Genomic DNA, 57671 nt, shown 5'->3' with positions numbered 1-57671 from the left:
GAACTGACCTACGCCACCGAGCTGTTCGACGCGGCGGGCGCCGAACGGCTGGCGCATGACCTGGTCACCGTGCTGAAGCAGTTCGCGGACCACCCCGAGGGCAAGGTGAGCGCCCTCGAAGGGCTCTCCCGCCGGGCGCCGGACGAGAAGAGCGCGACCGCGACCGGGGAAGCCGAGCGGTCCGGCGCGGCCGACGGCGTTGAGCGACGCGTGCGCGAGCTGTACGCCGAGGTGCTCGACCGCGAGGAGGTCGGCGCGGACGACAACTTCTTCGCCCTCGGCGGCCACTCCCTGCTGCTGACCCGGCTGATCAGCCGCATCCGGGCGGAACTCGGCCTGGAGCTGAGAATCCGCGACCTGTTCCAGCACCCCACCCCCGCCAAAACCGCCGCCCGGCTCGCCACCGCCCCCGCGGCGCGCCCCGCACCGCGCCGCCTGAACGGCTGAACCACCCCGTCGTCACCACCCCGTCGTCCCCGCGCACTTCCAGGAGAATCCCGTGTACCCCGTTTCCTTCGCCCAGCGACGGCTGTGGTTCCTCAACCGGATGCCCGAGACCGGCCCGGCCTACAACTGCCCCCTGACCACCCGACTGAGCGGCCGGCTCGACTGGGTGGCGCTGGCGGCGGCCCTTGAGGACGTGGCCACCCGGCACGAGGTGCTGCGGACCGTCTACCCCGAGGTGGACGGCGAGCCCGTACAGCAGGTCCTCGACCGCACACCCGCCCTGCGGATGGTGGAGACCACCCAGGACGCCTTGGCGTCCGCCCTCGCCGCCGAGGCGGGCCACGTCTTCGAACTGACCGGTGAACTGCCGGTACGCGCCACTCTGTTCACGCTGGGCGGCGACGAGTTCGTCCTGTCCCTGGTGATCCACCACATCGCCACGGACGGCTGGTCGTGGGGCCCCCTCCTCGGCGACCTCGCCAGGGCGTACGAGGCGCGGCGCGAGGGCCGCGAGCCCGGGTTCGCGCCGCTGCCGGTGCAGTACGCCGACTACGCCGCATGGCAGCGCGAGACGCTGGGCGAGGAGGACGACCCGCAGAGCGTGACCGCCCAGCAGCTCGGCTACTGGCGCGCGGAACTGGCCGCTCTTCCGGCGGAGCTGGCGCTGCCGTACGACCGGCCGCGTCCGCCGGTGGCGAGCTTCGCGGGCGGCTCGGTGCCGGTGGAGCTGGACGCCGCCCTGCACACACGCCTGGCCGAGGTGGCCCGCGAGCACGGGTGCACCCTGTTCATGGCGCTCCAGGCCGGTCTGGCGGTGCTGTTGTCGCGGCTGGGGGCGGGGGAGGACATCCCGCTGGGCACGGTGGTGGCGGGGCGTGGTGAGGAGGCGTTGGACGATCTGGTGGGGTTCTTCGTCAACACGCTGGTGCTGCGTACGGATGTGTCGGGTGATCCGAGCTTCGCCGAGCTCCTGGATCGGGTGCGGGAGGCGGATCTTGAGGCGTACGAGTGCCAGGACGTGCCCTTCGAGCGGGTCGTGGAGGCGCTCAACCCCGAGCGCTCCCTCGCCCGCCACCCCCTCTTCCAGGTGATGGTGACCCTGGAGAGCGGCGACGGCCCGGCGTTCGCGCTGCCCGGAGTGGTCTGCGCCGAGCAGCCGGTCGGCTGGGACATCGCCAAGTTCGACCTCACCGTGGACTTCCACGAGCGGCGCGCCGCGGACGGCGCCCCGGCCGGAATCACCGGAGCGCTGGAGTACGCCACCGACCTCTTCGACCGCGAGACCGCCGCCGGCATCGCCGCCGCGCTGACCCGCGTACTGCACCAGCTGGCCACCGACCCCGCGCGGCCGGCCGCACTCGCCGACCCTCTCAGCGCCGGGCAGCGCCACCAGGTCCTCACCGGGTGGAACGACACCGCGGCCCCGGTGCCCGAGCAGACGCTGCCCGAGCTGTTCGAGGCGCGGGCCGCCCGCACCCCGGACGCGACCGCTCTGGTCTTCGGGGACACCGCGCTCAGCTTCGCCGAACTCAACAGGCGGGCCAACTCCCTCGCCCACCGCCTGGCCGCGCACGGAACCGGCCCCGAGGACCTGGTCGCGCTGGCGCTGCCCCGCTCGGCGGAGTCGGTGGTCGCGCTGCTGGCGGTGCTCAAGGCCGGAGCCGCGTTCGTCCCGGTCGACACCGACTACCCGGCCGAGCGCGTCGCCAAGCTGCTCGCCACCGCGACCGCGGTCGTCACCGACCGCGCCACCGCGCCCCACCTTCCGGCCACGGCCGCCGGCCAGGTCCTCATCGACGGCCCCGGCCGCTTCCCGGCGGGCGACCTCGGCCGCGCGATCCACCCGCACCACGCCGCCTACGTCATCCACACCTCCGGATCGACCGGCGAACCCAAGGGCGTGGTGATCGACCACGCCGGACTGCGCAACCTCTACGCCTTCCACCGCGCCGGGGTCATCGCCCGCGCCGAGGAGCGGGGCGACGGCGGCCCGTTGCGCATGGCGCTGACCGCCGCGCTCTCCTTCGACACCTCCTGGGAGGGGCTGCTCTGGATGGTCGCGGGCCATGAGCTGCACCTCATCGACGACGACACCCGCCGCGACGCCGCCGCCCTCGTCCGGCACATCGCCGCGACCGCTATCGACGCGCTCGATGTGACGCCCACCTACGCCGAACAGCTGGTCGAGGAGGGCCTTCTCGACGGCCCCGGGCACCGCCCGGGCGTACTCCTGCTCGGCGGCGAGGCGGCTGGCCGGGCCCTGTGGAGCAGGGTCCGCGCCACCGAGGGTCTGCTCTGCCACAACCTCTACGGCCCCACCGAGTGCAGCGTCGACACCCTGTGGTGGGACGCCGCCGACAGCCAGGAGCCGCTGGTGGGCCGCCCGCTCGCCAACACCCGCGCCTATGTCCTGGACGAGCGGCTGCGCCCGGTCGGCCCGGGCGTCGCGGGCGAGCTCTACCTCGCGGGTACGGGCCTGGCCCGCGGCTATCTGGGCCGCCCCGCCCTCACCGCCGGCCGCTTCGTGGCCTGCCCGTTCGAGCCGGGGGCACGGATGTACCGCACCGGCGACCTGGTCCGATGGACGGCCGGCGGCGCGCTCGACTACCTCGGCCGCGCCGACGACCAGGTCAAGATCCGCGGCTTCCGCATCGAGCCCGGCGAGGTGGAGGCCGCGCTGCGCCGCTGCCCGCAGGTCGCCCAAGCCGCGGTGATCGCCCGCGAAAGCGGCCCCGGCGGCAAGCGCCTGGTGGCGTACGTCATCCCGGCCGCGGGCCACGGCGCGCAGCCGGGCTCCTTGCGCAAGCAGCTCGCCGAACATCTGCCCGACCACATGATCCCCTCCGCGTTCGTGGCGGTGGAGAGCTTCCCCATGAACCGCAACGGCAAGCTGGACCGCACCGCGCTGCCCGCACCCGACTTCACCGCCGAGAGCGCCTCACGAGCCCCGCGCGGCCCGCGCGAGGAGATCCTCGCGGCACTGTTCGCCCAGGTGCTCGGCGTGGACTCGATCGGCGCCGAGGACAGCTTCTTCGACCTCGGCGGACACTCCCTGCTCGCCACCCGGCTGCTCTCGCGGGTCCGTTCGGCGCTCGGCACCGAGCTCGGCATCCGCGACCTCTTCCAGCACCCCACCGTCGCCGGGCTCGCCACCCGCCTCGGCGGCGGCGCCGGCCCGGACCGGGTGCGCCCGGCGCTCGCCCCCGCCGCCGAGCGCCCCGTCACCCCGCCACTCTCGCCCGCCCAGCGCCGCCTGTGGTTCCTCAGCCGGGCCGGCCAGGGCGCCGCGTACCACTGCCCGTTCGCCCTGCGGCTGCGCGGCCCGCTGGACACCGACGCCCTGGCCGCCGCCCTCACGGATGTGACCGGCCGCCACGAGGCGCTGCGCACGGTGTTCCCCGAGACACACGGCGAGCCGTACCAGCGGGTCCTGCCCGCCGAAGACGCGACGGTCCGCCCGGACGTCGTGGCCTGCGGGCCGGAGGGGCCGGGCGCCGCCCTCGACGCCCTGCTGGCCGAGCCGTTCGACCTGGCGGCCCGCCCGCCGGTGCGCGCGGCGCTCTACCGCACGGCCGACGACGAGCACGTCCTCGCGCTCGTCGTGCACCACATCGCCCTCGACGGCTGGTCCTGGGACCCTCTCTTCCGTGATCTGGCCCAGGCGTACGAGGCACGCCGCGACGGGCGCGCGCCCGAGTTCGCGCCACTGCCGGTGCAGTACGTCGACTACACCCTCTGGCAGCGTGAGTTGCTGGGGGAGGAGGACGACCCGGTCGCACCGATGTCCCGTCAACTCGACTACTGGCGCGGCGCGCTGGCCGACGCCCCGGTGGAGCTGGCGCTGCCGTACGACCGGCCGCGACCGGCGGCGCCGGGCTTCACCGGCGGGGCGGTACCGGTCGAGCTGGACGCCGCACTCCACGCGCGCCTGCTGCTACTGGCCCGCGAGCACGGCTGCACCGTGTTCATGGTGGTCCAGGCCGCTCTGGCGGTACTCCTGTCCCGGCTGGGCGCGGGCGGCGACATTCCGATCGGCACCCCGGTGGCGGGGCGTGGTGAGGAGGCGTTGGACGATCTGGTGGGGTTCTTCGTCAATACGCTGGTGCTGCGTACGGATGTGTCGGGTGATCCGAGCTTCGCCGAGCTCCTGGAGCGGGTGCGGGAGGCGGATCTTGAGGCGTACGAGTGCCAGGACGTGCCCTTCGAGCGGGTCGTGGAGGCGCTCAACCCCGAGCGCTCCCTCGCCCGCCACCCTCTCTTCCAGGTCATGCTCCAGGTCCAGGACAGTACCGACGGGACTCTGGAGCTGGCCGGTCTGGACGTGCGCTCCGAGCCGTTCCGCTTCGACGTGGCCCAGTTCGACCTGACCGTGGACATCCAGCAGCGGCACACCGCCGACGGCGCACCGGCGGGCATCGCCGGACATGTGGAATACGCGGCCGAACTCTTCGACCGGGCCACCGCCGAGACGGTGGCCGCCGGGCTGGCCCGGGTACTGGGACAGCTCGCGGCCGAGCCGCACCGGCCCGTCGGAGCCGCCGACCCGCTGACGCCGGCGGACCGGCACCGGCTGCTGACGCGGTGGAACGACACCGCGCTGCCCGTCCCGGCCGCCACCGTGCCTGAGCTGTTCGCGGCGCAGGCCGCCCGCACCCCGCAGGCCACCGCGCTCGTCCACGACGGCACCCGGCTCACCTTCGCCGAGCTCGACGCCCGCTCCAACCGCCTCGCCCGGCGTCTGATCGCCGCGGGTGCCGGGCCCGAGCGGGTGGTCGCGCTGGCACTGCCCCGCTCGGCCGACTCCGTCGCCGCGCTGCTGGCCGTCCTCAAGGCGGGCGCCGCCTTCGTCCACCTCGACACCGACTACCCCGCCGAGCGGATCGCCCATATGCTGGCCGACTCCGCCCCGTTGCTCCTGGTGAGCGACGCCGCGACCGCCGCCCGTCTGCCCCTGGACGACGCGGCCCGCCCGCCCCGGATCCTCCTCGACGACGAGCCGGCCACGGCCGCGCACCCCACCGCAGGGCCCGACCGGGTACCGCGCCCCGGCGACGCCGCGTACCTCGTCTACACCTCCGGCTCCACCGGCCGCCCCAAGGGCGTCGTCGTCGACCACGCGGCTCTACGCAACCTCCACGCCTTCCACCGCGCCCACACCATGGCCGGGGCCGAACGGGCCACGGGCGGACGGCGGCTGCGGGTGGCGCTCGCCGCCTCGCTCTCCTTCGACGCGTCCCTGGACGGCCTGATGTGGCTGGTGGCCGGGCACGAGCTCCACCTGATCGGCGACGGAGTCCGCCGCGACGCAGCCGCCTTCGTCCGCCACATCGCCGAGACCGCCCTCGACGTCATCGACGTCACCCCCACCCACGCGTCGCAACTGGTCGAGGAGGGACTGCTCGACGCCCCGCCGAGCGTGCTGCTCATCGGCGGCGAGGCCGCGGACGAGCGGCTGTGGACCCGGCTGCGCGACACCGACGGACTGGTCGCCTTCAATCTGTACGGGCCGACCGAGTGCACCGTCGACGCCCTGTGGTGGCAGACCTCCCGCAGCGAACGCCCGCTGGTCGGCCGGCCCGTCTCCAACATGCGCGCCTATGTGCTGGACGGCTCCCTGCGCCCGGTGGCGCCGGGCGTACGGGGCGAGCTCTACCTCTCCGGGGCCGGACTCGCCCGTGGCTATCTGGGCCGGCCGGGGCTGACCGCGGAGCGGTTCGTGGCCTGCCCGTTCGAACCCGGCGAGCGCATGTACCGCACCGGTGACCTGGTCCGCTGGACCGGCGACGGCGTCCTCGACTACCTCGGCCGCACCGACGACCAGGTCAAGATCCGGGGGTTCCGCATCGAACCCGGCGAGATCGAGGCGGTCCTCGCGAGCGCCCCGGGGGTCGCGCAGGCGGCCGTCACCGTACGACGCGACGGACCGGGCGGCGACCGCCTGGTCGCCTACGCCGTCCCGGTGCAGGGCGCCGCCGCGGCCCTGGAAGCGGAGGCGCTGCGGGCCCATCTGGCCGCCGTGCTGCCCGACCACATGGTGCCCTCCGCGTTCGTCGTCCTGGACGCGTTCCCGCGTACGCCCAACGACAAGCTCGACCGGGCCGCGCTGCCCGCGCCCCAGGGCCCCCGCACGGCAGGTGAAGCCCCGCGGACCCTCGGGGAGAAGGCCGTAGCGGGCCTGTTCGCCGAGGTCTTGGACCTGCCGGAAGGCAGCGTCGGCGCCCAGGACGGCTTCTTCGCGCTCGGCGGGCACTCCCTGCTGGCGGCCCGGCTGATGTCCCGGGTCCGCGACACGCTGGGCGGGGAACTGGGTGTGCAGGACCTGTTCGCCGCCCCGACCGTCGCGGGCCTCGCCGCCCGCGCGGCCACCGGCCGCACCGGCGAGGAGCCGACCGCGCCGCTGATCACCCTCCAGCCGGGCACCGCCGCGGAGCCGCGGTTGTTCTGCGTCCACCCGGGCGCGGGGATCGGCTGGGTCTACCGGCAACTCCTGGACCACCTCGGACCCGACCGTCCCGTGCACGCCCTCCAAGCCCGCGCGCTGAGTGAGCCGGGGGAGCGGCCCGCGAGCGTGAACGAGATGGCCGACGACTACGCGGCCCTCATCCGCACGGTCCAGCCGTCCGGCCCCTACCACCTCCTCGGCTGGTCCTTCGGCGCCCTGGTCGCGCACGCGGTCGCGGTACGGCTGCGCGAAGCGGGGCAGGAGGTGGCGCCGCCGGTGCTCCTCGACGGCTACCCGGGCGCGGAGGCGGGAGCGACGGCGGACCCGCTGCGGGAACTGCTGGACTCGCTCGGATACCCGACCGGGCCGCTGCCCGTCACCGGCCCGCTGTCCCTGCCGGACTTCCTGCGTACGGCCCGTACGCAGGACGGCCCGCTGGCGGCGCTCGACGAGGGGACGGTCACCGCGCTGGGCGAGACGTTCGTCCACCACGACAGGCTCGCGGCCGGCCACCGCCCCGACGTGTTCGACGGGGACCTCACCCTGGTGTCGGCCGCGCACGAGGCCGGCACACCGGCCCCGGAGACCTGGCGGCCCTACCTGACGGGCCGGCTCACCCACCATCAGGCGCCCTGCACCCACGGCGAGATGATGACGCCCAAGCCGGCCTCCGAGATCGGGGCGCTCCTGCGCCGGGCAGTGGGCGGCGAAGCGCTGGTGCGCCGATGAGCGCGGCGACGGCGGGCCGGCCGCGGAAGCCGCCGGGCCCGCTGCGTCACCGGGACTTCCGGCTGCTGTGGGCGGGGGAGTCGGTGAGCCAGCTCGGCAGCGCGGCGACCCGGGTCCTGCTGCCGCTGATCGCGGTGGACGCGCTCGGCGCCGGGGCGTTCACCATGGGCCTGCTGAACGCCGCCGCATGGCTGCCCTGGCTGCTCATCGGTCTGCCGGTGGGCGCCTGGACGGACCGGATGCGACGGCGGCCGGTGATGATCGTGTGCAATACGGTCTCGGCGGCCCTGATGTTCTCCCTGACCGCCGCGGCCTGGCTGGACGCCCTGACGACCGGCCAGCTTCTCGTGGTGTCGCTGTTGCTGGGCACGGCCGATGTGTTCTTCCGGGCGGCCTACAGCGCGTATCTGCCCACTGTGCTGCCCGCCGGGCAACTCGCGGACGGCAACGCCCGGCTGCAGACCAGCGAGTCCGCCGCCGAGGTCGTCGCCCCGGGGGCGGGCGGCGCGCTGGCCCAGGCCGGGAGCGCGGCCGTCGGCTTCCTCGCCGACGGGCTGAGCTTCCTGGTCTCCGCGGTCCTGCTGGCCCGGATCCGCACCCCGGAGAGCCCGCCGGGCGGTGAGGAGCGCGCACCCGGAAAGAGGGCGCTGCTGCGCGAGATACGCGACGGCGTCGCCTTCCTCACCCGCGACCCGTTCCTGCGGACGATCCTCGTCTGCGACGCGGCGATGAACCTCTTCCTCGCCGGTGCCCAGTCCCTGGCGATCCTCTTCCTCAGCCGTACGGTCGGCGCCGACGGCACGGTCGTCGGCGTACTGATCGCCCTGGCCGGGCTCGGCGGCGTGCTGGGCGCGGTGCTCTCGCCGCGCCTGGCCCGCCGGGTCGGCAGTGCCCGCGCGGTCCTGCTGTGCGCGTTCGGCGCCGGTCCCTTCGGCCTGCTGATTCCCCTGACCAGCGACGGTATGGGGCTGCTGGCGTTCTTGGTGGGCGAGTTCTGCCTGATGGCCGGGATCGTCGCCGGGAACATCGTCATCGTCAGCTTCCGCCAGGCGTACTGCCCGCCCGAGATGCTCGGCCGCGTCAGCTCCGGCATCCGCTTCGTGATGTACGGAACGGTGCCGGTCGGCAGCCTGCTGGGCGGCGTCCTGGGCACGGCCGCAGGCGACCGCGCCGCCCTGTGGATCCTGTACGCGGGCAACGCGCTGTGCGCGCTGCTGCTGCTGAAGGGCCCGCTGCGGACCCTGCGGGACCTGCCGGTACCGGAGGCGGAGACGCAGGCCCCTCGCTAGCGGACGCGGCGACCGCCGCCGCCGCCCCTGCGCGGCTCCCGGTCCCTGCCGTGCCCCACCGAAGGCGCCGGCGTCCCGTACGTACACGGGCCGCCGGCGCCTTCGGGTTCAGCTGTGGATCACGACAGCGGAGTGGGCTCCTCCGGGGCGAGCGAGTTGCCGCCGGCGATCCGGCCGCAGTCGGACGGCGCCGTGCGGCCGTCGAAGCGGTCGTTCAGCCAGCCCAGCGCGGCGGGCGCCCAGGCCAGGGTCGCACCCGTGTGACTCAGCAGCTCGTACTGCTTGTACTTGACCGCGGAACCGCCGGTGGCGCAGTACTGCCGGGCGAGCGAGCGCACATCGCCCGCGACCATCACACCGTCGCCCGTGCCGATGCCCGGACGGTTGCTGAAGGTCCCCTCCAGGACGCCTCCGTCGCCCTGGCCGATGAAGCCGGGGACGGCCGGGGTGCCGGTGGAGCCGAGGTTGAGCTTGTTCATCGCCGTCAGGAAGGCGGGGATCGAGTTGGGGTTGGCGTACTGCGGCTTCGCCATCTTCTTCCAGGTCAGCCCCGGGTAGTGGCCGAGGGCGTCGATGATGGAGCCGCGCTCCAGGTCCTTGTAGACCTTCAGGCCGTAGTCGTTGAGGTAGCTCTTGAGATCGATGTCGTACGAGCGGGAGACGCCGATGACGGCCATGGGGATCACGCCGGACCAGGCCAGCGAGCCGTCGACGTACTTCAGGTTGTGTGCCGGGTCCACGAGGAGGCCGCCCTCGGCGTAGCCGACCAGTCGGCGGTTCACGTCCGGCGCGTAGCGCGGCGCGAGCGCTGCGGCCCAGTTCGTCGCGATGGCTCCGCCCGAGTAGCCGATGAGGCCGAAGGACGTGGTGGAGTCCAGCCCGGTCTCGGCCGCCCTCGTCGCGGCGCGGATCGAGTCGAGGGTGTTGGTCCCGTACTCCGGTCCGGCGGCGAAGTTCGCCTGCTGCCCCTCGGTGTCCGGGATGACGAGGTTGTAGCCCTTCAGCAGCAGCGGCGCTATGAAGAGGGCCTCCGCGTTGGGGATGACTCCGCCCAGGGTGACATCGCCCGCGATCGCCCGGGAGGGGCTGTCCTCCGGGTTGAGCGAATCGTAGAACGATTGGTAGGAGACGGCCTTGCTGCTGTCGCCCGTCAGACTGCGCACCACCGTGGTCACGTTGGCGGCCGGGCGGCCCTGGGCATCGGTGGTGCGGTAGAGGATCTGGACCGCCTTGAGGGGCGTGGGGATGCCGAGGACGTGGTACGGCAGGGTCCGCGTCTTGAGTACGGTGCCCGGCGCGAACGCGGACAGCGGCTCGCTGCCGGAGTAGGCGTAGAACGGGTCGCTCGCCGAGGCCGTCGCGGAGGCTGGCGTGGCCGCGCCGGCGGTGGCGGCGGGCACGGTGGCCATGGCCGCGGCGGCGACAACGACGGAGATCAGGCGAACGGCTGCCTTGGACATGCGTTCCTCGATTCCTGGTGGGGGTCCGAGCGCCGGCGGGGGCTCCGGTGCGCGGTACGTCCGGCCGGGGCGGGCGGTCCCCCGGAAGGAAAGTGCGGTGAACGACGCGGCCGAGGTCCTGCCACATCTGGCCATTCACCAGCCAGTCGTGTTACCAACCAGTAGGTGATGTCCCGGAAACATCATGGGGCCGTTACGCGGCCGAGTCTCCGGGGTGGGGAACAGAGATGTGCGAGGTGGGTTGTGACCGGATCCAACGCCGTGGAACGGGACCGGGTGCCGCGGTTCGGCGGTGTGCCGGTCCACAAGCGGCTCCAGAGCGCGGCCGGCGCGCTGGAGCGCGCCGTGATGGTCCGGCTGGTCGAGCGCCTCCCCGTATACGGGACGCTGCCCGCGGAGCAGCTCGGCGGCGACATCGCCAAGCAGGTGGCCCACGGTATACGGGGCTTCGCGGCCGTCCTGTGCACCGGCGAGATGCCCGGGCAGGCCGAGGCGGCGGTCATCCGTGAGTCGTCGGCCCGGCGCGCCGACGAGGGCGTACCGCTGGAGGCGGTGGTCGGTGCCTACCACCTCGGTGCGGAGGAGTGCGCCGCCCAGGTCTTCTCGGCGGCCGAACCGGCTGACCTGGCCGACGTACTGCTGGTGCAGCGCCAGATGCTCGCGTATCTGCGGATGGTGAGCTGCGAGGTGGCCGCCGGGTATGTGCAGGAGCGGCAGACGGCGCTCAGCGACGAGCAGGTCGCGTTGCAGTCGCTGCTGTCCCGGCTGCTGGAGGGCGGCAGTCCCCAATACGCGGCGGACCGGGCCGGCGTCCGGCTGCCGCCCTGCTACCTGGTGCTCAGTATCGCGGTGGGGCCGCACCCGGACGAGCTGGTGCCCGGCGTGAACCACTCGGTCGCCGCCCGCCGCAAGCTCCGGCGGCTGCGCAACGAGATCCAGCGCCAGACGACGGGCGTTCCCCTCACCGTGCTGTCCGGCGACGGCGGCCTGGTGCTCATCCCCTACGAGACTCCACCGGCCGACTTCGGCCCGGCGGACCGGGCGCGGCTGTCCCGGCTGGTCGAGCAACTCGGCCTGGTGTGCGGCGCCGAACTGCTGGCCGCGGCGACGACCGCGGAGCCCGAGGGGGTGGCGGACGCCGCCCGGTTGGCCGGGGAGGTACGCGCGGTGGCCGAGGCGTCCGGCCGCGGGCCCGGCCTGTACCTGCTCGACGACATGCTGCTGGAGTACCAGTTGAGCCGGCCGAGCCCGGCCAGGGCGGGGCTGGCCGCACTGCTCGACCCGCTGGACGCGCGCCCGGAGCTGCTCGACACGCTGCGCGCCTTCCTGGCGCGGGGGCTCGACCGGCGCCAGGCCGCCGCCCGGCTCCAGGTCCACCCGAACACGGTCGACTACCGGCTGCGCAAGGCCACCGAACTCACCGGTCTGGACGCGTCCCGGGGCGCCGACATCCTGACGCTGCGCGCCGCCCTGGCCGCCCACGACGCCGTACGCCAGGCCAAACCGGACGCGAACCGGCCCGTGACGCCCCAGCCGCCGAACTCGTGGTCGGCCCAGACGTAGACAGCGTTCAGGCGTGGTCGCCCGCCGGCTCGGTCGCGTAGCGGCTCATCGCGTCGATGCTGGCCTGGGGTGTCAGCGGCCGGCCGTCGGCGAGCACCGCTTGAAGGTCCCGGAAGTACTGCACGTACAGCCCGCCCCCGCTCGGACACGACCTGCCCGCAGAGCTGACCGTGGTGCCACTGACCGACATGGCTCCGAGCCGGGTGGTCGCGGTGTGGAACGAAGGTGATCCCAACCCGTTGATCCGCTCCTTCATCGAGATCGCGACAGCCGCGTATCACCACTGACCACCAGCACTTGGTCCAACCTCCGCGCGTGAACACCCCCGGCCGCCGTCGCCGGCGCGTGGTTCTCGCTGCGAGGGAGAACCGGGCACTCTCAGCTCTGAAGGCGTTGGTCGTAGTCCCTTTGGTGCGCCCGGATCTCGTCCGCGTGGTCGACCGTCCAGGCGTACAACCGGCCGAAGGGCTCCCGCAGGGATGCGCCGAGGGGCGTGAGGGAGTACTCGACTCCTACCGGCGAGGTGGGCAGCACGCGGCGCACGATCATCCCGTTGCGTTCCAGACGGCGCAGGGTCTGGGTCAGGACCCGCTGGGTCACGCCCTCAAGGCGGCGCTTGATCTCGTTGAACCGTGTGGGTTTGTCGAGGACCGCCATCACCATCATCGACCACTTGTCCGCGATCTGGTCGAGGATCGGGCGGCTGGGGCAGTCGGACCGGTAGACGGTGTCGATGCCGGAGTCGGTGCCGGTTTCAGAAGTGGCCATGTCGGTATCCTTCACGATCCTTGAGATGCCGAAAGTGCGTTATTGACGCCGGTTGCCCGCCACAGCACTGTGAGTATGCATCAGGAACCTAGATGCATACCAGGTACCGATCGGAGCACTCCATGACCCACGACGCCTACACGACTCTGCGAGTGAGGAGCGAGGACGGTATCGCCCGCGTCACCCTCGACAACCCGCCGGTCAACGTCCTGAACGTGGCCCTGATGACCGACCTCCGGCACCTGTTGACCGCGCTGAGGGACGACGACTCGGTCCGGGTGATCGTGTTCGACAGTGCCGACCCGGAGTTCTTCATAGCCCACGTGGACATGTCGCTCATAGAAACCCCGGACGCCTTCGACGAGCTCGCGGCCGACCTTCCGGATGGAGTCAACGTCTTCCAGGCGCTGGGGGAGTCGCTCCGGCACCAGCCTCAGGTGACCATCGTCAAGCTTGCCGGGGTGGCGCGCGGCGGAGGGGCGGAGTTCGTCTCGGCCGTGGACATGGCGTTCGCGGCGATCGGTCGCGCCGGGATCGGCCAGATCGAGGCCCTCATGGGCATCGTCCCCGGTGGAGGAGGCACGCAGTACCTCACCGCCCGACTCGGCCGCGGTCGCGCTCTGGAGGCGGTGCTGAGTGCCGACCTGTACGACGCCGAGACCGCGGAACGCTACGGCTGGGTCAACCGGGCCGTCCCAGCTGAGGAGCTCGACGACATGGTCGACCGCCTCGCCCGCAACATCGCCGCCCTGCCCGAGGGTGTGATCGCGGCGGCCAAGCGCGCCATCGCCCCCGAGGACATGGCCGAGGGCCTCCTGCGGGAACACGCCGCCTGGGCCGGCCAGTTCGTTCGCCCCGCTGCCGAACGGTTGATCCGCGGCGGACTGGCCCACGGTGCCCAGACGCCCGACGGCGAGCGCGATCTGGAGGGCCTGCTGCGAGGACTGGCCGGATAGACGGATAGAACAGTACGAGGCCCCCGTGCTCACCACTGCGGCGCGACGGCCCGCCGCCCGGCCCTCTAGGGTTGAGCGGGAGCCTTGAGCAGCGGGACCACGGAACCGGCTTCCTTGTACCGGCTGGTGTGGAACTGCCAGTGGTAGGTCGCCGAGATCTGGTCGGCCAGTGATTCGAGGTATTGCGCGGTCTGATCCGCCATCGGCGAGACAGCGAGAGCGGGTGGGCTCAGCATGATCTCTTCGAACTCGTCCGTGAGCCGGTTGACGTGATCCACGGCGGCGTTGAACGCTTCCTGCGGGGAGCAGCGCAGGGCGGCCTGCATGACAGGGACGAGGTTGAACATCTGTCCGTGCCGGACGACTTCTTTGTGGTAGGAGAAGAGGTCGTTCATGAGACCGCCGATGTGGACCGTGATGTCACGGGCCCGGTCGATCACAGGATGGCGGATCACTTCGTCGGGCAGGAGGAACCCGCGGGCGTAGTCGGCGAGTTCGACCTCCACCTTCATCCCCGAATCGCTGTAACGGATGCGCGTGTACCGCTCGACGTCGGGGGTTCCGTTCACATGGATATCCCTGACCGGCCGTTTCATGGCCTGCAGGCACTGCTCCACCGCTGTGGCCAGCCGCTCCAGGAGAAGAGGCGGGGCGCTGCGCGAGAACAGTTCGCGCACCCGAGCGAAACCCGTGCTGATCGCTTTGCTGTCCGGTAGCGCGCCGGCTGACACGGTGCCGGTTCTGAGTGCCTCCACGGCCCTGTCCATCATGTCGGCCACCTCGGGGGACATGGTGTCGTCGAGGCTGGAGCGGTGGGGGCTGTGCAGGTCGTCGACGTAGAAGAGTATGTCGTTGAGCAAACCCATGGGGATGAGCCGGTCGGCTGGGGTCCTGGGGAACAGGTACCTCGTCATGGAGGTGTAGGCCGCATGACTGGTCTGGGTCAGGCCGACCGCGAGACATTCTGCGCGGATGACGGCTTCGGCCCGGGTTGCGTCGGGGTTGCCGTTGCGCGGAGGGAGCCCTCGCAGGTGCGAGAGATCGAAGGTGGAGGGTGGCGTGCGGGCCATATGGTCTCGTTCCTCCTCCAACTGCCGGCGGCGGACGCGTGGCCTTACGCCCGCGCGCAGCAAGCAGGGAAAAGCCTGCTGGTAAAGCCTGCTGGTACGGAGCTTCGACGCCCACCCGGCGTGCGTCAAGGTCTTCGTTGCCCCCACCGCCGCCGCGCTCCGCGCCCGGCGATCTTTCCGCGTGACTGGGGCTCCTGGCCGAGGAACTCGGCGCTCCAGACCGCCAGGGCCGTCAGAACGGCGGTCTTGGGGTGGACCCGGGGCTCGCTCGGGCCCACCCTGAGAAGCCTTCGGGTGTCAGGAACAGCTGACCAGGAGGATGGAGAGCACATTGCAGCTGGCCGTGGCGCTGTCGTTGACGGCGTTGGGGTCGGTAGGTGTCGACGCGGTGCGTGTGCCGGTCACCGACACGCGGCCCAGCGAGAGCAGATGCAAGGGGATGTCGAAGGACTTGGTCGCGCCGGCACCGCTCGCGATGGCCTCGTAGGCGCAGGTGACGGTTTCCGCGTGGGTGGTGCATCCGGCGGACAGGCCCGTAGCGGTCGTACCCCGCGGCAGGGATACGGTGATCGTGGCCGAGGTGACGGCGTTGGGCCCGGTGTTGTTGGCCGTCAGGCTGTAGCGGAGGTAGGGCACCAGGATGCCCAGCTGCGGCTTGGCCGTGACGCGTACGCCGACGTCCGCCGAGGACGGGGTGTAGGTGATGCTCACCGACCCGTCGCCCGCGTGCACGCCGGTGTGGAAGACAGTGCCGGCCGGACCGTACCCGCTGCCTCCGCCGCCACCCGCGGAGCCGACGGTGGCGGAGGGACTGCTCAAGATGCCGCCGCCGCCTCCGCCACCGAACCAGCCCCCGCCGCCGCCTCCGCCGCCGGTACCGCTGGCGCCGGCGCCGCCCGTGCCTCCGAGGCCCGGGGACCCGGCTGCCGCGGGCTCGGCGCCGTTCGCGCCCAGCCCGCCGGACCCGCCCGCACTGGCGGTTCCCGCCCCGCCGCCCTGTGCCCCGTCGCTCCCGTCGCCGCCGGCGGTGGCCTCGGCGCCGCCCCCGCTGCCGCCCATACCGCTGACGGCGGTGCCTATCCAGTTGCCGCCACCTCCGCCGCCACCGGCGACCAGCAGCCGATCGCTCAGGCCGTTGCCGCCCTGGCGCACATCTGAGGCGCCTCCTCCGGCGCCTCCGTCGGTGTCCGGATCGGTGCCCTTACCTGCGGCGCCCGAGCCGCCGTAGCCGCCCGAGCCGCCGACGTTGATCTGGAGGATCTGCCCCGGAGTGACCGACAGCCGGCTCTGGGCCTCGCCGCCCAGTCCGCCGGCGCTGCCGCCCGCGGGCCCGTCCTGGCCCTGGGCGCCGAAGGCGTCCACACTGAGCGAGTACACCCCGGCGGGGACGATGAAGGGCTGGGCGTCGCCGGTGTAGGCGAAGGTGACCGTCGTCGCGGCCAGGGCCGGTGGCGCGAGTGCGACCAGCCCGGCGCCGGCGAGCGCGAGCGCCATCGTGCCGGGCAGAACCAAGGTGGTCAGCCGCCTGGTCACACCGCCCCGGCGCAGTCGTGTTGTCGAGGATCTGCTCTCGCGCGCGCGATGAGTTCTGGATGATCCGGGTGATCTGGGTGACCTTAGTGACCTGAGTGACACGGGGATTGTCTCCCTTTCATGAGGCTGCGGCTCTGCCCCGGCGGCCCCCCTCGGGTCGACTGGACGCGACAGGCCGCCATGGCCCACCGCCCGCTCCTGCCCCAAGCATGAACGGACGCCGGCCCGGTGTTCCGTCCTCATCAGTGCTCCACGCGTGGCCTCCTGGTCACGCCTCACGCAGAGATCCTGAGGTGAGTCCGCTGCGTACCGTTCACAGATCAACGAGCATGCCCGCCCGGAACTCGCGCCGAAAGGAGTCAACAGGCCACAGTCACGGCGAACCGGCCCACGCCCCGGTCCCGGCCCACGCCCCAGTCCCTGCCCGCGCTTCGGCCCCGGCTCCGGTCCGGTCCGGTCCGGTCCGGTCCACCGGCCGTCACATCCCCGTTCCGGCCGACGCGGTCACCGTCCCTACTTGAGCCACCGCCCCTACTTGGTCGTGTGGGTCGGGTAGACCCGCACGTCGGTGTAAGCGCCCTTGATCTTTCCCGTTCCGGCGGGCCACTTCAGGCCTATGGTGTGGGTCTCGTTGGGGGGCGTCACCAGGATGTTGGTCGGGGACGCGAGGCTCTGGCCTGTGGTGTTGATGTCGTAGGCAAGGTTGAAGACAGCGGCGTCGCCGGGCTTGAGGACGGTGATACGCGGCTGGGCGTGGCCGCGCTCGACGGGGCTTGAGGTGTGGTCGGCATCCTTGATGTCGACGCCGGCGAAGCCGGTGGCCGAGCAGGTGGCCGACCCCCGGTTGATCATGGTGATGTCGATCCTGCCGGAGACGTTGTCCGGCGCGGCGTTCTTGGCGCTGATGGCCAGGTCCGCCGTCTTGCAGAACGTGGCCTTGCCGTCGGCCTTCGCCTTGCCGCCGTTCTTCGATGAGCCGTTCGTGGCTGCGTCTGCGCCGTTGTTCCCGCCGGAGCCCGTGTTCGCGTTGTCGGCCTGCGAGCCGTCGGACCCTGAGCCGCTGTCCGCCTTGGAGCCGGCGTTCGAGGAGGAAGAGGCCGCGGAGGAGGGGCTCTTGGAGGACGAGTCCTTCGCGGAGTCGTCACTGCCGCAGGCGCTGAGCGTGAGCGTGGCGGCGACGCCGATGGCAGCGAGAGCGGTGCTGCGGGTGTACCTCATGGTGTTCCCCCAGAAGTGGCGTGGTGCAAGTGGTCAAAAGTATTTGTATCCCGCACCGAGTCACGGGCGGTCTGCTGCGATGTCTTCGTTCTGTCACAGGCACGGCCCGGTACCTGATGTCGACAACAGGCCTTTCCCTACGCCGAGTTCGACTGGGCACAGCGCTCAACAGACCCGCCAGTCACATCATCACCGGCAGAGGGTCTTTCCCGCTCATCCAAGGCTTTGCGTCAGGGGCGCGACATCTGGCCAATTACATGACAGACCACATACATCCGCACACGTGGCGCATTGATCTCAGGGAAGGGCTGAGATCTCAGGGAAGGGCTGACGGCCGCACCTGGCCGCTACCGATGGTCGTGGGTGAGGAGTGGGTATGACAGCTGAGGAAGTCACGCCGGCGGAAGGCGCTGCGCGGTTGAGGGAGATGCTGCGCGGCCCGGTGGCCGCGAGCGAGAGCCGGTTCATGCGGGGTCTGCGACAGGGGCGGGAACAAGGCGTGCTGGTGGGAGCGGCGCTGCACGCCGCCGAACGGTCCCGGCAGGGCAAGGCCCCCACCGATTTGGAGCGGGTGCTGCTCAAAGCCCTGAGTGATCTGATGCCGCAGGCGGATGTGCACGCGTGCGGGCAGGAGTACCGGTCGGCGGTGGCCGACCTGGGGGCGCTGGACATCGTGCCCGCCTCCCTCACCTCCCGGCCGCTTACCTCGGGGTACACGCTCGCCGATTTCAAGGCTCGCCTGCCGGTCATCGGGCGTGAGGCGGTCACGCTGCCCAACGGAGCGATCGTGGACCCGGCCGCGCTGGCGGACGGACGGGCGATCGACTCCGCGGAGTTCACGGCGGCCCTTACCGAGTTCGGTTACGGGGCGACCGTGTTCAATCGTCCGCCGGTGCCCTCGGAGGAGCGGGGCAAGCCCGTGCCCGGCTACCGGGCCAAGGTGGAGTTCGACAGCTTCTACGTCCGGCGCGCGGTGGGTGATCAGTGGGGCGGCAAGGACGAGATCTACTGGACGGTCGCGGCTGCCTCCGACAAGCACAAGGCTCGTACTTACAAGTCCGCGGAATTCGGCTCGATCAGGAAGGGCGACACCCGCTCCTTCAGCGGAGCCGACCGGGTGGTCTTCGACGGGCAGGCCGGTACGCACTTGGGCCTGCACGTCGCCGCCTGGGAGGCCGACCAGAGCAGCGCTCAGTGGTACAACAAGCTCTTCGAGGTCCTGCAGGAGGTGGTCGACGGGCTACACGTCACGGACCTCCTCAACAACTTCAATCCCACCTTTGCAGGTGAACTCCTGGGCTATGCGCTGGAGATCACAAAACTGTTCATCTTCCTCAAGGAGTACCTGCGCAACAAGGACGACCTGTCCTGCGAGCGCCTGTTCTTCTTCGACCGCCACACCTTGGTCACTCTGTACAACCGTGGCCGTGACACCTGGGAATTCAACGGCGAGGGCCACCACTCCCTGCGCATCCGCTACAGCGGCGAGCGGCCGGTCTTCCCTTCCGGGACCCTGGAGTACGTCACCCTCTCCGGCTCCGGCAACGCCACCACGTCGAGCGCACCCGTCGCTCTGGGCTGGACCAGCGCCGCACCCCCGGCACTCGCCTCCTACGCCGGCAAGCTCTACGCCGCGTACATCCGCCCCGGCGACCGCGCCGTCATGTGGAGCGTGCTGGACAACGGCAGCTGGTCCCCACCCGCACAAATCGTCTACTACGCCAGCGACTACGCCCCGGCCCTGGCCGTGTTCAAGGACAAGCTGTACATGGCGCACACTGGACTTGACGGAGCCGTGTACGTGTGCAGCTACTCGGGCAGCGGACCGTGGGGCGCGGTCACCCAAGTGCCCCACGTGCACACCGAACGCGCCCCGGGCTTGACCGTCGACGGCCCGAACGTCCCCGTCGTGCGCGAGCGGCTGGTGGTCGTCCACCGCTCCGGCAGCGGCGAGGCCATGCTCCACTCGTCCCGCTACGGCGAGGGGGACTGGTCGGTACTGGGCAGTTGGAGCGGCCGGTGGTCAAAGGCGCAAGGGCCGTTCTCGATCGCCGGTTACCAAGACAGGATCTGGTACGCCAGCCGCACGGCCGACAGCCACAACCACGCGGGCTGGTGCATCCCCCAGGGTGCCCACTACGGTGAACTTGCCCTGCCGTCGCACTGGTTTACCCACGACTCCCCGACGATCACCGTCCACGACGGCAAACTGTGGCTGGCCGTCCGCGGGACTGACAGCAACCTGTGGCTCCTGCACACCACCGGTGAAGCCTGGCAGAGCGCATCCACGGTCGCCGTCGGCGCGATGGAAGGCGAAACGGCTCTCGCTTCCCACAACGGCAAACTCCATATGATGTACCGTCGTTGACACCCATCCAGGTGTCAAGGGGCGCCCCGGGACCTTCGTAGGTGCGGTTCAAGAACAAGCTGAGTGCATGTCTCCTATCTGCGAGCTCCTCAGCGTTGATCGATAGCGTTAGGGTTGCGTTCTGTGACAAGAGCCTGGAGACGGATGGGACGGGGACGTTCACTGCGTTTGCCTGCGTGCACTGCACTTGCCGGAGTTGTCGTCGCAGCGACGGGATGCACGACCGGTGCGCGGGACTCGGCTGCCGACGACATGGCGCCCGCGGCGCAGACGTACTTGTCGCAGGCGGTGAGCATCATGGAAGAGCACTCTTTGCTCCGTCACCGGATCGACTGGGACAACCTGCGAAGCAGGGCGTTCTCGCAGGCTCGCGGGGCGCAGAAGCCCGCAGACACCTACGGGGCGATCGTGTCGGCATTGAGGGCTCTGGGCGATCGGCACAGCACTTTCTGGGATCCGGGTCAGGCCAAGGAGGGCATGGAAACGTCGACTTCCTCTTTCGGCGGTCTTGAGGGGCGGTCCCTGAAGAACGGCGGCGTGGGGTACCTCTCCTTGCCTCGGGTGAACGGTTCCCAGAAGACGTACGACGCGTACGTACGACAGGGCCGGGACGCTGTGACGAAGGCGGATGGGGCGGGAGCCTGCGGCTGGGTGGTGGACCTGAGATCGGAGAGCGGTGGCGGCATGTGGCCGGTGCTCGCCGTGGCCGGGCCGATTCTGGGCGACGGCGCGGTGGGCATGTTCGTCGACGCGGACGGCAAGAAATTCGTGTGGTCGATCAAGAACGGTGCCCCGTACCTGGACGGCAAACCGAAGGCCGGCGGTGCCAGCCGGCCCCTGCGCCGGCCCGGGCCGCCGGTCGCTGTGCTGACCGGCCGACAGACAGCCAGTGCGGGGGAGGCCGTCGTCGTGGCCTTCCGGGGACGTCCGGACACTCGGTTCTTCGGCGAACAGACCCATGGTGTCCCCACCGGCAACGACGCGCACCGGCTGTCCGACGGGGCCATGCTTCACGTCACCGAAGTCAAGGACGCGGACCGCACGGGCCGCACCTACGAGGAGGCGATCGGGCCGGACGAGGAAGTCATCAAGGACCCTCGCCCGGTTGCCCGCCACCAGGATGCCGTCCTGGACGCAGCACAGAACTGGCTGAACAAGCAGGCAGCCTGCCGACGAGGGTAAAGCTCTGTGCGGGTGCTCTGAAGATTCCAGCTGAGTGCGCCGGGTCTTCCGAAGCGGTCGACACAGTCTCATGCGAGGAGAATCTCGCCGGTTATTGCCGTCGCCAGCACAACATAGACGGTGCAAGCGGCATAATTCAGTACAGCTGTAGCTTTTGTGGAGCCGGTGAGTCGCGCATGGAAGAACCCTGCCAACACTCCAACGCACCCGTAAAGAACTACCTCCATCAGGATATTGATTGCACCGAGAACGGCCATATGTATTTCGGGATTTCCTGCACTGCCGATGAACTGCGGGAGCACCGCGAGGTAAAAGAGAATTATTTTGGGATTTGTCACGCTGACTAGCACTCCTCGCAAATACCACCTCCCTGTCGCGATATCCCCGTGTCCGTTGATTGCGCGACGCGCACTTCGCATTGTCACGTACGCCAACCAAAGCAGATAGGCGGCGCCCAGTATTCTCACCGCATCTAGCACCGACGGGTGCGATCGGGCGATTTCCCCCATCCCGGCAACGACGGCGGCGGCATAAACACTCATACCTGTTCCTATGCCGAGGATGGCTTTCAAGGCGGACAGGCGGCCACCTTCAAGACCCACTGCGATCATGTACGCCATATCGGGCCCGGGTGGAGCGAGAAAGAGCATGATCACTGCTACGTAGCTCGGCAGTACTGCTAAATCCACCATCGTCAACTACCTCCGGCTGTGGGGGTGGTGTCCAAGGAGTCCTTCGGTATCGGCAGTGATCGATCCACGCCGATTCGTCCCAGTCGGTGGCCGACGCTTGTTGCGGGCTGGGAGGACTACGTGAGGCACCCGAGTCGGCGCAGAACCACCTATGACGGTTCTAACACGTTTGCGCTCCGGACGGCAACCGGCTAAGGTGGTTCTGTGGCTACTGTTTATTTCCCCGAGTTTCGACTGGGAAAACTGCTGGCGACCAGCTTCACGGGAACCCTGTCGGAGCGTTACGGTGAACCCCTGGAGCGGATTCCTGTGCCCTCCCGGTTCGCGGACTGGTTGGCAGTCAATGGACTCACGGTCGACACCTGCACCCAGTCCCAGCTCGCCCGGGCGCGAGAGCTGAGGGAATCAATTCATGCAACTGCCACCGCCGTTGCAAACCAGAGCCCGCTTCCTTCTTCAGCTGTCCAAATCATCAACGACTGCAGTACTCGGGGTCTGGCCTCGATGATCTTGACGCCCGAGGGTGGGCGGAAATGGCAGCTGAGCTCTTTTTCTGTAGAAGACGCACTCAGTGTGATCGCGGGCGATGCGATCAGTCTCGTTTCCGGAGAGCGAGAGGGCAAGATCTCTTTGTGCGCCTCGCCCACGTGTCGAGCCGCCTTCTTGGACACCAGCCGAGGTGGCACACGGAAATGGTGCGACATGAATACGTGTGGAAACCGCGAGAAGAAGGCACGCTTCCTCGCCAACAAGCGTAATGTCTCAGGCCCTGTCGATTGACCGTTCCATGCGGTCACCGGAACCGCAGCATCGCGGCCGAGCTACGTCAGCGCCGCCCCTGGCCACGGGCCGAGGGTTCGCCGTGCTGTGCTGGCGGCAGGTCCGCGGCGACGGGCCCCCGACCGCCAGAGCGCCCGCGGCGGGCCGGAGGGACAGTCCGGCTGGGCATGAACGCGGTCATCCCCTGCATCCACCCGGTGGCCGACTGGCCGTCCTCGGCGGCGGTCAGTGTGACATGCCGGACCCAGTCAACCCGTGTCGCTGCACGTAGCCAGCTTTCGCAAAACTCGGCCGCAGCGGCGGACGCAGTTGGGCGCGGCTTGGGCGCCCTTTCGCGGGACCAGGGACCCGGCGCAGAGCTGGTCGGCCTTTCGGTCGGCGATCAGCTGCTGGACGATGAAGTCCCGTAGTTCACGGATGGTGCCCCCATCCCAGTCCGGCCCGCAACTGCTCGCTGGAGGGGCCGCGGCCGTATTCGGCGCGGAAGCTTGTGCGGCGCGATGGAGGGCATCGCCGTTGGAGGCGCGCATGCTTTCGGCGCACGTGATTGCGCCCGTAGGCATCGACACAGGGGTCCGCGAGGCGGCCAGGGAGTACTCCCGGTCTTCGCAGTCGCCGCCTGGGCCGAGCTCAACACGAAGCGCGGCCCGCGTGGGATCATCCGTCCATGAGTAGCGACCTGGAAGTGAGTGCTCTGGCGATCAACGTCACGATCCCGCAGGCGCTCCGCTGGACCGACGTTCGACGTGGTGAAGCGTTCCAACTGACCACACTCAACATCAGACTTCTCCCGGACGGTCACCTCGCCGTAAAAGCCTATGGGCGGCCAGTCGGCGGTGGTCGGGGCGCATACGTATCGTTTCCCGTCCCCGACAAACCAGAACTGGCGGCTCTGGTCACCGCCGCAGCCGGCCGCGCCGGAACGTTGTGGGCAGCCCATCGTGGTCTCGGCTGAGCTCGACCTGCAGACGGAACGGGGCAGTTCTGGACCGTACCCTCGCTGCGGGGCCTGGACCAGTAGGGTTTCGGGCGTCGACACAAGTGCAACTCACGGCTGATGTAGGGAAGTTCCTCGGACTGCACCTGCCGAAGCTGTGCGGCCGATGGCCGGGACGATGCCGGTGGCCGTGCCCCGCTCGACTGTTTTGTACGTGAAGTTTGTACGTGAAAACTGCGGCGGCTTCGGCCGCGTCGAGCGACCTCTTCTGTTGCGTTGTCGAGTTCCGCTGCGGTCCCGTCGCGACACTGCCGGGGCCTACCGCGTTGGCGGCGATGCCGTCGGATGCCCAGAGGAGGCCTGCCTCACGGCTAATGGAGAGCTTGCCGTCCTCGACTGGGCGTAGGCGACCTGCGGCGTAGCCGGCACGCTCGAAGGCGGCCGGGTCACCTGTTGCTGTCACGTTCCGGCCCGGGATGGGTGTGGGAGCGGAAGGTACGGCGGTAGGTGTCCGGGGGGACGCCGACGGTTCGGTGGAAGTGTCGGCGCAGGGTCGTGGAGGTGCCCATGCCGGTGGTGGTCGCGATGGAGTCGACGGTGTCGTCGGTGGTCTCCAGGAGTTCCTGGGCGTGGCGGATACGTTGGGTGTGCAGCCACTGCAGCGGGGTGGTGCCGGTGAGTGATTTGAAGTGGCGGCCCAGGTGGCGCGAGCTCATCCGTGCCTGTCGGGCCAGGTCTTCCACGGTAAGCGGCTCGTCCAGGCGTTGGAGGACCCAGGGGAAGAGCTCGGCGAGGGGGTGGTTGCCGGGCTCCGGGACCGGGGTGGAGATGAACTGGGCCTGCCCGCCGTCGCGGTGTGGCGGAACGACCAGCCGACGGGCGATCTTGTTGGCGTTCGCCGAGCCGTGGTCGAGGCGGACGAGGTGCAGGCACAGGTCCATGGCAGCGGCCTTGCCGGCGGAGGTCAGCACGTCGCCGTTGTCGACGTAGAGGACGTCCGGGTCCACCGTGACGTCGGGATGGCGGCGGGCGAGTTCCCGGGTATGCCCCCAGTGCGTGGTGGCGCGTTTGCCGTTCAGAAGGCCGGCGGCGGCCAGGACGAATGCCCCTGTGCACAGGGAGACCACGCGTGCGCCCGCCGCGTGGGCCGCGCGCACGGCGTCGAGAAGCTCCACGGGCGGGTCCACATCCGTGTCGGCCCAGCCGGGAACGATCACGGTGTCGGCGTGCGGAAGGTAGTCGAGTCCGTGGTCCATTTCCAGGCGGAAGCGGTCGATCCGTACGGCGCCCGGTCCACAGAGGGAGAAGTCGTACCAGGGGTCCACGATGTGGGTCAGGTCCGAGCCGAACACCTCGATCGCCATGGACAGCTCGAAATGCAGCATGCCGTCGGTGACGGCCAGCGCGACGGTAGGCATGTCCGAAAGTGTATGACGCGTGTCGTTCCAGACGCTCGTGGGGGGTCCCGTTTGTCGGCAGGATGTCCATAACGGATCACAGCGAAGCGACGCGGAGCAGCCGCGAAGTAGCCGCGGATCACTTGGACGCAGGGAGTAACTCATGGGCGCGGGCCAGCGGGTGGCGGTTTTCGGTGCGTACGGGCACACCGGACGGTTCGTGGTGGCGGAGCTCCTCAAGCGTGGGTACGTCCCTGTGCTGAGTGGCCGTGACGCCGACAAGCTGAAGGCGCTGGCGCACGAGGTGGGCCTGGAGGCGCGGGTGGCGTCGGCCGGTGACGCGGCCTCACTCGACCGCGCCCTGGCCGGTACGTCTGCGGTGATCAACTGTGCCGGGCCGTTCGCGTCCACGACGGCGCCCGTCATCGAGGCCGCCCTGCGGGCCGGGATCGCGTATCTGGATGTCGCGGCCGAGATCGAGGCCAACCTCGACACCTTCGCCCACTTCGCCGACCGGGCGCGCCAGGCGGGAGCGCTCATAGTCCCGGCGATGGCCTTCTTCGGCGGTCTGGGCGACCTGCTGGCCACCGCGGCGATGGGCGACTGGACCCGGGCCGACTCCGCGCACGTCGCCTACGCACTGAGCCACTGGCACCCCACCGTCGGCACCCGCCTGTCCGGCGCGGTCTCACGCGAGCGGCGCGGCGACTACCGCCTCCGCTACACCGGCGGCAAGTGGGAGCAGCGCACCGATGCCCCGCCCGCCCTGCAGTGGTCCTTCCCCGAACCGATGGGATCACAGCCGGTGATCGGGGAGTTCACCATGGCCGATGTGGTGACCATCCCCAACCACCTGTCCATCCCGGATGTCACCACGTACATGACGGCCCAGGCGGCCCGCGACGTCGTCTCGCCCGACACACCCGCCCCGGCCGCGGCCGACGAGAGCGGCCGGTCCGACCAGACCTTCCTCATCGACGCCGTCATACGCTCGGGCGACACCCAACGCCGCGCCGTCGCACACGGACAGGACATCTACGCCGTCACCGCACCCCTCGTCGTGGAAGCCCTCGACCGCGTCCTCGACGGCCGCACCCACACCGTCGGCGTCGCCTCCGCAGGCCACATCTTCGACGCCCCCGACTTCCTGCACGCACTCTCCCCGCACATCACTCTGGAACTCCACCCCTGAGGACTCACACACCGGACAGCCCGAGACAGCCACTTCCTGAAGGAACCCCGCATGCCGTACTTCGAATCCGCCACGGACCGCGCCCGCCTCCACTTCGTCGACTACGGCCCCTCGGACGGCCCTGTCATCGTCTTCGTCAACGGCTCCTACTTCGGTACCGAGATGTGGGAGTACCAGATGTTGCCGCTGGCGGCCGAAGGGTTCCGCTGCGTGGGCTTCGACCGCAGGGGACACGGCAGGTCCGATGATGTCTGGGGCGGCTTCGACCTCGACACCCTCGCCCGGGACCTGGGCTCGCTGCTCGATCATCTGGAGCTGCGTGACGTCACTTTGGCGGCGCATTCGATGGGCACGGCCGAGGTGGTCCGGTATCTGACCCTGCGCGGTACCGACCGGGTGAAGCGCGTGGCCCTCATCGGCGGAATCGCCCCGGGCCCGGCCCGCTCCGCGGACCACCCACAGGGACTGGACCCGGAGCTGATCCGCGGATTCAACAAGACCTTCCGGCAGGACCGGGCAGAGTTCTTCGCGGACGGCGCCAACGCGTTCTTCGCCCGCCATCTGCCCGGCCCGCAGGTGTCGGACGCGTACGTGGCGTACATGGTGGACCGCTGCCACGGGGCAACGGCGCACGCCGCAGGCGCCCTGGGGGACCTCCTGCCCACCCTGAACCTCGTCCCGGAGCTGGTGAAGATCGACTGCCCGGTCCTTGTCATCCATGGATCGGACGACGCTTCCGCACCCCTGGCCCTCACCGGCCGCCGCGCGGCGGACCTGATCCCCGGCGCTGAGCTGCACGTGTACGAGTACGCGGGTCACGGGCTGTTCGCCACCCACGCGGACCGCCTCAATGAGGACCTGCGCGCCTTCGCCTCCGCCCGCATCTGACGCCTGACGGTTGAGCTCACGACCCGCGTAGTGCGTGAGCTTCCTTCCGCCCCACGTCGCTCGCCACCGAGGCACTCAACTGGACGGCGTTCACCGAAGCACCCCCAGATACCCCGAACCAACGGAGTTTTACGCCATGACCGTCCAGCCCACCCGTGCTGCCCTCACCATCGACGGCCGCACCCTGTCATACCTCGACTTCGGCGGAACCGGCCGCCCTCTGGTGACTCTGCACGGCCACCTCTCCGAGGGAGCATCCTTCACCGCCCTCGCTGCCGCGCTCGGGCCCGAGTGGCGGGTGATCGCACCCGACCAGCGCGGCCACGGCGACTCGGACCGCGCTCCCGAATACACCCGCGCCGGCTACGTCGCCGACCTTCTCACCCTCCTCGACCACCTCGGCATCGACCGTGCGGTCTTCCTGGGTCACTCCCTCGGCGCGTACAACGCGTTCCACCTGGCCGGCGAACGCCCAGAACTGGTCGAGGCCCTGATCATCGTCGATACCGCCGTCGACCTCCCCGGCCACGGCACCAGCCCCCTCGCCTTCGTGCTCAACTTCCCCTACACCGCAGCCACCCGCGCGGAACTCGCCGCCTCCTGCGGACCCCTGGCCACCGTCCTCGGGCCCCTGCTGCGCCCGCTACCCGACGGCTCCGGCTGGCGACTGCCCTTCCACCCGCAGGACACCGTCGACTCCGAGAACCTCGTCCACGGCGACCACTGGAAGCAGTGGCTCGCCACCGACTGCCCGGCGCTCCTGATCCACGGGCTGCGCAGCCAAGTCCTGCCCGCCGAACAGGCCCAGGCCATGTGCTCCAGACGCCCCGAGACGATCTACCGCTCCCTCGACACCGACCACTTCGTCCAGCAGGCCGACCCGGAGGGCTTCGCCACCGCGGTCCGAGAGTTCCTCGCAAGTATTTGAACCACTCGCGGCGCTGCTGGGCCGGGGCCGACCGGGATGCCGCGGTGACTTGCCGTTGACGGCATAGACCAGACACACGAACCCGGCCCATCGCCCAACCCGCCAAGGGCTCCGGTGAGTTCCGGACGCGCCCGTAACCGCTGCATCTGTCGCCGCTACCTCCGACCCTCGCCTACTACGGCAAGAGCCGCTTCTAGGTTTCGCTGTCGGGGTGCCAGTGGTGCACGCATGCCTCTGTACGCAGGCAGCGGTCTTTATGGTCTTCAAGTTCATCTCGCCGAAGATGACAGAAAAAGAATGGGGAAGGTTCGCATTCCATGAGGAACTTCAAGCGCGTTTCCGTTGCCGCAGGCGCACTATTCGCTGCGTTGACCATGATGTTCACGCTCTCGCCCACTGCCTCCGCAGTCGACAACATGCTCATGAACCAGAGCGGCTGGTGTCTGGGGGTCGATGGGGGATACAGCGGTAACGGCGGGAGTCCGATGCTCTGGGCTTGTAATAACAACCCCGATCAGCACTGGGTCTACTCCCGAGTCGGCTCCGATTCTTCGGGCACGTACTACAACATGACCAACGACTCGGGTCGCTGCCTCGGCATTCAGAACGGCTCCAGGTCCGCGGGTACAGGGGCGATCCTGTGGGACTGCAACGGCAACGACGACCAGCACTGGTACATCGACCGCAACTACCGTGACAGCAGCGGCAACCTGATGGACCACCTTCGGAACAGGGGTTCCGGCATGTGTCTCGGCTCCCTCAACGGCGGCGGCCGTGGTACGTACATGATTCAGTGGCCCTGCAACAACAATCCCGACCAGATCTGGTATCGGCAGAACTGACTGCGTGTTCCCTGCTGAGTGGACCAGCTGGGGAACGGCGGCTCAAGGAAACCGATCGTTCGCTCTGCGATAGAGCTCGTGCGGCGCCATTCGCGGCTTCGTGGCCGTCGCGTGCAGGGTCCGGTCCGCCGGCGTGGAGCAGCGGCGAGCGACTCCGTTAGGTGGGTGGCAATGGGATGACAGGGAGGCCGTTCACGCCGTGGCTCCTTGGTGTACTGCTCGGGCAGGCGTACGAAGGAGGGGTGGGGGGGGGGGGGGGGGGGGAGGGGGTGGGGGGGGGGGGGGGGGGAGGGGGGGGGGGGGGGGGGGGGGGGGGGGGGGGGGGGGGAGGTCCCCCCCCCCCCCACCCCCCACCCGCCTCTGGAGACTGGAGACCCCACGTGACGACCGCGCGAGAAATCATGACCGCTGGAACCGAGTGCATCGGTGCCGAGGAGACGGTACTGCTGGCGGCGCAGAAGATGGCCACACTGGGTGTGGGCGCACTGCCGATCTGCGGGACCGACAACAAGCTCAAGGGCATGCTCACCGACCGCGACATTGTGGTGAAGGTCCTGGGCGCGGGCAAGGACCCGGCCCAGACGAAGGCGGGCGAACTGGCCCAGGGTGAGGCGGTGACCATCGGCGCCGACGACGACGCCTCGGAGATCCTGCGCACGATGGCAGAACACAAGGTGCGCCGGCTGCCCGTCATCGACGGACACGACCTGGTCGGCATGGTCGCTCAGGCCGATGTCGCCCGCGCCCTGCCGGACCCGCAGGTCGGCGACCTCCTCGAAGCTCTCTCGACCGACTGACACCTTGCCGGGGCCCGGGGCTGTCACCCTGCGCGAAGCGGTCCGCCGCCTCGCCGACGCAGACCGGGCCTGCCTGCTGGACGCCTACCCCCACGCCCGCGCCAGCCTGAGCACCGTCTACGCCAAAGCCGCGTCCACCATGCGCCGGGTGACGGCTGTCAGCTCGGCCAGGTCCGGGGTCGGCCGGGACCTGGCGAGGGCGCCCGCGAGGCGGTCATAGAGGAGGCCGTCGGTCCAGCCGACCAGGAGTTCTGCGGACTCCTCGGGCCGATCCGCCCCCAGCCCACCGAGAATTCCAGCGACCCGGGCCCGTGCGCCTAGGCCCGCTTGGTGGAACTCAGTCTCCAGTTCAGGGTTACGAGCCGCCTCCAGGCTCAGTTCGAAGCGAGCCAGCTGCCGGGCGCGCCCCGTGGTCAGCCAGCGGTGCAGCAGCGCGGCGAGCGCTGCCGCCACCGCACCCCGGTCCGGCAGGGGTGCCGGGTCTTCGCCGTCGAAGTCGCCGAGGTCCAGCTCGGCGAGCCGTTGGTAGCAGGCGCCGATCAGCGCCGTCCTCGTACGGAAGTAGTACGAGGTGCTGCCCGTGGGCAGCTCGGCCGCGGCATCGACTGCCCGGTGGGTCAGCCCGCGCAGGCCTGCGGCAGCCACGAGGCCGATCGCGGTGTCCGCGATCAGAGTTCGACGATCAGGGGTGGACATGCCCTCACTCTACAACTGTAGAGTGAGGGCATCGCCTCTACGGATGTAGAGGATCTGGGAGTGAGGAGGACGCGCCATGGTGAGGACTCTGCGTCATGCGGTCGTGGTGGGTGCGGGGATAGGCGGGCTGACGGCGGCGGTGGACTTGCACCGGCGCGGCTGGCGGGTCACGGTGTGCGAGCGGGCGTCCGGGCCGTCCGCGGCCGGCGCCGGCATCATCCTCGCCCCCAACGCCCTGCGCGCCTTCGACGCCGTCGGCTTCGATGCCACCAGCGTCGCCGGCCACGCTGTCCCGGCCGCGATGGGTCTGCGGCGCCCCGGCGGAGACTGGCTGAACCGCGCTGATACCGCCGCGATGGCGGTCCGGTACGGCCGGCCCCCGCTCGCCGTGTACCGTCCGGCTCTCGCGGCCCGTCTGACCGCCGCGCTCCCAGAAGGCACGATCCGCTACGGCACTCCGGTCACCGCCGTCGACGACACCCACGGCAGCCCCGTCCTCCACACCCCGGCCGGAGACCTCACAGCCGACGTCGTGATCGCCGCCGACGGCATCCACAGCGCCCTCCGCCGCCAGTACTTCCCCGACCACCCCGGCCTGCACTACAGCGGGGAGACCGCCTGGCGCACCGTACTGCCCGCCGACGGCCTCTCCGGTCTGGCCGCTGCCGAGACCTGGGGCCGCGGCGAGCGCTTCGGTGTGGTCCCGCTGGCGGACGGCCGGATATACGTCTACGCCACCGCCGTCGTGCCCGAGGGGTACAAGCCGGCCGACCTCCGTACCGAACTCCTGCGCCGCTACGGCACCTGGCACGCGCCCATCCCGGCACTGCTGGAGCGGATCGTCCCGTCGGCCGTACTCCAGCACGACCTGTACGACCTGGCCGTCGCCCTCCCCAGCTACCACCGGGGCCGACTCGTCTGGCTCGGCGACGCCGCCCACGCCATGACCCCGAACCTCGGCCAGGGCGGCTGCCAGGCCGTCGAGGACGCCGTCGTGCTCGCGCACCTGCTGGACGGGGACGACGTACCGGCCGCCTTGGCCACCTACAGCCAAGCCCGTCACGCGCGTACCGACGCCATCCGCATCCGCGCCCGCCGCGCCGGCCGTATCGCCGCCCTCACCCACCCCGTCGCGGTCGCCGCCCGCGACCTCGCCGTCCGCGCCACCCCGGCCCGCGCCACGCAACGGGCCCTGGACGACCTCTTCAACGGCTTCAGCCTGCCGGCTACGACGGCAACAACTGCCCGCGCACAGCGGTGAGAGGCCCCGGGCCGGCACCGGTGGCAAAGAAGTCGGCCACACTCGTCTGCGCGACTACTGTGCTGCTGGTAGATCGTGCACCGAGGAAGGGCTGAGCCGTGTTGTCCACTTCGCACCCGCCGTAGGTACCTCTGGAGAGTCCAGAGGGCCATACGGAGGCTCTCGATGTCCAGGACTGTTCGTACGACTCCTTGGCGACTTCGCGTCCGAGACGGCGCGTCGGAGTCCCTGTCGCTCTACGTCCTGCGTTACCCACATGCCGAATTGGCTCGGGCCGCCCGCGAAGGCCGTCGCCCCGCTCCAACGAAATCATTGCGTCGGATCACCTCCTGGCAGCCAATGGTGCTCTCCTGCAGAAAGGGCTCATCGTTCTCCGCCGAGATCGCTACGGCGGAACGCCGAGCCCGGCTTCAGGGCTGGCTCGAAGCCCAGCGGATCCGCGGACTGCACCACGCCGGCCACGACGTTGACGATGTGGACATCCCTCCGGTCCGCCACCGTCACGGTGAGCTCTGGCACGCGTGGTAGACGCGAAGACGCGAAGCGCCCAAGACTGACCGACACGTACGAGCGCAGGAGGGGCCTACGGCGTGGCGCCCTCCCGTCCTTGGCGGATTCACCCCTCGTCGGACGTTTCACGCAAGGTGCTGAAACGCCAGGCGAGGAGATCCATGCACTCAGGGATCTCCGGCTTCGGGCCGTCGGCGCGCTCGCGCATCACCATGATGGCCTGCACGTTGCGACCGGCTGCCATCAGGCGGTCTACCTCCTGCTGCCCCTCGGCCGAGAGCCGGGCCCACAGAGAATCGTTCACCTTTCCTCCGGGTCGGGTCGCCCGGTCAGAGTCTGGGCCAAGGATAGTGGCGGGCGAGGGCCGTCCATTCCTCATCCGGCTGCCCGGGGACGAGACGGCCGTTGGCTGCCCACTGCCGGGCGAGCTGGGTGAAGATCGGCTCCTGTGCTGGTTGGGGATCGTTTCGGCGCGGCTTCGCCGGGCGCCGACGTAGGGAGCGTGCCGCATCAGCGTCGAGGTCATGCTGGGTTCAACGGCACCTGCGCCGCCTGGGTTACCCCGATCGGTCCCCCCTCCGCGGGCGCCCTGTCGGCCGATACCATCAGCAAACGCAGTGCAACGGGAAGAACCTGACGGGCTGCCACCGAGGCCCCTAGCATGGGAGCTACGGAGCCGGCAGCGGTCGGCGGTGCGCCGAGGAGGACCAGCGGATGTCCCAGACCTCCGAGGACGCCCCCCTGGATCACCGGCCGGATTTTCCGCCGAAGACCCCGCCCCCGCCGAAGAAGCCGCCATCGCCCTTCCCGCCTGAGCCCGGCACCCAGTCGCCGCAAGCGCCGCTGTTGGGCGGGGCGCGGGCACGGGTGCGGCTGGCGAACCGCCGGTGCGCGAACTGGCCCTTGGAATCCGCCCCTTGGACTGCTACCGCCGCTCAGCGACGCGTTGTCGAACAGCTCAAAGCCTGGGGCTATCGCCTCGACGAGGCCGCAGTACGCCAGGTGGTGGCCACTTTGATCGCACCGGCCGTGGCGGACGAGGGCCGGCGTATCAGCGTGCACCTGGCCGACGAGCACGGCCGCGCCTGCATCCTCGTCCTCAGCCACCAGCACCTGGACGACGAACCCGCCCGGCTTCCGCTCACCGAACTGACGGACTACCCCTCGGTCGCGGCGTGCGGGACCGACAGCGCTGTCGGCGGCACCCGTCTGTGGGCCATCGTCGACCTCGCCACGCCCGCCCAGAACACGGCCCGCTGATCCGGCCGAAGCCTGCACCTGCACGCCCGGCGGGGGCTGCCGAAGACCGAGATGGCCTCCAGGCCGCCTGCCGCCTCAAAGTTTCGTGGCCGGGGGACCAACCCGGGCGGCGATAGGCGGATCGTGCGAGCGGTCGTTCGGTTGCTCGGATGTTTGGGTGTAATGCCCCTCCTGTGGGGGATTCTCCTGCCCGGGGAAGCGCGGGACGCTTGTGCGGCCGGCGACGGACTTCGCGGGCCGGCGGATTATTCGAGGAGAGGAGCGTGGGGCCATGTACGCACTGAGGCGTTCGGCAAGGATCGCCGCGGTCACTGGTGCGGCGGCGCTGATGGCGGTGACCGGTATGGCCACACCGGTACAGGCGGCGGAGGGGACGTTCTTCTACACCCGTGCCGACACAGGAGCCGAGATGTTCCTCGGCTCGACCCCGACCGGCCCGTGCCTTGCCATCCCGGGCGGGGCTCGCCAGTCGTCCAACGACACCGACTCCGATGCCCGCCTGTACACCAACAGCAGCTGCACCTCGTCCAGCAGATTCCTCGGGTCCCGGCAATCGGACGACAACGCGGCCCCGTTCCCGACGTTCGTCAAGTTCGGCTAGCCCCCTGATCTGGTGAAGGCCGCCGGGGTCTGGTGGCCGTCACGGCCACGGCCCGTGTGGGCGCGGACGGCGTACACCAGGCCCCGGCGCGTCATGGTCACATGGCCGGGCGCCGTCCCCAGTCCTCGTCGACCAGTTCATCCAGCAGGTGTGGGGAGACGCGGCACTTTCCGCGCGGTGCGCTCCCGCACCAGGCCGCCCTCACGCCTCGCTCGGGTGCCCCTCCGCTCGACCAGCCATGTGTCGCTGGCGCGTTCAGTCGGTCTTCGTCGACTTGTCGAAGAACTCGACGATCCGGGGCAGGGCTTGTTGCAGTGATCCGTTGTGGTCGTAGTCGCCGACGTCGGTCAGCCGGGGAGCAGCGCCGCTCCTCGTCAACTGGTCGGCGCAGTACGTCGCGTGACGGAAGTCGACGTCCTTGTCGCCCCGGCCGTGGAAGATCTCCACCGGTACGTTCGGCTGCCAGTCGCACGTGTTGTCCATCGGGCGCAGCTTGTCCTTCAGTACACCGTCGGGCTTGCGGATCTTGTTCAGGAAGTCCTCGGTGAACAGGTCCCTGGAGGCCGCCGGGAGTGCGGCGACGATCTGCTTGGTGGTGTGATAGCCGTCGAAGAGACCCTCCACCTCGTCGGTGTAGGGGGCGAGGAAGACATCGCCGGGTGACGTGTAGAGGCCGTACATCTTGTTCCAGGCGGTGACGAAGTAAGCGAGGTAGATGCCGGATTTTGCGATCTTGTCGTCGGCTGCGGCGGCCTCGAAGGCCGAGAGGTGGTAGGGGCCGCTGACGGGGGCGAGCGCCCCCAGCCCGAAGTAGCGGTCGGCGCCCTCCTGCTGGAGCGCCCGGCCGACCAGCATGGTCGCGGGGCCGCCCTGCGAGAACCCGCTGACCTGGACCTTTCGCTTCAGCTCCCGGCCATTGCGGTGGGCTAAGGTCCGGGCCGCGCGCAGGCCGTCCACCGAGGCCGCGACGGTGGCCCGGGGGTCGCCGTAGGGGTGGAAGCCTTCGCCCGTTCCGAGGCCCACGTAGTCGGGCGCCGAAACGGCCCGCCCGGTCGAGGCGAACAGCAGGGCGGTGAGCCGGTCGGTCGATTGAGGATCCTGCGAGGCGACGTCTTTGCGGTAGACGGTGGTGCCGTGCAGCCAGGAGACGGTGGTCAGTTGACGCGTCCCGTTCTTGGGCAGGACGACGAGCTGGCTCGCGGTGGTGGGGGCGCCTGCGCTGTTTGTGGTGCGGTAGGTGACCCGATATGCGATCACGCCGTAGCGGACCTGGGAGGAGTCGAGGTTTCCCCGGAGTTCCGTGACCACTTCCTGGGCCGTGAGGTCGGCCGCTCGCTCGACGGAGACGATGTCCCCACCTCGTGCCTGCTCGCTGTGGGAGTCGGCCGCCACCGAGAGTGGGGCCGCCAGGCCGGACACGCTGCCGAGGACCGCCGCGCCAGCCAGAATCCGGATTTTTGTTCGCCGTGAAGTCATGGGTGGATGATGCCCGTCGGCCGCTCCGCTGGGACATGGAGTGAACCCCCGGGCCGCAAGGGGGGAAACCTCCTTGGGGTCCGTAGGGGATGCCCCTCTACGGACAGGTCGGACGCCGTACGGTACGGGGAGCTGGTGAAGGACACCGGAAGCGAGAGCTCGGCCCAGACCCGGCGGCGTAGGGAGGAACGAGAGTGGGCGGCCCTCTCGGAGGCCGCCCACCGGGTGACTCTCTACGCGATCAGGGAGCGAGCACGATCGTCTTGCCGGGCAGGCGCCCGTAGCCCGCTCCCGCATGCACGGTGGCCAGTTCGGCCATGGGGCGGTGGGCGGCGATGTGGAGCTGGAGTTGCCGGTGTCCACCTTGGTGACCAACTCGGTCAGCTGGGTTCGGTCGCTGCGGACCCAGAGGCTGGCGCTTCGCACCTTGCGTGCCGTGTCTTCGGGTATCGGGCCGGCTGTGCTGGCGCAGACCCCGCCGTCGGCGACGTAGTTGGTCAGCTGGGCCAGCTCGTCGGGGGGAGAGGCGTGCGTGGTTCACCACGGCGTGGAAGGGGCCGCCCACGGAGGCCGGTCCCGCGGTGGGGGAGAGGGGCGTGACGACCCGCTCCGCGCCGTAGTCCCGCAGGCGGTCGGCGTGCCGCGGTGCGTCCACCGCGGGCCGCGTCGAGGTCACAGCAACCGGTCGACCAGCCCGTCGATGTAGTCCGGGGTGAGCGGGCCCACGCCGAACAGGACGCGGATGTACATCGGGGCCAGGATGTGGTCCAGCACGTCGAACGCGTCGGGTGCCTGCTCGCCGCGTTCGCGGGCGCGATCGAGCATGGACTGCAGTTGCCGGGTGCGTTCGGCGCGGAGGTCGTCACGTGCCTGCAGGCCCTGCTGGCCGCAGCTCGACAGGGCGACGGCCAGATGCAGCACCGCCGGACCGTCGGGTCCGGTGATCTCGCGGGCCACTTGGGCCGCGTAAGTGCGCAGGTCGCCGGCGATGCTTCCGGTGTCGGGCATCGGTGACCGCGCGTTGAGGCGGGTCAGCGCCACGTCGGTGAGCAAGGTTTCCAGGCTGCCCCACCGGCGGTAGATGCTGCTGTCGGCTACGCCCGCGCGGGCCGCGACCTCGCCGACGGTGAAATTGCCGTAACCGCGCTCGCTGATCAGGTCGGTGACGGCCCTGTGCACCTCCGCACCGACGCGGGCGCTACGCCCGCCGGGCCGCCGGGCTCGCTGTCGCTCGTTCATGCCCCCACCTTAACGCAGTCGGCACTTGCGTTTGTGAGGCGGCCATCCGTACAGTCACCTAACGCAGTCGCGGACTGCTTTAGAGCGCTCAGATGTATCGCCACCCGCGTCGACCCTGGCCCGGGCGCAACGAACGATGGAGAGGAATCCCCATGGCTGCATCGCATGCGGCGGCCGTAGGCAGTCGATCGAACCGGGCCGTCCTGCTCGCGGTGACCTGCCTAGGTCAGTTCATGGTCCTGCTCGACAACACGATCGTCGGAGCGGCGCTGCCCGATATGCAGCACCGGCTGCACACTCAACTGACCGGTCTGCAATGGATCGTCGACGCGTACGTGCTGCTGGTCGCCATGCTGCTGCTGTCCGGCGGTCTCTTCGCCGACCGGTTCGGCCGCAAGCGGGTGTATCTGACCGGCGTGGTGGTGTTCACCGCCGCGTCGGTGCTGTGCAGCCTCGCGCCCTCGGTCGGCTGGCTGGTCGCCGGCCGGGTGCTGCAGGGCGTCGGCGCCGCGGCGCTGAGTCCTGCCTCGCTGGCCCTGCTCGTCGCTGCCTATCCCGTGCCGCAAGAACGCGTCAAGGCGATCGGCCTGTGGGCCGGGTTCAGCGGAATCGGTCTGGCCGCAGGCCCCGTGGCCGGCGGCGTGCTGACAGAGGCCTTCGGCTGGCCCGCCATCTTCCTCGTCAATCTGCCCATCGGTGTGGTTCTTCTGCTGGTCGGTCTGCGCAGCCTCGAAGAGGCTCGCAATCCGAACGCCCCCGCGATCGACATCCCAGGGACGGTGTTGTCCGTTCTGGGGGTGGGGGCGCTGACCTACGGGCTGATCGAGGGCGGTGCGCGCGGCTGGACGTCCCCGGTGATCCTGGGAAGTTTCGCCGCCGCGGCGATCCTTCTCGGCGCCTTCGTCGCCGTCGAAGCGCGTCACTCGGCTCCGATGCTTCCGCTGCGGCTGTTCCGGGAGCGGCTGTTCACCGTGTCCAACACCGCCATGGTCGTGGTGGGGTTCGCGCTCATGGGTTCGTCGTTCTTCTTCTCCCAGTTCTTCGTGTACGTCCAGGGCAGCTCGATCCTGCGCGCCGGTCTGCAGACCCTCCCCGTCTCCCTCGCCATGGTCATCGTCAGCCCGTACGCGGGCCGGCTAGCCGCCCGGTACGGATTCCGTATCGTGGTCACCATCGGCCTGGCCCTGGCCGGAGGCGGGCTGCTGGCGCTCGGCACGGTGCACGCCGACACCGGTTACGGGAACGTGTGGTGGCGGCTGGGCATCGTCGGCATCGGTTTCGCCCTGACCCTGTCCCCATTGACGGGAGCCGCCATCCAAGCAGTCAGCCCGCAGGAAGGCGGCCTCGCCTCGGGCATCAGCAGCACCACCCGGCAGATCGGTGCGGTGCTCGGTGTGGCGGTACTCGGAGCCGTCGTCCGCACCCGGCAATCCGGCGGCGCCTCCTTCGAGGTCGGCCTCGACAGCGCCTTCGTCGCGGCCGGCGCCATCACTTTGGTCACCGCCGTGTTCACCGGCCTGTGGCTGGCGAGGTCCAAGCCGGTGGATGGCTCCGCGGCCCCGCGACGTCCTACTGATCCAGCTGCGGTTTCCACCTCGAACGAGGCATCCGCCAGCAGTCGTTGACAGATGGCGACCGCCATGGGGGGGTCCCGCTGGAGTCTCCTCCAGCGGGACACCCCCGGCGCACACCGGGATGACGCCCCGCGCCTCTCACCCATGACCGTTTGTCGCTCCGCCGGGCGGCGCGCGGCGGTAGGCCGCCCGAGCCCAGGATGGTCTTTCGCCGCCGGCGGTCAGCCGCGCACGTGCAGCCCGAAACCCGTGCGGCCCGCGGGCTCCAGTCCCTCCTTCAGGTGCAGCGAGGGGATCTCGTAGTCACCGAAGTTCTGCTGCCGGAACGCGATCGGTTCGGTCGACTCCAGGGTGAGCAGGCGCTGCTCCCAGGCCTTGGCGACGTCCGGGTACTCCTCAGCGGTCATCCGGTCGGTGCCGTACAGCACGAACGGCGGCAGCACGTCGATGCCCGGGTAGTAGAGGATGCCGTGCTGGATCGGGAACAGCAGATCGTCGATGGGTCCGTTGATCCCGCGAGCGGCGTAGTGAGACTCCGGGCCGCCGGTGGTCACCGACAGCAGAGCACGCTTGCCCGCGAGGGTGCCTTCACCGAAGCGCTCACCGTACTTGGTGTCGCTGTGCTCGCCGACGCCATAGGCGAAGCGGTAGGTGAACACCCGGTCCACCCAGCCCTTGAGGATCGCGGGCATGGCGTACCACCAGAGCGGGAACTGGAAGATGACCGTGTCGGCCCACAGCAGCTTGTCCTGCTCGGCAAGGACGTCCGGGGTGAGCGTCCCGGCGTCGAAGGCGCGGCCCGAATCCAAGGCGACTTTCAACGGGCTTGAGGCGTGGGGACCGTAGTCCGCGGCGTCCACGACCGCCTTCCAGTTCATCGCGTAGAGATCACTCACCCGCACCTCGTGCCCAGCACCCTCCAGCGTGGACACCGCGAGGTCCTTCAGCGAGCTGTTCAGCGACTTCGGCTCCGGGTGGGCGTAGACGATCAGCGTTTTTCATGGCAACTCCTTCGGATCGGATGCCGTCGATCCTGGGCGCCGCGGCGCCCGGCGTTCAGGGGCGCCGCTTCCGTCGGACGGGACTTCCTGGTACCAGCAGGGCCACCTTCACGTGCGTCACCGAGGCCATACTGGGGCCATGGACGATCTTGCGGGCTTCCTGAGGACCCGGCGTTCCCGAGTCGACCCGGCGTCTGTCGGTATCCCCACCGACAGCCGCCGCCGGGTCGAAGGGCTGCGCCGCGAAGAGGTCGCACACCTCTCCGGAGTCAGCGTCGACTACTACGTACGTCTGGAGCAGGGCCGCGCGACCCAGCCCTCCGAGCAGGTTCTCGACGCTCTCGCCCGCGTCCTCGGCCTCGACGAGACCGAACACGGGCACCTGTACCGGCTCGCCCGGCAGCGCCGACCCCGCGCGAAGACGCCGGGCGGGCGAGTCCGGCCGGAGGTGCTGCGCGTCCTCGACCTGGTCGTCGACGCACCCGCGCTGATCATGAACCACCGTCTGGACGCGCTCGCCGGGAACCGCCTCGCCAGGCTCCTCTTCGGCCGGCCGATGCCAGGCCTGAACATCGCGCGGCACCTCTTTCTGGAGGAGGCCGAGGGCGGCCTTTACGCGGACTGGGACAACTGCACCCTCGACGTGGTCGGGCACCTGCGCCTGGCCGCCGGCAAATACCCCGAGGACCCCCGCCTCGCCTCGCTCATCGGCGAACTGGCCATGGCCAGCGAGCGCTTCCGCCGCCTCTGGGCCCGCGCGGACGTGCGCGCCCGTACCCATGGTCACAAGGCATACCGGCACCCGCTGGTCGGACTGCTGGAACTGCACCAGGAGAACTTCGTGCTGCCGGACGAAGCAGGTATGGAGCTGCTGGTGCTGTCAGCGGCTGCCGGCACCTCCACCGAGGACGGGCTGCGCCTTCTCGCGGGCCTGGACACGGACAGCGCGGACGCGCGTCCCACCCTGAACGCTCGGGCTCAGGCCCGCGAGTGACGGCCAGACGCTACGACCAGAGCCCATACGTCTTTTACGGCACCGTCCCCGCGGCGCCCATCCGCCGGTGGCCCAGGCCACGGTCAGGAAGATAAAGCGCTGGTCATCCGCCCGCCATTCCTGACACGATCCGGGTGTGACCACATTGTTCCTGATGGTCGGCCTACCAGGGGCCGGAAAGACCACCAAGGCTCGGCAGCTCGCAGAGGAGCACGGCGCGCTTCGCCTGACGCCCGACGACTGGATGATCCCCCTGTTCGGCATGGCAGAGGCGGACGGGAAGCGCGACGTGCTGGAAGGGCGCATGCTCTGGCTCGCCCTGGAGGCGGTCAGGCTGGGCACGAACGTGGTGGTGGACTACGGCTGTTGGTCCCGGAACGAGCGGTCCGCGATCCGGTGGCTGGTCGAAGCCGAGGACGTGTGCTTCCGCATGGTCTATTTGCCGGTGACCGACGAGACCCAACGCAGGCGGATCGCCCACCGCTGGGCGAACGCCCCGGCGGAGACTTTTCCGATGACCGAGGCCGACATCCTGCACGGGCGGGCCCACTTCGAGGAGCCCGACACGGCGGAGCTGGAAGGCTGCGGCGTCCCCGGCCCACCCCCGGGCTGGGCGGACTGGCGGGAGTGGGCCGCCGACCGGTGGCCGTCGTTCGCGTGACGTGCTCCGCCCATCCGCACCGGAACCGCCCGACAGGGACGTCCCGCTCGCCGCGAATCCGTATGACGGCGTTCCGCCGCCTTCAGGACCCGAACAGGCGCTGGCAGGGCTCTCGTTCCGGAAATCGTGCGGCTCCGGCTCGCTCTCGCGGATATTTTTGCGGTGATCCATTGACCGGGACCGAGACGCCCGGATAGAAAGATCACGATCAGGATCGCGACCACGAGTCCGGTCCATACAGCGCTGCCGGGGGATTTCGCTTTGCCGCACACAGATGCACTTCGTCCTGCCCGCGTCCTCGTGGTCGAACCCGCCTCCTCCGGGGGTGCCACCCTGATCGGCGTCGCGGCCGAGATGGGACTGCGGGTCGTCGTCGCCACCGCCGACTCCGGCGACCGCCGGCTCTCCGACGCCGTGCGCGCGGCTGCCGACTCGGTGCTGACGGTGGAGACCAACGACCAGGCCGCCCTGGAAGCGGCCGTGCTCGAACTGCACCGGGCCGAGCCGTTCGAGGCGGTGCTGCCGGGCTCCGACATCTATGTGACGGCGACCGCGCGCGTCGCCGCGGCACTGGACCTGCCGGGCCTGCCCGTGGCGACCGTCGACCGGGTCCGGGACAAGAGCGTCATGCGGGCGGCCGTGGCCGAGGCCGGGCTGCGTACTCCGCGGTTCGCCCAGGCGACCACCGACGCCGAACTGCGCGCCGCGGCCGAACTGGTCGGCTTCCCCTGTGTGCTGAAGCCGGTCGCCTGCTCCGGCAGCATCCACGTCAGCCGCGCCGACGACCTCGACCAGCTCACCGCCGCGTTCCAGCGGCTCGTGACCGACCCGGAGCCCGACATGGGCAAGCTGCACGAGCACCGGGTGCTCGTCGAAGAGTACGTCCAGGGGCCCGAGTTCAGCGCCGACGGCTATGTCCTGGACAGCGGCGAGATCACCGTCGTCGCGCTCAGCCGCACGCTGCTCGGCCCCGAGCCCGACTTCGTGGAGCTGGGCCACCTCACCCCCGCCCTCGTCGACGACGCCACCCTGAAGAGCGTCGAGGCGTACGTCGGCGACGTCGTCCGCGCCGTCGGAATCACCAGCGGCCCCTTCCACTGCGAACTGCGCCTGGCCGCCGACGGTCCGGTGCTCATCGAGATCGGCGCCCGGCTGCCGGGCGACCGGATCGTGGAGCTGCTGCGGCTCGTGACCGGCGTCAGCCTGCCCAGGGTGGCCGTCGCCACCGCGCTCGGCCTCGGCCTGGAGGCGGCCGGCGCGTTCGCGCAGCCGCAGGCCGAGAGCGCCGGCATCCGCTTCTTCTCCGCCGCGGGCCGCTCCTCGTACCGGGAGCTCACCGGGTGGGCGGAGCTGGAGGCACTGCCGGAAGTCACCGAGACCGCCGTGTACTTCGCGCCGGGCGAGACCATCCCCGGCGTCGAGGACTGCCGCTCGCGCCTGGGCCACGCCCTGTTCACCGCCGACTCGCCGCAGGGCGCCCTCGACCGCTGGCAGGCGCTCGGCGACCTCGTCGTCCCGGCCTGACCGGCGGATCCCACCATGAACACACACATACTCGACTACGCGGCCGTCGGCATCGGCCCCGCGAACATGAGCCTCGCCGCGCTCGCGCATCCGGTCGAAGGACTGCGCGGCGCCCACCTGGAACGCCGTGAGACCTTCTCCTGGCACCCCGGACTGCTGCTGCCCGAGGCCACCCTCCAGGTCTCGCTGCTCAAGGACCTGGTGACGCTGGTCGATCCGACCAGTCCCTTCTCGTTCCTGTCGTTCCTCGCGAGCGAGGGCCGGCTCTACCGGTTCCTCGCCGCGGACTTCCCGGCCGTCCTGCGCGCCGAGTTCAACCAGTACCTCCAGTGGGTCGCCGGCCGGCTGCCGAGCCTGACGTTCGGCGCGGACGTGTCAAGCGTGGACTTCCACGACGGGGCCTTCCACCTCCGCACCGGCGAACGCGAAGTGACGGCACGTCACCTCGTACTCGGAACCGGGCTCACCCCGTCCGTCCCCGAGCCGTTCCGCCCCTTCCTCGGGCCCACCGTCTTCCACTCCGGGGAGTTTCTGCTGCGGGCCCCCGAGGTGACCGGGCGGCGGGTCGTCGTGGTCGGCGGCGGCCAGAGCGGCGCGGAGATCGTGCGCCACGTGGCGTCCGGCGGAGCCCCCGAGAGCGTCACCTGGGTCAGCCGGCGCTCGTCGTTCCTGCCGATGGACGACTCGCCGTTCGCCAACGACCTCTACACGCCCGACTACGTACGCCGCTTCCACGCGCTGCCCGCCGACCACAAGGCCCGGCTCCTGGAGCGGCAGAAGTACACCAGCGACGGCATCGACCTCCAAGTCCTTCAGGACATCTACCGGTTGAGCTACCGCGACGAGTTCATCGAGAACAACCCGGGCAGGCTGCGCTTCCTGGCGGACAGCGCGGTCACCGCGATCGAGGGTGGCCCCGATGAGTGGAAGCTCGTCGTCGAGTCCTCGGGCCCGGACGCACCCGCCGTGCTCGCCGCCGACATCGTGATCCTGAGCACCGGATACGCCTACGCGCTGCCGGACTTCATGGCTCCGCTGGACGCGCGGCTGCGGCGGGACGACGGGATGCTCGTCGTCGGCGACGACTTCTCGGTCGCCTGGGACGGGCCCGCGGAGAACCGGATCTACCTCCAGAACGGCGCCCGCCACTCCTGGGGTGTCGCCGACCCCAACCTCAGCCTGCTCGCCTGGCGCAGCGCGGTCATCCTCAACAGCATGCTCGGTGAGACGAGGTATCCGGTATGACCGCTCGTCAGATCCCGCAGTTCCAGCCCGAGGCGGTCGGCGCCCTGGTCCCCTTCGGTCCGACCGAGGTGGAACCCGACGGAGTGGTCGTCGCGGAGGCGGACTTCGCCCGTTCGGTCTTCCCCGGCGTGCCGTTCAAGGCGGCCCGCTTCACCGTGCCGCCGGGCGGCACCAGCTCGCCCGACCAGCACGCGGTCCAGGAGATCTGGCTGGTCCACGCCGGATCCGGCACCCTGGAGGTGGACGGCGAACGGTCGCTCGTCGGGCCCGGCTCCCTGGTGGGCTTCGCCTCGCAGGCCGTCCACGAGATGTTCGCCGATCAGGGCGAGGAACTGGTCATCTACTCCTTCTGGTGGTCGGCGCCCGATGAGTGAGCGCACCACCGGGACCGGTGAGGCGCCGCACTACGACCTCGCCGTCGTCGGCGCGGGCGCGGTCGGCGCCCTCACCGCGTACTACGCCGTGCGCCGGGACCCGGGCCGCCGCGTGGCCGTGATCACCCACGCCGGACGGGGGACGGGCGCGACCCGTCTCTCGGCCGGGTTCGACACGCCCACGGGGCACAACCCGGCCCAGCGCGCCCTGGCCGCCCGCAGCACCGCGCTCTTCGACAAGCTCGCCGCCGAACTCGGAGACGCCGGACGCGCACCGGTCGACGTCCGCTGGCTGGTGGCGGAAGAGAACACGGCCGCGCTCGACGCGACCATGGCCGATGGCGGCTGCACCCGCCCGGTCACCGCGGAGCAGCGGGCCCTGCTCGACCGGACGTTTCCCGGGCTCGCCCACGGCGGCGACGAAGTCCTCCTGGCCACGGCCCCCATGACGGCGGGTCAGCCGCAGTGGCTCACCGACCGGCTGCTCGACGAGGTCCTCGGCCGCCCGGACAACACCCTCCTGGAGGGCTTCCGGATCACCGACGTACGCCGTACGGGCGGGCGCGTCGAACTGGTCGCCGCCGACGGCAGCCGGATCACCGCCGCCAAGGCGGTCCTCGCGCCCGGCCCCTGGGTCCTCGACGGCCCGGTGGCGGCGGCGGCCCGCGAGCGCGGGGCCCGGGTCAAGAAGGTGGTGGCGTTCCACATCATGACGCCGCCCCCGCCCGGCGCCCCGGCACTCGTCCTGGAGGACGCCGACGCCTTCCTGCTGCCCCACCGCCCCGGCGGCCACTGGATCTTCAGCATCACCTCGCCGGACTGGGACCGAGGCCCCGACGAACCGCTCGCCATCGACGCCCGCGACCGGGAACTCGCCCGAGCCCTGCTCGCTCGGCACGTACCGGGATTCCTGCCGCACCTGCTCGGCGGCCGGGTCTTCAGCGACTGCTTCACCCCCGGCCATCTGCCGGTCGTCGACACCGTCGGCGGCGACGACGTGGTCATGGCCATCGGCGGCTCCGGCTCCGGCTACCGACTCGCCCCGGCCATGGCCGAGGACGCACTGAACCTGCTCGACGGGAGAACGCGAACATGAGCCTGCTGACCGGGGACCCGCACACCCCGCGGCACTACCTCCTGGTGCCGCCCGAGGCCACGCCCAACGGCCCCCTGCACCTCGGCCACATCGGCGGCCCCTTCCTGTGGTCGGACATGATCGCGCGGCATCTGCGGGTCCGGGGAGACCTGCCGTTGGTGATCACCGGCAGCGATGTGTACGAGTCGTACGTGACGCTCAGGGCACACGCCGAGGACTCCACGCCCGGCGAGGTCGCCGCCCGCTACGGACAGCGCATCCAGGACGACCTGGCCGCGCTGCGCATCGGCGTCGACGCGTTCATCGTCCCCGACCAGCAGCCCTGGCGGGAGCAGTTCGAGCAGGAGGTCGCCGCCTCGATCGAGCGGCTGACGGCCCGGGGCGCGGTGCTGACGCGCACCGAGCGCGTGCCCCACTGCACGGCGTCGGACCGCTGGGTGGTGGGCGGCTGGCTCCAGGGCCGCTGCCCCGAGTGCGGTGCCGGCATCTCCAGTTACTTCTGCGAGGAGTGCAGTGCGCACTTCCTGCCCGAGTCGGTCGTCGAGCCGCGCCCCCTGCTCGACGAGGGGCCGCTGACCTGGCGGGAGATCTCCAGCCTCTTCCTGCGGCTGCCCGACCGCGACCTGCTGGACAGCACGCTCGTGGGCCTGGGCGTCGCCGACCGCTACCGGGCGACCGTGGCGCGCTTCCTGGAACGCGACGGTCTGACCGTACGGCTGAGTGCCCCGCAGACGTGGGGACTTCCGCTGCCCCCGGCCGAGCCGGACGTGCCGCGCGCCCTCTTCCCGTACGCCGGGATCTTCATGTTCGCGCGCCTCGCCGGCGCCGTCCACGGCCGGCTCTCCGGCACCGGCGTGAACGCCTTCGACCCGGACTCCGGGGTCACCACCATCACCACCCTGGGGATCGACAACGTGATCCCCACGCTGGTGTCGATCGTCGGCACCAGCCTGCTGCACGGCGACATGAAGCCGTACGACCGGTGCCTGATCAACCACTTCTACCAGCTGGCCGGGCGGAAGTTCTCCACCAGCGCCCGGCACGCCATCTGGGCGGCGGACATCGCCGCGTCGCCCGCCATCGGAGTGGACACCGTCCGGTACTACCTCGCCGGGGCCGATCTGGAGTCCGGGGCGGCGAGCTTCGAGACGGCGGACTTCCTTCACACCGCGAACGCCACGCTCGCCGACGGCCTCGGCAAGCGCATCGACGCCGCCTGGAGCCGGCTGCCCGAGGGACCGCCCCAGGCGCCCGCCCCGGCCGTCACCGACCTCCTGGAGTCCCTGCTCGCCGAGCAGTCCGCGGCGCTCGACGGCGCCCGTGTCTCCACCCGGCGCGCGGTCGCGGCACTCGACCGCTGGTGCGCCGACGACGCGGTCGCCCACGCGGCCGAGGACGGCGCCTACTGGTGGCTCAAGGGCCTGTCCCTGCTGGCGTTCCCGGTGATGCCGGACCTCGCCGAGCTCGTCTGGCAGCGCCTCGGCGGCGCCGGAGAACCTCGCGCCGCGGCCTTCCTCGCCGCGACCCCGGCCCACCGGGACCGGCCCGCGCCCGGCTTCGGCCGGGTGAGCGCCGCCGATCTCGACGCCTGCCTGCCCGACACCCTGCGACCGGGAGCGGACGCGTGACCGACCGGACCACACCGCTGTACGTCGTTCTCAACCGCTCCGGCGACGAGTTCGGCGAATACCACCGCTTCCTCGACGGCCACCCCTGCCGGATGGTGTACCTCACCACGCCCGGCGGGCTGCCCGCGCTCGACCAGGACGGCGCGACCGAGGTCCATGTGCGCGACAGCCTCGCCCACGACGACCTGCTGCCCCTCGTACGGGAGATCGCGGACCGGCATGGCACGCCCGAGGCCGTCTTCGGCCAGTCCGAGTACGACATCCTGACGGCCGCCCGGCTCTCGGCCGCACTCGGCGTCCCCGGCGGCTACGGTCTCGACCTCGTCGAGCGGTTCAAGGACAAGCCCGCCATGAAGAGCGCGGTCGGCGCGGCCGGACTGCGGGTCCCCCGGTTCCGCAGCCTTGACGACGCGCCCTCGGCGGAGGCGATCGTCGACGCCCTCGGCGGTCTGCCCCTGGTCCTCAAGCCGCGCGCCGCGGCGGGCTCTCACGGCGTCACCGTCGTCCACAGCACCGACGAACTGCGCGACGCACTCCGGGGCGTCGACCCCGAGGCGTACGAGTGCGAGGAGTACGTCGACGGGGACATCTTCCACGTCGACGGCGTCCGCCGCTCCGGCCGCCTCCACTTCGTCACCGCTTCCCAGTACGTCCACACCTGTCTGGACTACGCACACGGCCGCCCGCTCGGCTCGGTCCTGCTCGACCCTGGCCCCGAGCGCGACGAGCTCACCACGTTCGCCGACCACTGTCTGCGAGCCCTCGGGCTGCGCGACGGCGCGTTCCACCTGGAGGCGATCCGGCGTCCCGGCGGCGAGCTGGTGTTCCTGGAGGTCGGGCTGCGGCCGGGCGGCGCCCAGGTGCCGTTCCTGCACGTCGACCTCTACGGCATCGACCTGTTCGCCGAGGCGTTCCGGGCGGCCCTGGGCCTGCCTCCGCTGTGGCAGCCGTCCGCACCGGTCGAGCCGACGGCCGGCGGCTGGCTCATCTACCCCACGCCGCGCGAGCTGCCCGGACGGGTCCTCGCGCGCACCTCGCCGCGCTCTGCCGTCCCCGAGGTCTACCACGAGGAACTGCCCGAGATCGGCCAGATCATGACCGGGCCCGGCAGCTACGACGAGGGCTGCGGGATCTTCCGGTTCCGGGGGCGGAGCGCCGCCGGGGTGCGCGCCGCCGTGCACACCGCGATGGAGGTGTACGGGCTGCGGACCGAGCGGACCGAGGGAGCTGAGCCGCGTGGCTGAGGCACCCCGGTACGGCGTGCTGCATACCTGGTTCCGGGAGACTCTTCCGGCCGCCGGGAACGCGCGCGGACTGGGCGTCCTCACGCTCATCCAGTCCCTGGGGCTCGGGGTGTTCCTCACCTCCAGCGCCGTGTTCTTCACCCGGACCATCGGCATCCCCGCCCAGCGCGTGGGCCTCGCCCTGTCGGTCGCCGGGCTCTGCGGTCTGGTCTGCACCGTGCCCATCGGCCGGCTCGCGGACCGGCTCGGCGCGGGCCGGGTGCTCACCGTCAACTTCCTGCTCGCTGCTGTCGGTTTCACCGCGTACTGCCTGGTGGACGGCTTTGCCGCGTTCCTCGCGGTCGCCTGCGCCATCGCGGTCCTGGAGACCTCGGCGGGCGCGCTCCAGGCCTCGCTCACCGACGCGCTGGTGGGCGAGGGGGAGCGGGTCAGGGTGAGCGCGCAGATGCGCAGCCTGTTCAACCTGGGCTTCCTGGGCGGCGCCGCGCTGGCCGGAGCCGCCATCGCGGCCGGCACCTCGACCGCCCTGTACGCCACGGTCCTGGCCAACGCCGCGCTGCAGTTGGTCTCCGTCGCCGTGTTGCTCGGGATGCGGCTGTCCGCGGACGCCAAGCCCCGGGCCGCCGCAACCGAGGCGCCCGGCGGTTTGCTGGCAAGTGGCGCGCTGCGGGACGTGCGCTATGTGGCGGTCGCGCTGGTATGCGGCGCGCTGGAGCTGTACCACCCGCTGCTGACGGTCGGTCTGCCGCTGTGGATCGTCACCGGCACCGACGCGCCCGCGCTGCTGGTGTCGGGGCTGCTGATCCTGGACACCGTCCTGGTGCTGCTGTTCCAGGTCACGGTCAGCAGGGGCGCGAGCACCCCGGCGGGAGCGGCACGTATGCTGCGCTGGGCGGGGTGGGCGCTGGGGGCGTCCTGCCTTCTCTTCGCGGTGAGCGGGGGGCGCGGCGCGCTCCTGGACAGCGCGGCCCTGCTGGGCGGCGCGCTGGTGCTGGTCCTCGGCGAGCTGTACCAGGCGTCGGCGAGCTGGGGCCTGTCCTTCGGGCTCGCCCCGGCGGGCCGGCAGGGGGAGTACCAGGCGGTGTTCTCCCTGGGGCGCGGACTCCAGCAGTTCGCCGGGCCGTGGCTGATGACCTCCCTGGTCGTCGGCGCGGCGGCGACCGGCTGGCTGGTCCTCGCGGCGCTCTTCGCCCTGCTCGGGCTCGCCGCGCCGCCGTTGGTGCGCGGCCTGGAGAGGGCCCGCGCGCGGACGGAGCCGGCGCCGGCCTGAGCGGACCGGCCGACGCCCGTCCGGACCCCATGTGTCAGACCCCTACGACCGAAACAAGTAAGCGAGCATCATGACCGTACAGCGACGACACGACCCGGACGAGCGCGGCTTCGCCAGCGACAACTACGCGGGTGCGCACCCCGAGATCCTTGCGGCGATCGCCGTGGCCAACGGCGGCCACCAGGTCAGCTACGGCGCCGACGTCTACACCGAGCGCCTCCAGGAAGTGGTGCGCGGCCACTTCGGCCCCACCGCGCAGACGTACCCGGTCTTCAACGGCACCGGCGCGAACGTGTTCGCGCTCCAGGCCATGCTCGACCGCTGGGACGCCGTGGTCTGCGCCGCGTCGGCCCACATCAACGTCGACGAGGGCGGGGCGCCCGAGAAGGTCGCCGGGATCAAGCTCCTGACGGTGCCCACATGGGACGGCAAGCTCACCCCTGAGCTGATCGACCGCCAGGCCTGGGGCTTCGAGGACGAGCACCGGGCCCGGCCCAGGGTCGTCTCGATCGCCCAGTCCACCGAGCTCGGCACCTGCTACACGCCGGATGAGATCCGTGCGATCTGCGACCACGCGCACGACCTCGGCATGCTCGTCTACCTGGACGGCGCGCGGCTCGCCAACGCCGCCGCCACCCTCGGCGTGTCCCTGCGTGAGATGACCACCGACGCGGGCGTGGACGTCCTCTCGCTGGGCGGCACCAAGAACGGACTGCTCTTCGGCGAGGCGGTCATCGTGCTCAACGAGGACGCGGTGCGCGGCATGGCCCACCTGCGCAAGACGAGCATGCAGCTGGGCTCGAAGATGCGTTTCATGTCGGTGCAGTTCGAGGCGCTGCTCGGCGGCGACCTCTGGCTGCGTTCGGCGGCCCGCTCCAACGCGATGACCCAGCGGCTGTACGAGGCGGTGCGCGACCTGCCGGGCCTGGAGATCGCCCGCCCGGTGCAGGCCAACCAGATCTTCGCGGTCCTGCCGCCGGCTGTCACCGAGCGTCTCCAGAAGCGTTTCCGCTTCTACACCTGGGACGAGCAGGCGGGCGAGGTCCGCTGGATGACCTCCTTCGACACCACGGAAGAAGACGTGGACGTGTTCGCGGCGGCGATCGCGGAGGAACTGGCGGCGGAGCGAGGCGAGGGCCCGGCGGGCGCGCTGAGCACGGCCGAGCGCGAGGAACTGGTGCAACTGCGCCGTAGGGTCCGCGAGATGGAAGAGACGATAGAAGCGCTGGGAAAATCGCCCGCCTTCTCCCCGAACCGCACGACGAAGTAGCCGACGGCAAAAGCCCGGGAGGTCGGGGGAGTGCCCTGGCCCCCGGGCGGCCCTGGAACGGGGCGGCATCGTCGATCGACCGGCAGGCTGGGGTGAAGTTGCCGCGGCCGTCGGGGTGGCGACTGCTGACCGGCCGGCTGAGGTGGAGTTTGCGGCACCCCAGGAGGCAGGCCGTCGAGCGGCGCCTGACACCTCACCACGGGCCGTAGCGGTTCGGGGGCGCATTCGAAGCTGGTCGAATCCTTCGACAGCGGACACGGCGCCAAGGTTTCCTGGTCCCAAGCCGGTCACCAACACCCGGGGCCGGCTCGACGTCAGGCCGATCACAGGAGGCAGACATGGGGATCAGACTCGGACGACGTACGGCGACGGCCACAGCGGTCGCAGCACTCGTCGCAGGCGGCCTGGGCATGGCATCCGGCAGCGCATCGGCATCGTCGAACGTTCAGGTCTGGCTCAACGGGACGCACGGCGTGGGCGTCTGCTCGGGGGGCGGCGAGCAACACCCCCAAGGTCGCCGCTGACCTCTTCGCCCCCGCTTCCGTCCATACCCCTCGCCCTTCGCCCCGCCCGTGTGACCGTGCCCGCAGCCGGCGCCGTGGACGTGCCGCTCCTCCTTGAGCAGGCGCGCGACCACATGATTGCCCACGAGGCCTTGGAGCGCGGTGGCCCGCGCCGCGCTCATTGGCCCCTGATCCACGCCCCCGGGCACGGAAGACGTCCGCCGCACACCGGTTCCCGGCGTTCCCTCTGGTTTCTCGGGACGTTTCTCGTGCGCGTGCATGGCATTACCTCTTCGGGCCGGCGACAGCGGGACAGCGTTTCCGGCGTCCTGCCCCGTCGCTGTTGTAACTGGCTGCTCCCGGGTGCGAACAGGTCCGCTGGGGCAGTCGTGGGGGCAGATCTCCCACGTCACGGCTGAGGGGGCGGGCGCGTTGTCGGGCGGTCGGCCGTGAGTCTCAAGGTGGCCCGTCACCTCGGACTGCCCGTCTGCGCCCGCCGGGCGGTTTGCTGCCCGCAGCCCAAGCCGGTTGTGCGGACCACCTCTGACTGTGCCTTGAGCTTTCAACTCTGCTGCGGAACGGGGTCGTATGACTCGCTGGGGCGAGAACGGTTGGTGCAGGCACGCGCGGCATACGCGGCGTGAGGTTCGTTCGCTACCGCTGTTGAGGGAGCGCCCGGGGTCTCTGCGGGGCTGCAACGGGTCGCCCCGGAGTGCGATGGAGCCGGGGCACGTCTGGGGAGTCGCTCGACCCGTCTGCTTCAGGCCATCTCAGCGAAGTCCGGCTGTTCGCTTCACGCACGCTTCCGCAAGGAGTGATCGCGGTGCGTGAGTCCCACGGCGGATTCCCGGTCCCCGATAGGTCAGGTGGGGGCGTCAGGCTTCCCTGCCGCGCGACCTTCACCGCCGACAGGACGGACCGTACCGCCGGTGGGTGAGCGGAAGCTCGTGGCCGGGTACGCCGGGCACGTTCCAGATGTGCCCCGCTGACATCAGCGGCCGAATGTGAGGCGCGGTGCCGCGTTGCGAGCCAGTGTGTGGACCTGGTCGGGCCACCAGGTGCCTGCGGGCGGGTCGACGACGCCGTACTCGGGGTCGATCGTGCCGCCGGTGTTGCGCGTGCAGCTGCCGTCGGACTCGCCGGGGACCTTGATCCACAGGTAGGCGTCGACGAGGGGGACGCCGGTGTCGGCGGTGGGGCGTGGGCCGAGTCCACGGCCGGGGGCATTGCACCAGGCCTCCGGGTCTCCGCTGTACTTGCCCGGCTCCGGGGCCCAGGCCCCCAGACCGTTGCGGCCGGTGTCGATGACGAAGTGACGCAGCTTGTCGGCGGGCGGGGTGCCCACGTTCTGGTCGAACCACGCGTCGGTCCATCGCCAGGTGGTGGGGTCGGTGGAGGAGACGGAGTTGCCGGGGGTCCCGTCGTTGGGCGCGGCGGAGGAGTAGTACTGGCTGGCGCACCAGTCGGTGTGGCCGCGCGCCTGCTCGGGTCCCTCGGTGGCGAACCACATGCACTTCGCCGTCCAGGTGCCGTACCTGGCGTTGTCGTCGGTGGGGTGGTAGTTGGACACGTTCAGCGCGAAGCCGTCGCCGTAGCGGACCCCGGCGTCCAGCAGCCGCTGCGCCATCTCGCCGACGGAACGCCACTGGACGTTCCCCCCGTCCAGGTAGACCGCGGTGCGCGGCTTGGCCTTCAGGGTCCTGACGGCGTATTGGAGGTCGGCGATCCGGGCGGCCGTGCGTTCACCGGTCGGGTCCACGGTGGGCCCGCAGTCCCGGGGGAGGAGGGCCGCGCCGTCGGGTTCGACGACCACGAGCGCTTTGCTGTCGCCGATGCCGGCGGCGAAGGCGTCGATCCACTGACGGTAGGCGGCCGAGGACGCGGCGCCGCCGCTGGAGTACTGCGCGCAGTCCCGGCCCGGGATGTTGTAGGCGACCAGGACGGGGGTCCGGTTGACCGCCCGGGCCCGACGAACGAGCCCGCTCACCTTCGCACGCACCTCAGTGGGTGTGCCCTCGGTGAACCACGCGGCCTGCGGCCAGCTCGCGAGTTTGGCCATGTTCACGGCGTTCACGGTGTCGCCGTTGCGGAAGTCCATGAACGCCTGCGTCGCGGCCTTGCTGTGCGGGTCCACGTAGAACTTCGTGGCCGGGGTGATCACCTCCCGTGTAGGCGTGGCCTGTGCCTGCGTCGCGGTGAGAGCGGCGCACGCGGTGAGGGCCGCGGCGAGGGCGGCTGCGCGGCGTCGTGGGCTGCGTGGAGTCATGGCTGCTTCCTGGTCGATGAGCGGGGCGGGGGAGCGCCTGGTGTCCCGGCGGACTGCCGATGGGGCCGGGCGGCTGACGGCAGTACCGGTCAGTAGCCGTAGATCATCTTGTAGGCGACCTCGGGGAGGTACTGTCCGGCCGTGGAGCCGGCTCCGGCGCCGCAGTTGCCGTCCGACTCGCCGGGGGTCTTGATCCACAGCAGCATCTCGGCGCCTCCGCCCGTTCGGGTGGGTGTGCCGATGCGGCGGCCCGAGGGGTTGCACCACTGTCCGTTGGAGCCGTTGCCGTTGCGGCTGGTGTCCACGACGAACGGCTTGGTGTAGCCGAAGCGGGCGCTGAGTTCGCTGTTGACGGCGTTGCCGTAGGCGGTGTTCTCGGCGGTGGTGAAGTAGTTGGACACGTTGAGCGAGAAGCCGTGGGCCTGACGGAGACCGGCTTCGTGGAGGCGCCGGGCCATGGTCGCCGCGTCTATCCAGTGCGCGTTGCCGGCGTCCAGATAGACCCAGGTGTTGGGGGCTTGACGGTTGAACTCGGCGACCGCGCCGGTGATCATGCCCTCGCGTTCGGCGACCTGAGCCTGTGTCAGGCAGCCGTAGTCCGCGAGGGAGTCCGGTTCGAGGACGACGACGGCCGGGCGGCTTGCGATGCCCCCGGCGAACTGGGCGATCCAGGTGGCGTAGGCGGACGGCGAGGACGCTCCGCCCGCGGAGTGCCCACCGCAGGAGTCACGGTTGTAGATGTTGTAGGCCACGAGGACGGGCAGCTTGTCCCGGTAGTCCGCCGCTCCGACGTAGGCACCCGTGGCGGTCCCGATGGAGCCGCTCCAGGAGCCGAACCAGCGGGCCATCGGCGTGTTGGCGATGGAGGCGTTGATCGCGGCGGCTCGGCCGTCACCAGGGTTGGCGGCCACCCATCGCTTCGGGCTGGAGTCGGGATCGACGTAGAACCCGCTGGTCATAGTGGTCGGGTCGGCCGCGTGGGCGGACGGTGCGGCGGTGAGTGCCAGCGGCAGAGCTGAAAGAGCTGCGGCCATGGCGCGGAGTCTGCGCATGAGCGAACCTCGTTCTCCTGACGGGGATGCGGCACGCTCTCGTCCCGAGCGTGCGGCCCTGAGGAAGTGCGGTGACACGATCATTGGGAGCGCTCCCACTGGAAGCGCTCCCAACAGTGCGGCGAAGCTGTTGGGGTTGTGGTCGGTATGGTGTGACGAGGTAGTTGAGCTGTCAAGGGTCAACACGCAGACGCGTGGGTCGACTTGTGTGTAGGCTCGGCGGAAGCATAAAACTGGAAGCGCTCCCAATCGACCGGCACGCGCGGGTCTCCGCTGGTCCCGTGCCCGTCCACTGGTCCCGTGCCCGTCCACCGGTGGGGCCCCGGCCCACCCGTGGATGGCAGTGGCGTGCGCCGAGCTGAGAGGCTGCCCATCCGGTCGAAGGGAAAGGGCTCGTCGTACATGGCAGAGGATGCATCCCGTCGGCAGCCGACACTCGACGAGGTGGCCGAGCGCGCCGGCGTCTCCCGCTCCGTGGCGTCCCGGGCCCTCAACCGCGCTCCGCACGTCAGCCGTGCCAAGCGGGAGGCGGTCGAACGGGCCGTACGGCAGCTGCGGTACGTACCCAATCCGACCGCCCGCGCTCTGGCCACACGGCAGACCGGAGCGGCTGCACTCGTGGTCTCGGGAGAGGACCCGTCGATCTTCGCCGACCCGTTCTTCGCCCAGGTGATCGTGGGGGCGTCGGCTGCGCTGGAGGAGGCCGACCTGCATCTGATGCTGTGCCTGGCAGCTTCGGACCGGGGCCGCGAACGGGTCGAGGAGCTCCTTCGGTCCAAGGGCGCGGACGGGGTCATGCTCATGGCGCTGCGCGAAAACGATCCGCTGACCCGTATGGCCGAGGAGGCGCAGATGCCCGTCGTGTTCGGTGGCCGCCCGGTCGGCTCGACTCCCCGGTGGTACGTGGACGTCGACAACGTCGGCGGAGCGCGCGAGGCAACCGAGTACCTGGTCGCGCGCGGCAGCAGAAGCGTTGCCGCGATCTGCGGGCGTCTGGACACCGAGGCCGGACGCGCCCGGTACCGCGGCTACCGGGACGCCATACTGGGCGCCGGACTCGAACCGTTTCCTCCTTGGGAGGGCGACTTCACCGAGCCCAGCGGAGCCGCCGCCATGGCCGCACTGCTGGTCGACCATCCCGGTGTGGACGGGGTGTTCGCCGCCAACGACAACATGGCGGCGGGCGCGCTGCGCACGTTGCGGGAGGCCGGCCGACGGGTCCCCGAGGACGTCGCCGTGGTGGGCTTCGACGACCTGGCGGTCGCCCAGGTCACCGATCCGCCACTTACCACCATCCATCAGCCCATAGAGGCTCTGGGACGGGAGACGGCGCGCATGCTCGTCTCGGTCGTCAACGGGCAGGACCGCACTCCGCTCATCCTTCCGACCCACCTGGTCGTACGCTCCAGCGCCTGACGGTCTCGCCGCCCGGCCTCCTCATCCGCGCCGAAGAGCCAGCTCAAGGCCACGGACCCCGTGCAGAAGTGTTGGCCGACTACCGTGGCGCGGCGGACTGAGGTGCACGGCCCCGGCCGGAGTCGCTCGGAGCACGTCTCCGGCCGAAGTTGCCGTCGCTCCTGAACGACAGTGTCCCTAGACCCCGGGAATCTCCCGGGCCTTGAACGCCACGCGCACCGCGTCCGCCGCGCTCGGACCGTACATGCGCCGCGCGGTCGCGATCGTCGTCAGCGCCGCGTCCTGGAAGCTCGTGTTCGCGCGGAAACCGAACTGGGCGTTCACGATGATCCGGTCGGCCGTACGGGCGCCGAGGGCCTTGCGTATGTCGAACAGCGCCCGGGACCAGATCTCACCGTCCGCGTGCACCTCTCCGACCCGGTCCGCGTACACCTTCTTCCCGTCGACGCGGCGCAGACAGTGCGGAGCCACGCTGTAGGCGACCGAGTCCCAGTCGGCGACGCAGGCCAGGTCGGTCTTGATCGGCCAGCCGTACTCGGCGTCTGCGTACGCGCCGACCGTGACGGCCAGATAGTCGCCGAACGCCTCGCCGATCGCTCCGGCCTCCGGTGACGCGCCGAAACCCGGAACCTGCGCGTTGTGCACCGCGTGCCCGTACTCGTGGACGATGACCTCGGCGTCCTCGGCGTCGTCCACCCCGCCCTTGCCGTAGCGGATCTCGGCCTTCTTGTCGGTGAAGAACGAGTTGTCCGCACCCCACTGGTTGATCCGGACGGGCTGCACGCGGTCGTTGGCGCCGGGCAGTTCGCTGCCGAAGCCAAGGCTCTGCAGGTACTCCTGGGCCTCGTTGACCCAGAAGTACGCCATGACCTGCTCGAACTGGTCGTCGTTGCGGCTGTACGTCCCCACGTCCGCGAGCCGCGCCGAGGCGCCGGTGTCCGAACGTACGGTTGCCCATCTGCCCGAGAGCGAGCCGCTGCCGTCCAGATTGCGCAGCGCTGCCACGGCGTACGCCGAGGCGGGCACGGCGGCGTTGCCGTCCTTGCCGTCGGTGAGCGATTGGTCGCCGGATGACTGGACGGGGTTGACCATGAACAGCCGGGCCTGCGGCAGCGCGGTGCCGCCAGCGGTGCCGGTCCCCGCGGGCAGAGCGGAGACCGGGCCGGCCAGGGTGAGGAGCGCCACGGTGGCAGCGGCCGTGGCGACGAGGCCACAAGGTGTGCGGCGAGCCATACAGATCCTCCTGTGGGGCAGTGGCGGGGAGGTGGCATGGGGGGTGCGGCGGCGATCCTCGCGTACGCGGCTCCGCTTTGACCAGGTCCAGGACGAGATTGCCGGGGAGGCCTGCCCAAGAGACCGCGCCAGGGAACCGGCGAACCGGGCGGCTGAGACGATGAAGTCAATCGGCAAGAAGTACCGGGTCGGCCGCGGCCCTGCTGCCCGAGGACGCAGGCACGGACGCCACAAGCGCGAAGTGTGCGACATCCCGTGAGGTCCCCTCGCGGTCGGGCCGGCGCCGAGCAGGGCCCGTAACGTTGCCCCGCCTACTCGCCCACGGCTCCGTCGATCGCCTCGCGCAGCAGGTCGGCTGCCGGCCCGGGGCTCTGCTGGGCCGACTACTACCCCGCCGGTCGCCACCGCTTCGGCTCGCCCTCTGCCCTGCGGTGAACGTGGAGGGTAGCTCTGTCCGCGTGGAGCGCATGAGATGCCGTAGCGGGGGCAGCGTGCATGGCGCGAGTGCCCCGAAGGTCGCTGAAAAAACTCATAATTTGTGTGCTTGTAAGCGCGGTGTGAGGGCATCCGGTGGCCAGGAGGTTGATAACAATGGTTCCCCTGCTTCTGGTTCTTCTGCTGGCTCTGGTTCTCTTCGGCGCGGGTTTCGCGCTGAAGGCACTGTGGTGGATCGCGGTGATCGTGCTGGCCGTGTGGCTCCTGGGTTTCGTTGCCCGGTCCGCGGACAGTGGCGGTCGTCGGGGCCGCTGGTACCGCTGGTAGGCGGGTTCTCCTCGCGGTGAGGATCACCGCAGGTGAC

Annotated in this window: 46 protein-coding genes and 2 pseudogenes (1 of these 48 running past the window's edge); 31 read left to right on the top strand and 17 right to left on the bottom strand. The window is 70.5% G+C overall.

Annotated features, from left to right (window positions below):
• The 3 genes in view from ACZ5ID_RS16915 to ACZ5ID_RS16905 are tightly spaced (at most 52 nt apart) and all read left to right on the top strand, a layout consistent with a single transcriptional unit that may run on beyond the window.
• Window positions 1-447: the 3' portion of an amino acid adenylation domain-containing protein gene (locus ACZ5ID_RS16915; protein WP_468898090.1), read on the top strand. 7404 nt of this gene lie to the left of the window's left edge; 447 of the gene's 7851 nt are visible here — the last part of the coding sequence; the start codon falls outside the window, past its left edge; it ends in the stop codon at window positions 445-447.
• A gap of 52 nt (window positions 448-499) precedes the next feature.
• Entirely contained in the window at window positions 500-7618 is a 7119-nt protein-coding gene (locus tag ACZ5ID_RS16910) for an amino acid adenylation domain-containing protein (RefSeq protein ID WP_468898088.1), read from the top strand.
• Window positions 7615-8907 (top strand): MFS transporter, encoded by a 1293-nt coding sequence (locus tag ACZ5ID_RS16905; RefSeq protein WP_468898086.1) that lies wholly within the window; start codon window positions 7615-7617, stop codon window positions 8905-8907. The genes ACZ5ID_RS16910 and ACZ5ID_RS16905 overlap by 4 nt, the downstream gene beginning before the upstream one ends.
• Window positions 8908-9026: 119 nt before the next feature.
• Here ACZ5ID_RS16905 and ACZ5ID_RS16900 read toward each other — a convergent pair whose 3' ends face one another.
• Window positions 9027-10367, bottom strand: coding sequence for a lipase family protein (locus ACZ5ID_RS16900; RefSeq protein ID WP_468898084.1), 1341 nt, complete (start codon window positions 10365-10367; stop codon window positions 9027-9029).
• A 243-nt stretch (window positions 10368-10610) separates the two neighbouring features.
• On the opposite strand from ACZ5ID_RS16900, the gene ACZ5ID_RS16895 reads away from it, so the two are divergent.
• Window positions 10611-11930, top strand: a complete 1320-nt coding sequence (locus tag ACZ5ID_RS16895) for a PucR family transcriptional regulator (protein WP_468898082.1) — start codon at window positions 10611-10613, stop codon at window positions 11928-11930.
• A gap of 7 nt (window positions 11931-11937) precedes the next feature.
• Here the strand turns inward: ACZ5ID_RS16895 and ACZ5ID_RS16890 are convergent.
• Window positions 11938-12060, bottom strand: a pseudogene (locus ACZ5ID_RS16890) (cupin domain-containing protein); the annotation flags it as partial.
• A gap of 7 nt (window positions 12061-12067) precedes the next feature.
• Between ACZ5ID_RS16890 and ACZ5ID_RS16885 the strand changes: the two are divergent.
• Window positions 12068-12217 (top strand): annotated as a pseudogene (locus ACZ5ID_RS16885) (LysR family transcriptional regulator); the annotation flags it as partial.
• Between the two features lie 91 nt (window positions 12218-12308).
• Here the strand turns inward: ACZ5ID_RS16885 and ACZ5ID_RS16880 are convergent.
• Entirely contained in the window at window positions 12309-12698 is a 390-nt protein-coding gene (locus ACZ5ID_RS16880) for a winged helix-turn-helix transcriptional regulator (RefSeq protein WP_468898080.1), read from the bottom strand.
• Window positions 12699-12820: 122 nt separating this feature from the next.
• On the opposite strand from ACZ5ID_RS16880, the gene ACZ5ID_RS16875 reads away from it, so the two are divergent.
• On the top strand, window positions 12821-13654 hold the full coding sequence (locus ACZ5ID_RS16875; RefSeq protein WP_468898078.1) for an enoyl-CoA hydratase/isomerase family protein: 834 nt from the start codon (window positions 12821-12823) through the stop codon (window positions 13652-13654).
• 65 nt (window positions 13655-13719) lie between these two features.
• Here ACZ5ID_RS16875 and ACZ5ID_RS16870 read toward each other — a convergent pair whose 3' ends face one another.
• The 3 genes from ACZ5ID_RS16870 to ACZ5ID_RS16860 form a co-directional block, all read right to left on the bottom strand.
• Window positions 13720-14724, bottom strand: coding sequence for a terpene synthase family protein (locus tag ACZ5ID_RS16870; RefSeq protein ID WP_468898076.1), 1005 nt, complete (start codon window positions 14722-14724; stop codon window positions 13720-13722).
• A gap of 297 nt (window positions 14725-15021) precedes the next feature.
• A complete protein-coding gene (locus ACZ5ID_RS16865) occupies window positions 15022-16257 on the bottom strand; it encodes a glycine-rich protein (protein ID WP_468898074.1) in 1236 nt (411 codons plus the stop codon).
• A gap of 531 nt (window positions 16258-16788) precedes the next feature.
• The gene (locus ACZ5ID_RS16860) at window positions 16789-17475 is read right to left on the bottom strand and encodes a DUF4232 domain-containing protein (RefSeq protein ID WP_468898072.1); all 687 of its coding nucleotides are present in this window, start codon (window positions 17473-17475) and stop codon (window positions 16789-16791) included.
• Window positions 17476-17851: 376 nt separating this feature from the next.
• Between ACZ5ID_RS16860 and ACZ5ID_RS16855 the strand changes: the two genes are divergently transcribed.
• Window positions 17852-19843 (top strand): hypothetical protein, encoded by a 1992-nt coding sequence (locus ACZ5ID_RS16855; RefSeq protein ID WP_468898070.1) that lies wholly within the window; start codon window positions 17852-17854, stop codon window positions 19841-19843.
• 297 nt (window positions 19844-20140) lie between these two features.
• The gene (locus ACZ5ID_RS16850; protein WP_468898068.1) at window positions 20141-21025 is read left to right on the top strand and encodes a S41 family peptidase; all 885 of its coding nucleotides are present in this window, start codon (window positions 20141-20143) and stop codon (window positions 21023-21025) included.
• Between the two features lie 68 nt (window positions 21026-21093).
• Here ACZ5ID_RS16850 and ACZ5ID_RS16845 read toward each other — a convergent pair whose 3' ends face one another.
• A complete protein-coding gene (locus ACZ5ID_RS16845) occupies window positions 21094-21717 on the bottom strand; it encodes a LysE family translocator (RefSeq protein WP_468898066.1) in 624 nt (207 codons plus the stop codon).
• A gap of 204 nt (window positions 21718-21921) precedes the next feature.
• On the opposite strand from ACZ5ID_RS16845, the gene ACZ5ID_RS16840 reads away from it, so the two are divergent.
• Both ACZ5ID_RS16840 and ACZ5ID_RS16835 read left to right on the top strand, forming a co-directional pair.
• Window positions 21922-22497 (top strand): CGNR zinc finger domain-containing protein, encoded by a 576-nt coding sequence (locus tag ACZ5ID_RS16840; RefSeq protein ID WP_468898064.1) that lies wholly within the window; start codon window positions 21922-21924, stop codon window positions 22495-22497.
• Window positions 22498-23164: 667 nt separating this feature from the next.
• Complete coding sequence (locus ACZ5ID_RS16835) at window positions 23165-23452, top strand: hypothetical protein (RefSeq protein ID WP_468898062.1); 288 nt, start codon at window positions 23165-23167, stop codon at window positions 23450-23452.
• Window positions 23453-23880: 428 nt separating this feature from the next.
• Here the strand turns inward: ACZ5ID_RS16835 and ACZ5ID_RS16830 are convergent, their stop codons facing one another.
• Window positions 23881-24852, bottom strand: coding sequence for a helix-turn-helix domain-containing protein (locus ACZ5ID_RS16830; RefSeq protein ID WP_468898060.1), 972 nt, complete (start codon window positions 24850-24852; stop codon window positions 23881-23883).
• A 142-nt stretch (window positions 24853-24994) separates the two neighbouring features.
• Between ACZ5ID_RS16830 and ACZ5ID_RS16825 the strand changes: the two genes are divergently transcribed.
• From ACZ5ID_RS16825 to ACZ5ID_RS16805, 5 genes are all read left to right on the top strand, one after another.
• Window positions 24995-26023, top strand: a complete 1029-nt coding sequence (locus tag ACZ5ID_RS16825) for a saccharopine dehydrogenase family protein (protein ID WP_468898058.1) — start codon at window positions 24995-24997, stop codon at window positions 26021-26023.
• A 51-nt stretch (window positions 26024-26074) separates the two neighbouring features.
• Window positions 26075-26911, top strand: a complete 837-nt coding sequence (locus ACZ5ID_RS16820) for an alpha/beta fold hydrolase (RefSeq protein WP_468898056.1) — start codon at window positions 26075-26077, stop codon at window positions 26909-26911.
• A 136-nt stretch (window positions 26912-27047) separates the two neighbouring features.
• Window positions 27048-27839, top strand: coding sequence for an alpha/beta fold hydrolase (locus ACZ5ID_RS16815; RefSeq protein WP_468898054.1), 792 nt, complete (start codon window positions 27048-27050; stop codon window positions 27837-27839).
• 317 nt (window positions 27840-28156) lie between these two features.
• Complete coding sequence (locus ACZ5ID_RS16810; RefSeq protein WP_468898052.1) at window positions 28157-28681, top strand: RICIN domain-containing protein; 525 nt, start codon at window positions 28157-28159, stop codon at window positions 28679-28681.
• Between the two features lie 401 nt (window positions 28682-29082).
• Window positions 29083-29478 (top strand): CBS domain-containing protein, encoded by a 396-nt coding sequence (locus ACZ5ID_RS16805; RefSeq protein WP_468898050.1) that lies wholly within the window; start codon window positions 29083-29085, stop codon window positions 29476-29478.
• Window positions 29479-29595: 117 nt separating this feature from the next.
• Here ACZ5ID_RS16805 and ACZ5ID_RS16800 read toward each other — a convergent pair whose 3' ends face one another.
• Window positions 29596-30174: a TetR/AcrR family transcriptional regulator gene (locus tag ACZ5ID_RS16800; protein WP_468898048.1), complete on the bottom strand. Its 579-nt coding sequence runs from the start codon at window positions 30172-30174 to the stop codon at window positions 29596-29598.
• 76 nt (window positions 30175-30250) lie between these two features.
• On the opposite strand from ACZ5ID_RS16800, the gene ACZ5ID_RS16795 reads away from it, so the two are divergent.
• Complete coding sequence (locus tag ACZ5ID_RS16795; protein ID WP_468898046.1) at window positions 30251-31435, top strand: FAD-dependent oxidoreductase; 1185 nt, start codon at window positions 30251-30253, stop codon at window positions 31433-31435.
• Between the two features lie 363 nt (window positions 31436-31798).
• Here the strand turns inward: ACZ5ID_RS16795 and ACZ5ID_RS16790 are convergent, their stop codons facing one another.
• Together ACZ5ID_RS16790 and ACZ5ID_RS16785 are read right to left on the bottom strand one after the other, a co-directional pair.
• A complete protein-coding gene (locus tag ACZ5ID_RS16790; protein ID WP_468898044.1) occupies window positions 31799-31954 on the bottom strand; it encodes a hypothetical protein in 156 nt (51 codons plus the stop codon).
• A 97-nt stretch (window positions 31955-32051) separates the two neighbouring features.
• Window positions 32052-32249, bottom strand: coding sequence for a hypothetical protein (locus ACZ5ID_RS16785; RefSeq protein ID WP_468898042.1), 198 nt, complete (start codon window positions 32247-32249; stop codon window positions 32052-32054).
• A 701-nt stretch (window positions 32250-32950) separates the two neighbouring features.
• Here ACZ5ID_RS16785 and ACZ5ID_RS16780 point away from each other — a divergent pair.
• Window positions 32951-33205, top strand: a complete 255-nt coding sequence (locus ACZ5ID_RS16780) for a hypothetical protein (protein WP_468898040.1) — start codon at window positions 32951-32953, stop codon at window positions 33203-33205.
• A 271-nt stretch (window positions 33206-33476) separates the two neighbouring features.
• On the top strand, window positions 33477-33806 hold the full coding sequence (locus ACZ5ID_RS16775; RefSeq protein WP_468898038.1) for a hypothetical protein: 330 nt from the start codon (window positions 33477-33479) through the stop codon (window positions 33804-33806).
• Window positions 33807-34061: 255 nt separating this feature from the next.
• Here the strand turns inward: ACZ5ID_RS16775 and ACZ5ID_RS16770 are convergent, their stop codons facing one another.
• Entirely contained in the window at window positions 34062-35282 is a 1221-nt protein-coding gene (locus ACZ5ID_RS16770; RefSeq protein ID WP_468898036.1) for a hypothetical protein, read from the bottom strand.
• A 672-nt stretch (window positions 35283-35954) separates the two neighbouring features.
• Window positions 35955-36521 carry a TetR/AcrR family transcriptional regulator gene (locus tag ACZ5ID_RS16765; RefSeq protein ID WP_468898034.1) on the bottom strand — a complete coding sequence of 189 codons (567 nt, stop codon included), beginning with the start codon at window positions 36519-36521 and terminating at the stop codon, window positions 35955-35957.
• A gap of 152 nt (window positions 36522-36673) precedes the next feature.
• Here ACZ5ID_RS16765 and ACZ5ID_RS16760 point away from each other — a divergent pair, with 152 nt between their 5' ends.
• A complete protein-coding gene (locus ACZ5ID_RS16760) occupies window positions 36674-38146 on the top strand; it encodes a DHA2 family efflux MFS transporter permease subunit (RefSeq protein ID WP_468898032.1) in 1473 nt (490 codons plus the stop codon).
• Window positions 38147-38316: 170 nt separating this feature from the next.
• Here the strand turns inward: ACZ5ID_RS16760 and ACZ5ID_RS16755 are convergent, their stop codons facing one another.
• A complete protein-coding gene (locus ACZ5ID_RS16755) occupies window positions 38317-39087 on the bottom strand; it encodes an NAD(P)H-dependent oxidoreductase (protein WP_468898704.1) in 771 nt (256 codons plus the stop codon).
• 148 nt (window positions 39088-39235) lie between these two features.
• On the opposite strand from ACZ5ID_RS16755, the gene ACZ5ID_RS16750 reads away from it, so the two are divergent.
• The 10 genes from ACZ5ID_RS16750 (at window position 39236) to ACZ5ID_RS16705 (ending at window position 50402) form a co-directional block, all read left to right on the top strand.
• Window positions 39236-40090: a helix-turn-helix transcriptional regulator gene (locus ACZ5ID_RS16750; protein WP_468898030.1), complete on the top strand. Its 855-nt coding sequence runs from the start codon at window positions 39236-39238 to the stop codon at window positions 40088-40090.
• 136 nt (window positions 40091-40226) lie between these two features.
• Window positions 40227-40751, top strand: a complete 525-nt coding sequence (locus tag ACZ5ID_RS16745) for a P-loop nucleotide/nucleoside kinase family protein (RefSeq protein ID WP_468898028.1) — start codon at window positions 40227-40229, stop codon at window positions 40749-40751.
• 300 nt (window positions 40752-41051) lie between these two features.
• On the top strand, window positions 41052-42275 hold the full coding sequence (locus ACZ5ID_RS16740; protein WP_468898026.1) for an ATP-grasp domain-containing protein: 1224 nt from the start codon (window positions 41052-41054) through the stop codon (window positions 42273-42275).
• Between the two features lie 15 nt (window positions 42276-42290).
• Complete coding sequence (locus ACZ5ID_RS16735) at window positions 42291-43520, top strand: lysine N(6)-hydroxylase/L-ornithine N(5)-oxygenase family protein (protein WP_468898024.1); 1230 nt, start codon at window positions 42291-42293, stop codon at window positions 43518-43520.
• Window positions 43517-43894 (top strand): cupin domain-containing protein, encoded by a 378-nt coding sequence (locus ACZ5ID_RS16730; protein WP_468898022.1) that lies wholly within the window; start codon window positions 43517-43519, stop codon window positions 43892-43894. Before ACZ5ID_RS16735 ends, ACZ5ID_RS16730 begins: the two co-directional genes overlap by 4 nt.
• The gene (locus tag ACZ5ID_RS16725) at window positions 43887-44990 is read left to right on the top strand and encodes an NAD(P)/FAD-dependent oxidoreductase (RefSeq protein WP_468898020.1); all 1104 of its coding nucleotides are present in this window, start codon (window positions 43887-43889) and stop codon (window positions 44988-44990) included. Before ACZ5ID_RS16730 ends, ACZ5ID_RS16725 begins: the two co-directional genes overlap by 8 nt.
• Entirely contained in the window at window positions 44987-46618 is a 1632-nt protein-coding gene (locus tag ACZ5ID_RS16720) for a class I tRNA ligase family protein (protein WP_468898018.1), read from the top strand. The genes ACZ5ID_RS16725 and ACZ5ID_RS16720 overlap by 4 nt, the downstream gene beginning before the upstream one ends.
• A complete protein-coding gene (locus tag ACZ5ID_RS16715) occupies window positions 46615-47862 on the top strand; it encodes an ATP-grasp domain-containing protein (protein ID WP_468898016.1) in 1248 nt (415 codons plus the stop codon). The genes ACZ5ID_RS16720 and ACZ5ID_RS16715 overlap by 4 nt, the downstream gene beginning before the upstream one ends.
• On the top strand, window positions 47855-49132 hold the full coding sequence (locus ACZ5ID_RS16710) for an MFS transporter (protein ID WP_468898014.1): 1278 nt from the start codon (window positions 47855-47857) through the stop codon (window positions 49130-49132). The genes ACZ5ID_RS16715 and ACZ5ID_RS16710 overlap by 8 nt, the downstream gene beginning before the upstream one ends.
• Window positions 49133-49202: 70 nt before the next feature.
• Window positions 49203-50402: a threonine aldolase family protein gene (locus tag ACZ5ID_RS16705; protein WP_468898012.1), complete on the top strand. Its 1200-nt coding sequence runs from the start codon at window positions 49203-49205 to the stop codon at window positions 50400-50402.
• Between the two features lie 1494 nt (window positions 50403-51896).
• Here ACZ5ID_RS16705 and ACZ5ID_RS16700 read toward each other — a convergent pair.
• A complete protein-coding gene (locus ACZ5ID_RS16700; protein WP_468898010.1) occupies window positions 51897-53171 on the bottom strand; it encodes a glycoside hydrolase family 6 protein in 1275 nt (424 codons plus the stop codon).
• Window positions 53172-53260: 89 nt separating this feature from the next.
• On the bottom strand, window positions 53261-54205 hold the full coding sequence (locus ACZ5ID_RS16695; protein WP_468898008.1) for a glycoside hydrolase family 6 protein: 945 nt from the start codon (window positions 54203-54205) through the stop codon (window positions 53261-53263).
• 420 nt (window positions 54206-54625) lie between these two features.
• Here ACZ5ID_RS16695 and ACZ5ID_RS16690 point away from each other — a divergent pair, with 420 nt between their 5' ends.
• Window positions 54626-55639 carry a LacI family DNA-binding transcriptional regulator gene (locus ACZ5ID_RS16690; RefSeq protein ID WP_468898006.1) on the top strand — a complete coding sequence of 338 codons (1014 nt, stop codon included), beginning with the start codon at window positions 54626-54628 and terminating at the stop codon, window positions 55637-55639.
• Window positions 55640-55816: 177 nt separating this feature from the next.
• On the opposite strand, the gene ACZ5ID_RS16685 is transcribed toward ACZ5ID_RS16690, so the two are convergent.
• Complete coding sequence (locus ACZ5ID_RS16685; protein WP_468898004.1) at window positions 55817-56872, bottom strand: M4 family metallopeptidase; 1056 nt, start codon at window positions 56870-56872, stop codon at window positions 55817-55819.
• A 591-nt stretch (window positions 56873-57463) separates the two neighbouring features.
• On the opposite strand from ACZ5ID_RS16685, the gene ACZ5ID_RS16680 reads away from it, so the two are divergent.
• Window positions 57464-57634, top strand: coding sequence for a DUF5670 family protein (locus tag ACZ5ID_RS16680; protein ID WP_468898002.1), 171 nt, complete (start codon window positions 57464-57466; stop codon window positions 57632-57634).
• The last annotated feature ends 37 nt before the right edge of the window (window positions 57635-57671 follow it).

The sequence above is a fragment of the Streptomyces sp. NPDC031670 genome (assembly GCF_055580545.1).
This window is presented reverse-complemented; position numbering and strand designations above follow the sequence as displayed.

What these genes read in the sequence shown, in the direction of transcription:
- ACZ5ID_RS16900 (WP_468898084.1), bottom strand. Translation starts at nt 10,367, where the DNA reads ATGTCCAAGGCAGCCGTTCGCCTGATCTCCGTCGTTGTCGCCGCCGCG.
- ACZ5ID_RS16820 (WP_468898056.1), top strand. Translation starts at nt 26,075, where the DNA reads ATGCCGTACTTCGAATCCGCCACGGACCGCGCCCGCCTCCACTTCGTC.
- ACZ5ID_RS16705 (WP_468898012.1), top strand. Translation starts at nt 49,203, where the DNA reads ATGACCGTACAGCGACGACACGACCCGGACGAGCGCGGCTTCGCCAGC.
- ACZ5ID_RS16860 (WP_468898072.1), bottom strand. Translation starts at nt 17,475, where the DNA reads ATGAGGTACACCCGCAGCACCGCTCTCGCTGCCATCGGCGTCGCCGCC.
- ACZ5ID_RS16870 (WP_468898076.1), bottom strand. Translation starts at nt 14,724, where the DNA reads ATGGCCCGCACGCCACCCTCCACCTTCGATCTCTCGCACCTGCGAGGG.
- ACZ5ID_RS16695 (WP_468898008.1), bottom strand. Translation starts at nt 54,205, where the DNA reads ATGGCCGCAGCTCTTTCAGCTCTGCCGCTGGCACTCACCGCCGCACCG.
- ACZ5ID_RS16735 (WP_468898024.1), top strand. Translation starts at nt 42,291, where the DNA reads ATGAACACACACATACTCGACTACGCGGCCGTCGGCATCGGCCCCGCG.
- ACZ5ID_RS16700 (WP_468898010.1), bottom strand. Translation starts at nt 53,171, where the DNA reads ATGACTCCACGCAGCCCACGACGCCGCGCAGCCGCCCTCGCCGCGGCC.
- ACZ5ID_RS16770 (WP_468898036.1), bottom strand. Translation starts at nt 35,282, where the DNA reads ATGACTTCACGGCGAACAAAAATCCGGATTCTGGCTGGCGCGGCGGTC.
- ACZ5ID_RS16825 (WP_468898058.1), top strand. Translation starts at nt 24,995, where the DNA reads ATGGGCGCGGGCCAGCGGGTGGCGGTTTTCGGTGCGTACGGGCACACC.
- ACZ5ID_RS16800 (WP_468898048.1), bottom strand. Translation starts at nt 30,174, where the DNA reads ATGTCCACCCCTGATCGTCGAACTCTGATCGCGGACACCGCGATCGGC.
- ACZ5ID_RS16850 (WP_468898068.1), top strand. Translation starts at nt 20,141, where the DNA reads ATGGAAGAGCACTCTTTGCTCCGTCACCGGATCGACTGGGACAACCTG.
- ACZ5ID_RS16730 (WP_468898022.1), top strand. Translation starts at nt 43,517, where the DNA reads ATGACCGCTCGTCAGATCCCGCAGTTCCAGCCCGAGGCGGTCGGCGCC.
- ACZ5ID_RS16845 (WP_468898066.1), bottom strand. Translation starts at nt 21,717, where the DNA reads ATGGTGGATTTAGCAGTACTGCCGAGCTACGTAGCAGTGATCATGCTC.
- ACZ5ID_RS16905 (WP_468898086.1), top strand. Translation starts at nt 7,615, where the DNA reads ATGAGCGCGGCGACGGCGGGCCGGCCGCGGAAGCCGCCGGGCCCGCTG.
- ACZ5ID_RS16690 (WP_468898006.1), top strand. Translation starts at nt 54,626, where the DNA reads ATGGCAGAGGATGCATCCCGTCGGCAGCCGACACTCGACGAGGTGGCC.
- ACZ5ID_RS16760 (WP_468898032.1), top strand. Translation starts at nt 36,674, where the DNA reads ATGGCTGCATCGCATGCGGCGGCCGTAGGCAGTCGATCGAACCGGGCC.
- ACZ5ID_RS16835 (WP_468898062.1), top strand. Translation starts at nt 23,165, where the DNA reads ATGAGTAGCGACCTGGAAGTGAGTGCTCTGGCGATCAACGTCACGATC.
- ACZ5ID_RS16725 (WP_468898020.1), top strand. Translation starts at nt 43,887, where the DNA reads ATGAGTGAGCGCACCACCGGGACCGGTGAGGCGCCGCACTACGACCTC.
- ACZ5ID_RS16810 (WP_468898052.1), top strand. Translation starts at nt 28,157, where the DNA reads ATGAGGAACTTCAAGCGCGTTTCCGTTGCCGCAGGCGCACTATTCGCT.
- ACZ5ID_RS16680 (WP_468898002.1), top strand. Translation starts at nt 57,464, where the DNA reads ATGGTTCCCCTGCTTCTGGTTCTTCTGCTGGCTCTGGTTCTCTTCGGC.
- ACZ5ID_RS16750 (WP_468898030.1), top strand. Translation starts at nt 39,236, where the DNA reads ATGGACGATCTTGCGGGCTTCCTGAGGACCCGGCGTTCCCGAGTCGAC.
- ACZ5ID_RS16815 (WP_468898054.1), top strand. Translation starts at nt 27,048, where the DNA reads ATGACCGTCCAGCCCACCCGTGCTGCCCTCACCATCGACGGCCGCACC.
- ACZ5ID_RS16830 (WP_468898060.1), bottom strand. Translation starts at nt 24,852, where the DNA reads ATGCCTACCGTCGCGCTGGCCGTCACCGACGGCATGCTGCATTTCGAG.
- ACZ5ID_RS16765 (WP_468898034.1), bottom strand. Translation starts at nt 36,521, where the DNA reads ATGAACGAGCGACAGCGAGCCCGGCGGCCCGGCGGGCGTAGCGCCCGC.
- ACZ5ID_RS16875 (WP_468898078.1), top strand. Translation starts at nt 12,821, where the DNA reads ATGACCCACGACGCCTACACGACTCTGCGAGTGAGGAGCGAGGACGGT.
- ACZ5ID_RS16805 (WP_468898050.1), top strand. Translation starts at nt 29,083, where the DNA reads ATGACCGCTGGAACCGAGTGCATCGGTGCCGAGGAGACGGTACTGCTG.
- ACZ5ID_RS16795 (WP_468898046.1), top strand. Translation starts at nt 30,251, where the DNA reads ATGGTGAGGACTCTGCGTCATGCGGTCGTGGTGGGTGCGGGGATAGGC.
- ACZ5ID_RS16775 (WP_468898038.1), top strand. Translation starts at nt 33,477, where the DNA reads ATGTACGCACTGAGGCGTTCGGCAAGGATCGCCGCGGTCACTGGTGCG.
- ACZ5ID_RS16855 (WP_468898070.1), top strand. Translation starts at nt 17,852, where the DNA reads ATGACAGCTGAGGAAGTCACGCCGGCGGAAGGCGCTGCGCGGTTGAGG.
- ACZ5ID_RS16720 (WP_468898018.1), top strand. Translation starts at nt 44,987, where the DNA reads ATGAGCCTGCTGACCGGGGACCCGCACACCCCGCGGCACTACCTCCTG.
- ACZ5ID_RS16685 (WP_468898004.1), bottom strand. Translation starts at nt 56,872, where the DNA reads ATGGCTCGCCGCACACCTTGTGGCCTCGTCGCCACGGCCGCTGCCACC.
- ACZ5ID_RS16880 (WP_468898080.1), bottom strand. Translation starts at nt 12,698, where the DNA reads ATGGCCACTTCTGAAACCGGCACCGACTCCGGCATCGACACCGTCTAC.